We start from the raw sequence: 57,671 nt of genomic DNA on the forward strand, positions 1-57,671 counted from the left end.
TCCCCGATTGAATATCGAGAAAAGGCCGCAGCTTGAAATACTCTTTTTTTATTGTCTACTTGACAGGGTTATGTGCAGGACAACCCTTTTTTCTATATCTGATCTGCTTTCTCTAAACTAATAGTAAACGTCGTCCCTTGTTCATTACTTTCTTTCAGCACAAGATCTCCCTTTTGCGCTTTTGCTAGCATCTTACTGAATGGCAGTCCCAGACCTAAACCGCGTACCTTCAACTTTTTGTTCTCACCTCGATAGAATGGTTCGAACACATATTGTTGTTCATGTTTTGGGATTCCCCGGCCACTGTCCTGTACATCAATGCAGATTCGTTCTTCACCCGTTTCATAAAGGTGAATCACTATTTCCCCGTTGCCATCAAGTGCATGCCTGGCATTATTCAAAAGGTTAATGACGATTTGCTGCATCCGCAATGAGTCAATTTGACCAAAGACCGGTTCATCAGGAACTTTTATATCAAAAGCGAACGCTTGATCATCCTGGGTCACTTGCCAGCGATAGGCAATTTCCTTGATGAATATATTGATATTCTCTTTCTGCACCCGAATTTTAAAAGCACCTGCCGATATGGCATTATAATTAAGTAAATCCTCTATCATACCTTGTAGACGTTGAGTTTCCTTTAAAGAAATATCGAGGAATTCCTTACTTTGCTCTCCCGTAACGACATCATCCTTAACCGCTTGTATAAGCCCGCTAATGGAAGTGACTGGCGTTTTCAAATCATGGGTTACACCTGCAAGCAATTCCGCCCGCAACTTCTCCATGACCTTCAATCGATTGGTCATTTCCTTAAACGATTCTATCAGTTCATAAATTTCTTCTTCCTTGATTTCCTCTTCCTCTTTGAAATGGATATCATAGTTGCCTTCTCGAACCTGGACAGCGGCGTTAGCTACATCTTGGATTGGCCGCGAAATCTGCCTGGAAAGAAAATAAATGACCCCCGTCCCCAGAATTAGAAGGCCTCCAATCATGATCGCCAACAAGCCATGATCTTGGTTGATTTCCTTCAATGCCCCTTCTTCCTGTGCAATGACGACCCAACCTCTCGTCTCATCGTTAAACGTAATGGGGGATTTGACGACATATACTTTGTTGTCGGAAATCTTGACCTTCTGGACTAACTCCCTATTTTTCATAATGACGTCTGGGAGTTTATTATCATCCGGATCGATATACAATTGAGGCATCGTATAAATGATTCTGGCTTCAGGGTCGACAATATAGATGATTGGCTGTTGGTTCAGATGAAGGATTTTCTCCCTTTCCTCAACAATCTCCGAAAGGACCGGACCAACGACAATCTGACCATTTTCCTTTATCGCCCGATCGGATGTTTCATCAGCTAAGTACTTAAGCAGGCTAAGCCTATATTCCAAAGCTGTTTTTTCCATCCACCACAAGGAAAAAACAGACAATAATATCAAACCTGAAATCAAGGTCAATACGTATCTCTTAGTCCAATAGCGTTGTAAAGTGGTTCTTTTTTTAGTTTTCATAGACACTCAATTGATACCCCAATCCACGCAATGTTTTTATTTCCCCCTCAGTTACAGGCCATGCATCTATCGCCTTCCTGATTCGTTTGATAGCCAGGTCCACCGCACGGTCACTGCCATCATAATCCATGCCCCACACTTGATCGAGCAGCTGTTCTCTCGTGAAAATTTGATTAGGGTGCTTTGCGAAAAAAATGAGCAGCGACAAATCACGCGGCGTCAAGTTAATTTCTTCCCCATCCAAATGCACCATATAAGACTGATCATCGATGGTTAAACTCCCAAACTCATGTACATGATCACCTTCTGCAACAACCGATGAGGATCTTCTTAAAACGGCATGCACCCGGGCCACGACTTCTTCGGCAACAAATGGTTTGGAGATGTAATCATCCGCACCTGACCTAAATCCCGATAATCTGTAATCGACATCGGTAAGTGCAGTCAACATGATAACCGGACATGCATCTTCCTCCCGTATTTCCTTCAATATATCCCAGCCTTCCTTACCAGGCAGCATGACATCAAGCAGGATAAGGTCTGGCTCTGTTTCTTCAAAAACCGGAATGGCCTTTAGTCCATCGTATACTTGGACTACATTAAAACCTTCACGCTCCAAATATGCTTTCAATACCATGGATATGGCAATTTCATCTTCTACTACAAGAATTTTCTTCATATAAGGATTCCTCCTTCCTGAATTATAGTTGAACAATTTTGTATATGCTAATTATTAAAATCATCAGAGCTTTTTCCCTCAATCTTACCCTTTTAATGTGTCAGGATTATGTTCGCAGTACAATTCACCAATGTTTTTATTTAGTATTTTCCATAACTTATTATATACAATCATCTCGATTCATTTTAACAGGATTGGCTTCTAAATGTTCTGTAAAAGTCTTATGGAAAGGGATATAAAGTTGCTTGTACAAACCACTCTTAAGAGGCTGGCTCAAACATGAGCCAGCCCTTTTCAATTACATGTCTCATGTGGATTCGGACAGCCTACTTCCTGTCTTTCCACTTGAATCGTGCTATGTTCAATGCCAAACTGATCGTGAAGAAGTTTTTGCGCTTCTGCTAAAACTGCATCGTGATTACCGCTGGCATCTATGACAACATGGCAGCTCATTGTCAAAAAACCAGAGGTGATCGTCCAGATATGGAGGTCATGGACTTCGGAAACACTGGCCAATTCCAGCAAGGATGCTTTAACTTCATCCATATCGACTTGGTCGGGTGTGCCCTCCATTAAAATATGGAAAGAATCCCTCACTACCCTAATACCACTGATAATAATTAAAACCGCAACTATGACGCTCGCAATCGGATCTGCTATTCCCCAATCGAAAAAATAAATCAAGAGCGCGGCAGCAATTGCACCCACCGATCCAAGCATATCACCAATTACATGTAAAAAAGCACTTCGTACATTCAAATTGTCTTCCTTATCTCCGCTCATTAAAATCCAAGCCGCAATGATATTGACCAGTAAGCCGATGATTGAAATCATTAGCATTCCCAAGCTTTGCACCTCAGGGGGATCCACGAACCTCTTAATTGCCTCTATGAAAATGAATACGGATATGACAATCAAGGTCAATCCATTCAAACAAGCAGCAATTATTTCAAAACGTTTATATCCATACGATTTCGACGATGTCGCTTTCCTTTCCCCCAACCTTATCGCTGTATAACTAAGTCCTAAAGCTGCCGCATCGCTAAGCATGTGACCTGCATCCGACAGTAAAGCCAGACTATTTGTCATGAATCCCCCAATAACCTCGACTACCATAAATGTGGAGATTAATAAGAAGGATGCCAACAATGCTTTTTTATTATTAGAATGATGGTGGTGCCCGTGCCCATGTTCATCGGAGTGACCATGATGATGTCCCATGCCATTCCTCCTCTCGGATTTGAAACTCATATATAGTATGGGATAAATCCAGAATGGTTTCAAATGATTCAGTTCGCGGTTCACTGCTGTGATAAGAGTGCTGAAAATAGGTTGGCCGTGACCGTTTTGTGTAAATCAAGAATCTGCCTTTAACCATTTTAAAGTAAAAATAAACGCTACAGAGAATTCTGCAGCGTTTTTCCAGTTTATCCTTCCTCTTGCATCGTATCATCGACAATGGCGTATAAATCTTTATTAAACAATTCATTATTACAGACAAGATTGTGCCGTTCCCTAACTTCTTGCTCTTGACTTACCTGTTCTTTTTCCTTCATACCCTACCTCCAGCTTCATATGTTTTGCTATTATCGTATCCCCAGGCATGTACCTTTATGCTCGACTCTTCCCCATATTTCATCAATTATTAACGTATTAGGCCTGTTGTCCGCCATGGAAGGCCCGGATAATGAATTCATGCTCGGGAACTTGTAAGCTTTTATACGATAACAGGAACGATGAATTATCATAGTTTACTTTTTCAAGCTTAACCTGTATACCTTTACTTTCAATCGTAACAATGGCATAAGGAGCAACTGGTTCACCATTACAGCCAAGAGACCCTGGGTTAAGGAATATCGTTCGGTCATTTCTAAAAAGGTGGGTAGGGTGATGATGTCCAAATCCAATTAAATCGTGATGATGATCTTTAAATAGCATTTCTAAGTTATTTAAATTCGGTTCAACGATTTTACTAAAAGGATTATGGCTTATGTGCTCATCCAATTTCTTCGATTCCATGTGATAATGTGTGAAGTAAACGGAGTGATCATTAATGATATGCTGTATGGTACGAGGCAATTTCTCCAGTTTGGTTATGAAATTCCGATGCATTCTTTCAGCTATCCATTCATGATGCTCCTTTACATGAATATGACCGTCCGGATGCGGCTCCCCGTTAATGATGGCCAGGACCGCTTCATCATGATTTCCAGTTATCATCGACAAATCATTTCGTGCAAATAATAGTTCAAGGACTTCATTTGTATCCGGGCCAATCCCAACCATATCTCCTAAACAATAGATATGATCTATATCGTCCCTTTGATCAATAACTCTTAAAACGGCTTTTAACGCTGAAGCATTACCATGCACATCCGTTATAATGGCCACTTTCATGACTAAGTTCAGCTCCCTTCCCCCATAATCTGTATGGTATATTATAACATTTTAAACGAAATCAAAAAAATATTCGGGCTTATTCCCCTGATTTGCTAACGCCCATTTTTTATGAATAAGCAAACACTTCGGCCTATAATACATAGTATGAAGTATTCCCGGTAAGATGTTTTGCTAGGTATGCAATTCCATAATATGTATGAGGAGGAAATTGAATGGGTGGACATAGAAATGAATGTTGTGACGACGGTTGCGGCGGTTGCGGCGGTTTCGATAACGGGTTTGCACTGCTGATCGTATTATTTATCTTGTTGATTATCATTGGATGCAGCTGTGGATTCGGCGGCGGCTACGGTGGCGGATATGGTGGCGGCTACGGTGGCGGCTACGGTGGATTCTGCTAATAATAACATAATGAAAAAGGCGCCTGATCATGGCGCCTTCTTTGTTATTGATTGACTTAGTTTTTGTCTTTGCTTTTGATTTTGGGTCTTCATAATGAACCAAATGACTATAACTGCGATGGGGATAAGCAAGAAATTAGCATATTGTGAAAAGATGGCTCCTGCCTGCTCCCATTTCGGCCCTAACTTATACCCTAGATAAACATAAATGCTTGTTACAGGAAGCATCGCCATATAGGTATATAAAATGAATTTCCAAATACTCATTTTCAATATTCCGCATGGCAGCGAGACAGCGGTACGAATTCCTGGTACAAACCGTCCAAAGAAGGCAATTCCCCCACCATACCTTTTTAAAGAAGCGGTCAGCCTTGTTCAACTGCTCATCCTTGACCAGAAAGTATTTCCCAAACTTTAAAACAAGCGGTCTCCCGCCATACTTACCTAAAGCATAAAGCGTCAAAGGGCCCGTTACCCCGCCAAGCGAACCGGCAAGTATAGTCAAATATAGATTCATATCACCTTGATAAACCCAGTATCCGGCCAGTGGCAAGACTATTTCAGCAGGAATGAATTCAAAAGTCAAAGCTAGCAGCACACCGAAATAGGATAAAGATTTAAACGCTTCAATCATATCCATTATTAAAGTTTCCATGGAGGTTTCCCCTTTTCTACCTTTTATTACATATGAAAAGGGGTACTCCCAAATTGAAGGGCACCCCATGATTTCAAAAAGTTCATTTTCCATTGTATCACAAATTCACTCACAATCTTCCATAATGTAAGTTTTCGGTAGTTTACCATGGGAATCAATAATGATCAGATTGGTTCCTTCCGCTAGTTCTCAAATCATAAAGGGGGTGGAAAGGCTGCTCAATCCATCCTCCATTTGTTTTTTTGCATCTTTCATCATACCATCAAGTAATTCCTTAACCGTGGGTATATTGTCAATCAATCCGGCAACCTGGCCGCTGTTCATAAAACCATTGTTAACATCCCCGTTCATTGCACCATTAATATGATGGACTTCTGAGGTCATTTCACGATAATTCATAGGGGATAGTCCTTGTTTTTCCAAATCCAGAACTTTTTCCGTGTATGGGTCCTTCAATACTCTTCTGACCTGTCCAACGGATCTGCCCAATATAAACGTATCATCCCCCATCGCATCGATTAATTTCTGTTTATATGATGGATGGAACGGTGCCTCTTGTGTAGCGATCAGCCTGGTTCCCAACTGGACCCCTGAAGCTCCAAGCATCAATGCAGCTGCCACCCCCTGTCCATTGCCGATTCCGCCAGCTGCCAAAACTGGCAGCGTCACATGCTTGCTAATTTGCGGAATGAGTGTAAAGGTCGTCAATTCCAGGTTCGAATTGATGCCGGCAGCTTCAAACCCTTCTGCAACCAACACATCGGCCCCTGCAGCTTGCGCTTTTTGCGCGTGCTTGACCGATGCAACTATGGCTATCACTTTTATATTCTTTTTTTGCAATAATGGAATGAAAGGGGCAGGATTTCCTGCAGATAAGGATACTACAGGTATATCATGCTTAAAGACAAGATTGATTAACTCATCTGTATATGGACTAACATTGATTGGAATGTTCAATGAGAAATTGTTATTGGTTTTACCTTTGGTTTCGAGAATGATGGCTTCTACCTGTTCGGGATTCATGGTACCGCACCCTATTGTCCCTAGGCCCCCTGCATTGGATACTGCTGCCGCAAGGCTTGCATTGCTTATATTCCCCATGCCGCCTTGAATAATTGGGTATTTTATTGAAAAAAGTCCACAAATATATTTCACTTTAATCCCTCCCTGTCCAATTAATGTTATACTATATTCATTAGAAAAACAATTCTGACTTTTCCAAAAGGAGCGAGACTATGATTATTCCGTACAATAATAAGAAACCCTCTATTCACGAAACCGTTTTCATTGCACCCGGCGCTCATTTAATCGGTGATATTTCGATTGGGAAAGAATCAACCATTTGGTTTAACTCCGTTCTGCGCGGTGATGAAGATTCAATCACAATAGGAGAAAAATGCAGTATTCAAGATAATTCCACCATTCATTTATTTCAAGGATGCCCAGTTGTCATTGAAGACGAAGTGACTGTCGGTCATAACGTTATCCTACATGGTTGTAAAATTGGCAAACGATCCATTATCGGTATGGGTTCAACGATATTGGATAATGTAGAAATCGGCGAGGAATGCATTGTCGGGGCGAATACATTGATTTCCTCCGGGAAAAGCATACCTCCACGTTCGCTGGTTGTTGGCTCGCCAGGGAAAGTGGTTCGCAGATTGAATGATAAAGATCTTGAATTGATCCAACTTTCGAGTGATACATATGTTCAAAAAGGAAAGGACTTCAAAGGGATACTTGAATAATTATCACAAAGGGAATTTCCCCGTTGTCTTTAGTTGACTATAATAATGTAGAAAAGAGCTTCGGCAAGTCGTCATTAGCAACTGGCTGAAGCTCTTTTTCACTTGATGATAAGAGGATGATCTTTAGCATCATAGGTTTCATCTTTCCGGCATATATCATTGTTTTCCTGAAATACGCTTTCAAAGAAACGGCTAGCTGGTTCAGCCAAGACTTGATAATACTGGCTAAATAAAAGAGCAGCATGATTCCCGTTCCACTTTGAAGGCAACAGTTCCTTTGGCAGGCCCGGATCGATAAATAAAAACTTACGGTATTCATGCACCAAGTTCGTTCGTTCCACAAAGCAATCAGCATCGGACATTTCCCCCCTGCTAATGATGCTTTGATGTACGATGAATTGTTTGCTGTATTTCTCGATGAATTCTTCATATTTATTTTCAATCTCTTCTAAATGCCAGCTTTTCTCGACAAGCGATTGGTTTTCTTTTGGGCCCTTGTACTCCGAAATGAAAAAGTCTACATACTCAATAATGTCATATTTCTCGATCAAACGATGGGTTTGTTTCTCCAAATCATTAGGGGAAATCCAACAACCACTGGAAAAACTGCCAAACCCGCTCCATATTAACTCTTTACGGAAATCATCCCGTAATTGCCGCTTATCTTCAGGAATCGTGTACATTAAGACACGCCATTTTCCGTCCCAATCATTTGGTTTCATCTTATATATGCGATTGGCTGCTTCATCCATTCGCTGTACACCGCGATCGGTCAAAAAGTAATAGCTTTTATTTCCCTGCTTCTCAGACTGAATCCACCCTTGCTTGACCATTCGTGAAACGGCTACACGTACGCCCTGCTCATTATGACCGAATTCCTTTAATAACCGAATTAAACTGCCTATCCAGATTTTACTTCCATAGTTACGGATATAATCGCCGTAAATCGTAAAAATCATGGATTGCGTATTAGTTCCTATTTTTCTCACCTCATTCTCACATTGTTACTCATTTCACACGGAAGACATAATTATTATTATATCTTTTTAAAATGAAACCGCAATATTATTTACCCGTAAAATGCGTTTTCCTTCGTTCACTAAATGCTTGGAGTGCTTCAAATCTGTCTTGAGTCGGGATGGTCAATTCATAGGCTTTTCCTTCTATGGCCATTCCAGTTTGCAAGTCTGTATTCATTCCTTGGGTAATCGCATATTTGGCTTGTTTGACTGCAATCGGCCCATTTTTCATGATATCGGCTGCCAATTCCTCACAGACTGACATAAGTTGATTCCTTGGCACGACCTTCAAAAGGATCCCTAATCGACATGCCTCTTCCGCAGTCAATTTTTTAGCAGTGAATATTAATTCCTTCGCTTTCATTTCCCCAATCAACCTCGGCAGCCGCTGTGTACCGCCTGCTCCAGGAATAATGGCCCAGCTAGTTTCAGTGAGCCCCAAAGAAACACCTTCTGCAGCAATTGCAAAGTCACATGAAAGCAGCCATTCAAATCCTCCCCCCAATGCATATCCATTGACGGCAGCTATCGTTGGCTGCGGTAGCCCTGCAATACTATTAAAAACATCCCGAATCGATTTAACGTTCCTTCTTACCTCCGCATCAGTCAAAGTCTTCCTTTCCTTCAAATCCGCTCCTGCGCTAAATGCTTTTTCCCCTGCACCCGTGAAAATGACGACACGGATATCGTCGTCGGCATAAACTGCATCGATGACTTCCTGCAGTTCAGAAAGTGTCCCATAGTCGAAGCAATTCAATACGTCGGGTCGATTCACTGTTATATAGCCGATTTGATTTTCCACTTTATAAATGACATTTGCCATGTGTCTTCCCCCTTTTTTAAATATGCCCCTTATGCAAGCACAACTATTAAGGGCCATCATCCATCATTTTCAATATTTTCTATAATGGCGGATATCCCCTGGCCGACACCGACACACATCGTTGCAAGACCATATCGTACATTCCGCTTTTTCATTTCATGAACAAGTGTTGTTAAAATACGCGCCCCGCTTGCACCGAGCGGATGGCCAAACGCTATTGCCCCGCCGTTGACATTCACTTTCTCCTGATCCAATTTCAATTGGCGGATGCACTCCAAGGATTGGGAAGCGAATGCTTCATTCAATTCCACTAGCCCGATGTCTTCAATCGTCAAGCTTGCCCTGCCCAATGCTTTTTTAGTGGCATGAATCGGGCCAAGGCCCATAATGGACGGTTCTAATCCTGCTACCGCCCCTACAACATATTTGGCCAGAGGTTTCAATCCAAGCTCCCGTGCTTTTTCTGCACTCATCAAAAGTAATGCCGAGGCTCCATCATTTAAGCCTGAAGCATTACCGGCCGTTATAGTGCCGTCTTTAAAGATCGGTTTGAGTTTTTCCAACTTTTCGATGGTCGTGTCAGGACGAGGGTGTTCATCCTTCTCGACAATGACTTCATTCCCTTTACGATCCGTATATCGAACAGGTACGATTTCATTAATGAAACGCTCATTTTCCACTGCTTTTTTCGCTTTTTGCTGGCTTTGATACGCGAATTGATCTTGGTCCTCCCTTGAAACCGAAAAACGCCGGGCGACATTTTCAGCCGTTTGAGGCATCGAATCCGTGCCATACATTTCTTTAAGTTTCTCATTCGTGAAGCGCCATCCGATCGTTGTATCCTGAAGCTCCATTGACCCCCGCGGAAATTCACTCTCAGGTTTGGCCATGACGTACGGCGCCCTTGTCATGCTTTCGGTACCGCCTGCGATATAAATATCGCCTTCACCTACAGCAATGGAGCGTGCAGCATACATGACGGCATCCAGTCCTGATCCACACAAACGATTTATTGTCGTTCCAGCCACATTCACCGGAAGACCAGCTAAAAGGGCGGACATCCGGGCCACATCGCGATTATCCTCTCCTGCTTGATTTGCATTCCCGAAGATGACATCTTCAATTTGATCTGGCGGCAGCTCTGGATTGCGATCGGTCAGCGCCTTGATTACAATTGCACCGAGGTCATCCGGGCGAACGCTTTTCAAAGCTCCTTTATATCTTCCGATTGGTGTTCTCACAGCATCAATAATCACAACATCCTTCATTTTTTCACCAGCTCGCCATCTTTTGTATAATCGTACACACCTTTACCTGTCTTACGGCCGAGCCTGCCAGCTTTAACATACTGTTCAAGAAGGGGGGCCGGGCGGTATTTTTCACCAAGTTTACTATGTAAATATTTTAAATTATTCAAACGGGCATCCAATCCCACCAAATCACCTAGCTCAAATGGTCCCATTGGGTAATTCAGCCCTAACTTTATTGCCTTATCGATTTCTTCTGGTGTACCTAAACCTTCTTGAAGCATAAAGAACGCTTCATTACCTACCAAACAGCTGATCCTGCTGGTTACAAACCCAGGGAATTCATTAATGACCACGGTTTCTTTTCCCATTTTCCCGGCAACCTCTTTTATTATGGCTGCCGTTTCATCGCTGGTTTCAAGACCACGTACAATTTCAACGAGTGGCATCTTTTGTACAGGATTGAAAAAATGCATGGCAATCGTTTTTTCGGGACGCTTTCCATAAGAACCAATTTCCGTAGGGCTCATCGTCGAAGTGTTGGTTGCAAAGTAGCAGTCCTCTTTTGCGTGCTCTTCAATCGTTTCGAAGACGGCCCTCTTAATTTCTGCCTTTTCCGGAACTGCTTCTATGATTAAGTCGGCATATGCTGCTGATTCTTTCAAATTGGAAGAATACGAAAATCTGCTTTTTGCTGCTGCCGCCTCTTCCTGGGTGATCTTTTGGTAGCGCACACCCTTCTCAAAAATGGTATCGATCTCTATTCTTGCACTTTCCAGTGCATCTTGATTCACATCCACCAACACTACATTGAAGCCTCCTGTTGCTCCTACATAGGCTATTCCCCTGCCCATGACACCAGATCCGACAATCACTAGATTTCTAATCATTCGTTCATTCCTCCTTCAAAAATAAATAGGGGCTGGCTACCGTGAATCAGATCAGCATTCATCCATTTCTGAATTACTTCTCCGACATACCGTTCAGCCAGCCGCCTATTTTATGTTTTATTAAATTCCAAAGGGATTTAAGGGACGGCTACCATGATAGGAAATGATGCTTTTCGTTTCTGTATAAAGATCAAGTGTTTCAATACAAAGTTCCCGGCCGAATCCTGACTGTTTATAGCCTCCGAATGGTGTTCCAGGAAATGCGGAGAATGGGCAATTCACCATGACGATTCCCGCTTCGATTTGATTTGCCACTCGAGTCGCACGTCCGCCATCCTTTGTCCAAAGCGCTGACCCCAAACCGAATTCGGTATCATTCGCGAGTCTTACGGCCTCTTTTTCATCTTTGAATTTCATAATGACAACGACCGGTCCGAATATTTCCTCTTTCACTACATTCATTTCATGATTGACATTCGCTATGACCGTCGGCTCATACCAATAACCGCTTTCGAAGCCTTCAATAACCGCTGGTTTTCCTCCTGTCAGGATTTCCGCTCCATCAGCAATGGCAGATTGTACATAATTGTCGATGACATCCAATTGCCCTTGATCTATGACTGCACCAACATGTGTTTCTTTGTCGAGTGGATTGCCCAATTTCAATTTCTTTGTTTTTTCTACGAATCTGGCAACGAACTCATCGTATATCTCTTCGTGTACATATAAACGGGATCTAGCTTCGCAAGATTGCCCAGTATTGTAGAAAATTCCATATAGTGATCCATCGATAGCTGCTTCAAGGTCCGCGTCTTCAAAGACAATATTAGGGGACTTTCCGCCAAGCTCCAATGTCACCCTCTTTAATGTTTGTGAAGCTTTGCCCATAAGATCCCTGCCGATTGGCGTAGAACCTGTAAAGGCCACCTTATTCACTTTCGGATGCTCGACAAGGTAATTCCCTACATCCGATCCAGGACCTGGAATGACATTGACCACACCGGAAGGAACACCAGCTTCTAAACAGATTTCCCCTAATACAATGGCAGTCAGCGGCGTTAACGAAGCTGGCTTGACAATGACTGAACAGCCAACTGCAATTGCAGGTGCAATTTTCCAAGCTGCCATCATCATAGGGTAATTCCAAGGAATGATTTGAGCACAAACACCTACTGGCTCTTTTTCCGTATAGTTATGGAATTGACCAGGTACATTATTGACAGATCCGCGGTGTGCAACTAAAGCGCCTGCATAAAACTCGAAATCTTCAATTGCCTGCATAACTTGGCCTTGTGCTGCAGAAATGGATTTGCCGCTGTTCAGAACCTCCAATTCTACCAATTCATTAAAGCGTGAACGCATGATTGCTGCAATTTTGTTCAAAACACGAGACCGTTTATTAATCGGAGTTTTCTTCCATTTCCCGTTATCAAATGCTTCACGTGCAGCTTGAACAGCTTTTTCTGCATCTTCCTTTGTAGCCTTGGCAACCTTGGCAATGATTTCACCAGTTGCAGGATTGTACGCATCAATCGTGCTACCATCAGAGCTTTCCACTCTTTCTCCATTAATGATCAGATGATAATAATCACGCTTCATTTCCGCTTTTTCAAATGCCGCCTCTTGAACTCTAACCATGTAATCCCACTCCCTTTTCTATATTACTTGCCTATGAATTGAGCTTTCCTTTTTTCAGTGAATGCTGCCACACCTTCTGCATAGTCCTTCGTTAAGCCAGCAATTCGCTGACCCTCCGCTTCTTCTTTTAAGTATTCGTCCAATGAAAGGTGATAGGACGCCTCTAAGTATCTTTTTATTAAACCGATTGCTTTCGTTGGTTTGTTTGCGATATTCTCAGCAAAGGCTTTCAATTGCTCATTCCATTCTTCCACACCGATCACTTTTGTAGCGAGCCCGATATTTTTCGCCTCGCTAGACGTGACCTTTTCCCCCAATAAAGATAATTCCAAGGCTTTCGCATGACCAACGATCCGCGAAAGGTAATACAGATTCCCCGAATCAGGTATCAATCCGATATTGACAAAAGCATTTAAAAAACTGGCTTTTTCGGAAACAAGCCGGAAATCGCATGCCAGTGCCAGGCTGAAGCCAGCCCCTGCAGCCACTCCATTGACTGCTGCAATGATCGGTTTTTCACAGTTTGCTATTTGCTGCATCATCGGACCGTAGTTTTCGCGCAGCATCTGGCCTAAATTCATGCCCTCATCAACATCCGATAAATCTTGCCCCGAACAAAAGGCCCTGCCCTCTCCTGTAATGATAATGGCCCGCACTTCATCTGACCCCGCAGATATTTTGATCGCTTTCTGTATTTCCTTATTCATTTGGGACGTAAAGGCATTTAGTTTATCAGGACGGTTCAAAGTAAGCCAAGCCACTCCATTTTCAACCCTATATTTAATGGTTTCGTACATAGAGCACCCCTTATCCGCCTGTAAAATCCGGCTCTCTTTTTTCTACAAATGCTTTCATTCCTTCTTTTTGGTCCTCTGATGCAAAAAGAATATAGAAGTTCTTCCGTTCAAATTGCATGCCCTCATATAAGGGGTAATCAACGGCTTTATTGACGGATTCTTTAATCAGCCTTACAGCTAACGGGGGTTGCTTCGCTATCTTCCTGGCAAAATCAACCGCTTGTTCCATTAACAATTCAGGAGCAACGATCTTATTAATGAAACCATATTGCAGGGCTGTCTTTGCCTTTATCCTTTCAGCCGTCAATATCCATTCAAGTGCCTTCGTCTTCCCTACCAATTTCGTCAACCTTTGGGTCCCCCCTGCACCAGGCATGACCCCTAGTGTCACTTCCGGAAAGGAAAACTGGGTATCGCTGGCGGCAATCAAGAAATCGCAGGATAAAGCAAGTTCAAAACCACCACCGAATACAAAACTTTTCACCGCACCAATCACAGGCTTCTTGACTAGGCTTATTCGATCCCAATCGGCAAATTGGTTCGTTAACTCCATACTGATTGGATTGTCGTTCACCATCTCGTCAATATCAGCTCCAGCGGAAAATGCTTTTCCATTTCCCGATAGCAAGATCACCTTCACTTGCGGGTCCCGGTCGAATTCTTCCATGGTTAAAACTATTTCCCTCACCATTTTCCTGTTAAGGGCATTCAGTTGCTGCGGCCGATTTAAAGAGATATAACCAATGCCATCCGCGATTGACGTTTCAATGAATTGAAGCGCATTCATTTTATTTCTTCGCCGATCATCATCGTTACAAGTTTCCCGGCAAAGCCCATTAAGTCTTTCCCTGATGCTTTGCCTTCAGGAGAACGCATTCCTTTTTGCAGTGCATCATGGTCTTCATAATACATTTCACATAGAATGTGATACTCAGAGTCTTTGCCCATCGGTGTCCCGACTATTTTAGTGACCTCCATTTTTTGAAGACCAGGAATTTTTTCCGTTATCGGACCATGTACATTGAAGTAGTGCTCATCGAATTCTTCCTTGTTTTCAGGTTGTTTATAAAGGGCGATTAGTTTTACCATTTTAGAAAACCTCCATTTTATTAGATTATTTTTATCATCGGTTTCATCGCTTCGAACGGATTTTTGCATGCCTTACAATATAAAATGCTGCGGCAGGCCGTTGGACCGAAGATATTTTCCATCGTGACATATGTCGATTCACAATATGGGCAATCCACATGCCATGATCCATCACTTTTCATTTGTCGAGGAGGAGGGGATATTCCGAAAACCTTCAATCCAGCTTTCCCCTTTTCCGTAATTCGATCGGATGTCCAGGAAGGGGAACGTAAAAATTCCACACTTACATTTTTTACGGCAGGCAGCTGTCGAAGGGCTGTTTCCACATTTTTTTGAATGATTGACAATGCCGGGCACCCAAGAAAGGTTGGCAGCATTTTTACCGAAACGTCCTGGCCTGAAACCGTCACGTCTTCAACCATCCCTAAATCCAGAATACTTACTGTATCGATTTCGGGATCTTTAACGTCTTCCAGGAGTTTATATATTTCTTCTGTGTTTAACTGTACGGTCGACATGATACCCCTCCCCTTTTCTATTGATTCACCATGAAGCTGCTCTATCTGTAGCGTACACTTCGCTTAACGTTTCTAACGCCTTTTCCAAATCCTCCGTATGCTGGCCATTACGACCATCACCTCTTGCCATGCCTATTTCAATGGTTGCTGCCAAGCCAACACTTTCAAAAATTGGGGTGATAGCCTCGATCCACTTCTTCTGTAAGTCAGCTTCGCCTTCTATCAAGCCAAGCTCCACCATTTCCTCACCATATTGTCCAAGTGAAAATACGCCAGCGAAATCCGGCATCGTTTTCCCGATCGCAGCCTTCATTCTCAAAACCGCTTCTTCGTGACCAGATCCCAGCAATTGGACGAACCAGGTTTTCCAGTGCATCAAATGATAGTAAAGTTCCATCTGTACCTTTTGTGCCACTTCAGCAAGCGGTTCATATGAACATGAATGAAGGGACTGAACCTTAATTGCTTTGGCTTGGGTATAAAAATAATTCCGCACTACCGCAAACGCCCAATCATAATCCGGGTCTTTCATATAGTAACCAGGACCATTGACCAATTCGAGAATGATCGCATTGCGCCGTTCCTTGGCAGGACGGTCATGAGCCAGCTTATCCGCATCCCCTTCACCGAGTTCATCAAGTAACTTATAATATATGGCTGCATGCCCCATCGTGTCTTGGGATATCGAGGCGGATGCAACATCTTCTTCGATATGCGGTGCGAGCCCAAGCCATTCTGCACCTCTGTATGAATGGATGAAGTCATCGTCCGCCAGTTGAAGTAGCAATTCCTTGATTGCGATGTTCTTCAATGATTCATTCTTCATTTTTCACGCCTCCAGCCCAAGACATTATCTCTTTTTCATCGAGCATTCCCTGCTCATACTTCCGCCATTTTTTCTTTAAATATCCATACCCTTTTGTGGTCCTGTAATCTTTATTATCAATACGTTGAAGCGTTTTCTTTTCCTCAATCGTCATTTTCCGTATATTCTGTCTTTTCACGACCCAGATATCATCAACTGCTTCACGTCTCATGAAATTTTCTTGTGCCATCATGATGGCGATATCCTCATTAGGGGCCAGCAGGCTGAAGTGGTATTGAACGGGTGAAGTTTGCGTTTTACGGCTAAATACTTCAAATTCTTCAAAGTAATTTTCTTGTCTAGTTTCCATTTCGTCCTTCCCCCTCCCTTAGATGATCTTTGGCGCTAACGCCTCGCGTACCCATTTATTTTTTTCATAAGAATTTCTTCGAAGACTTAAGCGATCCTGCGAACGGGGACCTTCATTCCTTGCGAACACCTTCAATTTCCCCCAATCCGGTTGTTGGTAAATCCAGGTTTTCGATTCTTTATCAAACCTTAGTGTTTCATCGGGAATGGTAAAGCCAAGTGAAAGGATCCGCTTCACATATTTAGAAAAAAAGGCTTGGCGAAGCTCTTCATTCGTACTGGTTCTGATTTTGTACTTGATCGTAATATCCTGTTTGGATGTGCCCACTTCTTTCTTACTGGGAGGTCCAAAGAAGAGTAATAAAGATTCCCACCAATAATTGATGGAGTCTTGGACCAATTCCCTTTGTTCTTCCGTTCCTTCAGCCAAAGCCATGATTATCGCTTCACCATGCTGAGCGTGAAAAACTTCTTCCGCGCAAATTCGCTGTAATGCTCGGGCATAAGGTCCGTATGAAGCGCCAAGCATGTTCGTCTGGGAAATGATGGCTGCCCCATCAACCAGCCAGCCAATCAATCCCGCATCGCCCCAGGATTTGGCTTCCATATGGAAAACATTATGAAACTTTAAATCTCCTTTAAACAAATCTTGCATAAGGTCATCCCGTTTTTTACTGTAAGGCTTTAGCAAATCCTCGGCGACTCGAAGCAATAATTGTCCATGCCCCATTTCATCTTGCACCTTTGCCATGATTCCAAGTTTCCTATTTAAAGTCGGGGCTTTAGGTACCCATTCCTTTTCCGGAAGCGCTCCCATGATTTCACTGATGCCATGCATCGATATTAACTTGATGAGTGTGCCCCGGTAATCTTCCGGCATCCAATCATCCGCTTCTATCTTTTCTCCTGCTTCGATTCTGGCAATAAATTGGTTTAGTTTTTCTTGTTCTGCCATATCATTTAAAAGAACGTTCATCCAATTCACCTCTCATATTTCAATGTAACGTTTATATAACGTTATTATATTTTACTGTTATATTTAATGCAAGACTATTCCGTCTCTTTTTTCAAAATAAAAGGAAATTATAAGGGGATTTTACGATTCTTTTAATCAACTAAAACTTTAAACGGTGAAGATTCCACTTTAATTGACTCTGTTGGGCAGCCTTCCAGTGCATCATCCAGATCATCAAATAAATCTTCTGCGACCACTGCAGTTCCTTCATGTTCATCCAAGATGACAAATGCCACTCCATCATCATTGTAATCAAAGATTTCCGGTGCAGCGGCACCGCAAGCAATGCAAGTTTCTTGATCCACAACTGTATATTTAGCCAAGATGCCTTCCTCATTCTCTATTTCATGATTAGATCCTTCTTCTTTTCCATTAAGCTTGTGCCATGAAGGGGCTGAACCTTTGAAAATGGATCGATAAGTTCCTTTGCATTGCCGATTACAGTAGATGCTTCTCCAAACCCACTGGCTCAACTTTACTTTCCCTTCATAAATGCAGATATCCCCAGCGGCATAAATCCCCGGAATGTTCATTTCCATTCTAGAATTAACGACAATCGCATTTTTTTCAATATCAAGATTTCAGACTTTAATCGGACTCAAAGCCCGTAGTCAGCGGCATCCGCTTTATGTATCTCTTCTTCCCCTTCAATCACGTTTTCGAGCACCATATCGATTTCTTCTGCTCCACGTAATTCAATCGGGACAGATGGAGTCATAAACTGAACGTCAGAATTCGCATGGTTTTCAACGCTATGTTCATGGGCACGGAATTTCCCCCTCCGGTGTGCAATCTTTACAAGATTTGCGAAAGGCTCGAGCATTAAAACCCAACTAATGGCACCCTCCTTTCCAGCCAGTTATAAACTAATCACTTCATCTTTCCGCTTATCAACGACCCGAATGGCTTTTCCTTCTGAGCGCGGAATGCTTTTTGGAATGTTGACAACAATATCCATCGTTACAAGACATGCAGATTTCATATGATGCTGAATCATTTTCCTTAATATCTCTACATCTCCATGCGTTAAGTCTTCTTCAATCTTCTTGTAGAAACCGCTTTCAATTTCAATGTGCAGTTCAACACCATCCATCTTCCCCTTCTTAACGAGATGAATCTGATAATGAGGCACAATTCCCTCCATTTGGAATAACACACGCTCTATTTCAGAAGGGAATACATTCACTCCCCTGACTATGATCATATCATCCGTTCTGCCTTTCACACGGGACATTCTTGTTGTGGTACGCCCGCATTTACAAGGTTCATGGGTAATGGAGGCGATATCACCCGTCCGATAACGAATGATTGGCAACGCTTCCTTTGTAAGGCTGGTAAAGACAAGTTCCCCATCTTCGCCGTCCTCAACTAGTTCAAGCGTGTCCGGGTTAATGACCTCGACAAGAAAATGGTCTTCTGCGATATGCAGTCCATCCTGTGCTTCATGGCATTCAATCGCAACTCCTGGCCCCATGATTTCACTTAGTCCGTAAATATCGATCGCCTTCAAATTCAGTTTCCTTTCAAGTGTTGCCCTCATTGCCTCTGACCACGGCTCAGCTCCGAAAATACCATACTCAAGCCCATTATCAGCAGGGTCAATCCCCATCTCCTCCATCTTTTCAGCGAGATTCAAAATATAAGTAGGGGTTCCACAAATGCCGCGCGGTTTAAAATCATTGATGATCGTAATCTGGCGATCGGTATTCCCCCCTGAAATTGGTACGGTGGCCACCCCCAGCTTTTCCGCACCGCAATGGAGGCCAAGTCCGCCCGTAAACAGACCATATCCATATGCGTTATGGAAAATATCTGATTTTTGACCTCCAGCGGCTACAATTCCACGTGCGACGATCGTTGCCCAGTTTTCCAAATCGTTTTTTGTATACCCGACAATTGTAGGCTTTCCGCTTGTTCCTGATGAACCATGAATACGCGTTACTTCCTCCATTGGAACTGCGAATAAACCGAATGGATAATGATCACGAAGAGTCTGTTTTTTTGTAAATGGAAGCTTTGTCACATCGTTTAGAGTTTGAATATCTTCTGGATCAAGGCCCAGCTCTTCAAATTTTTCTCTGTAATAAGAAACATTTTCATATACATGGCTTAACGTTTTCTTAAGACGTGCCAATTGTAAACTTTCCATTTCAGCACGCGTTGCCGTTTCAACTTCCGGATTGTACATTGTTTCAGTCCCCCTTAATTTTGCTCGTGTCCCATCCGACCCCTCTTTCATAACGTTTATAAAACGGGTATCAAATTATCGTTATGATTCATTTTCAAGATTAATACGTCGTTTCTACGTTGTCAATAATGTTTTTTTCAATTCTGCTAAAAATGACAGAATAAAAAAAAAACATTTTCTAATTTACTAAATTTTCTGACTATGTTAACTTTAACAGTGATGTATCACTTTACCTACGGACGTTTTAAATTTGTACTATAACAAAAAGGGGGATTATTATGGAATCGCCGGTTAAAACGAGGCATTCACCCGCAGGTCATGACAGTGGAAACAAGTATCGTCAATTAATTGAAACGGAAGAATTCAAGGAACTGATTCAAAAGAAAAATGCTTTCATCGTACCTGTCACTCTCTTCTTTCTTGCCTTTTATTTTGTTCTGCCAATTTTAGCTGCTTATAGTGACGTACTGAAAGGCGAAGCCTTCTTCCATATTACTTGGGCTTGGGTATATGCACTTCTCCAATTTGCCGTAGTATGGATAGGAGGATTCGTCTATATTAAAAAGTCAGCGAAGTACGACAAGATGGCTAAAAACATCTTAAATAAATATGAAAAGGAGCTTAGCGAATGAGCATTTTATCCCTAACACTTTTTTTAGGCATCATTTTGTTAACGCTCACAATAACCTATTACTCTTCTAAGAAAACGAAAAATGCCAGTGATTTTTATACTGCCGGCGGCGGATTGACAGCATGGCAAAATGGTTTGGCCGTCGCAGGTGACTTTATGTCAGCCGCTTCTTTCCTGGGAATTACAGGTGCCATCGCACTGATTGGTTTTGATGGCTTTTATATGAGCATCGGGAACCTTGTTGCCTTTCTTGTCTTACTTTATCTTGTCTCGGAACCACTTCGCAATCTAGGTAAGTTTACGCTGGCAGACATGATTTCAGCACGCTTTAAATCAAAAAAAGTACGTGGGATAGCTGCGGCTAACACACTTGTCATTTCAATCTTTTACATGATTGCACAACTTGTTGGTGCAGGGGGATTAATTAAACTATTGCTCGGCATCGATTATTGGCTTTCCGTCCTTCTTGTCGGTATATTGATGACGATTTATGTAATTTTCGGCGGGATGAGGGCTACAAGCTGGGTGCAGATCACCAAAGCTGTTCTCTTACTAGGCGGTTCCGCTGTGCTGACGTTCATCGTATTTTCCCGTTTTAATTTCAACATTTCAGAGATGTTCCATCATGTTCAAACTGCAACACCGCTCGGAAAGGATTTTTTGAATCCTGGGAATAAATACACCGATGGGCTTGACATGATTTCCTTTAATATGTCGCTTGTCCTTGGAGCAGCAGGCCTTCCGCATTTGCTCGTCCGCTTCTTTACAGTTAAAGACGCAGCTACTGCAAGGAAATCCGTCGTATATTCAACATGGTTTATAGGGATATTTTTCATCATGACGATTTTCCTTGGTTTCGGTGCTGCATCTTTCGTCGGTTTTGACCGGATCGTCGAAGCGAACTCGGCAGGAAACATGGCCGCGCCCCTTCTTGCACTAACAATGGGCGGTGAATTTTTATTCGCTTTCGTTTCTGCTGTGGCATTTGCCACGATTTTAGCGGTTGTATCCGGTCTTGTTTTAACTTCGGCATCCGCTTTTGCACATGACATATTCGGTGAAATCATCAAGGAAGGAAATATTACGGAAAAACAGCAAATACTCGTTGCCCGAATGGCTTCGGTCGGCGTAGCGGTCATTTCGATTTTACTTGCTTTATTTGCACAATCAATGAATGTCGCTTTTCTTTCAGTCCTTGCGCTTGGAATTGCTGCAAGTGCCAATTTACCGATCATCCTTTGCACAATATATTGGAAACGCTTCAACGCAACCGGAGCGATCACAGGAATGTTATTCGGGTTACTCAGTTCCATCATACTGGTCATGCTCAGTCCCAATGTATGGAATCCGGAACCTGGGATGGGTATTTTCACAGGCAATCCCCTCTTCACAATGAGCAACCCTACCATTTTCACCGTGCCGCTTGGCTTTATTGGAGCCTATTTAGGTACAATCCTGTCAACGGCAAAAGGTGAGGAAAACAATTTTCCTGAAGTACTGTTCAAATCCAACACCGGGTATGGAATAAGTTCAGCAAAAGACCATTAAAGGAAGGGAGATTTCCATGACCACTCATTTAGATAAGGATATTCACGAATTGCATTACGACCAAATCAAACAGGTACTTGTCGACGAACCATATGCTTCTTTTCTCGGGATGAAGTTGACGAAACTCGGTCCCGGCACAGCTGAAGCAGAATTGATTCCAAGTGACCATATGCTCAATTCACACGGAACGGTTCACGGGGCGATTATCTTTTCACTCGCTGATTACGTGTTCGCAGCAGCCAGCAATTCATATGGAAAAATAGCAGTTGGCGTTTCAAACAACATCAATTTCTTATCAGCTGGCAAACGGGGTGAGACTTTAACTGCCAGAGCGGAAGAGATCAAGAAAAACCATAAACTGGCATGGTATAAAATAGACGTGTCAAATGAAAGGGAATTGATTGCAACCATGGAAGCGATGGTATTCAGGAAAAATAAATATTTCGTCGACCAAGTTGAATAAGTAACGTTTGAAACCGGACAAGCAATCCATTTGTCCGGTTTCCTTTCCCTTGATTTTCCAAGGATACGTAAGCATAGAAAAAAAGGGGGATTCCCGATTGGAATCACCCCTCCCCTATTTTATAACCCTTCTTCTAGTTATTGACCGCAATACTGGAATCTATCACTATTAACGACTCCACGCACTCCCGTTCACTTATCCCATCCGTCTGATAAGCGATTTTCCCTCCATGCCTTCCGATGATCATGGCCAGGATTGCTGAAATGCACATGGACATACATTAATCAAAGAGACCCTTGTAATGCTTCCATTTTCTCCTTCTTTCCTACATATACATCAAGCGCAGCCTGCAAAGCCTCTCCCCGATTAACTTGGAACCCTTGGCGCAAAAGGACAGCTTCCAAGGAGGCCAATACAAACAGGATGTTTTCTTTCCTGCAACTGAATCCCATAGTCCCGATTCTCCAGATTTTCCCGTGAAGCGGACCAAATGAGGAAGCGATTTCGATGCCAAATTCATTCAACAGCATGTCTCTTACAGCTTCACCATCGATTCCTTTTGGAATTTCAATGCAAGTTACACACGGAAGTTTGTTTTTCCCATCCCCGAATAACATTAGTCCCATTGCCTTGATCCCTTCAACGAGAGCAGCTTCGTGGAGTTCATGACGGGCAAAGCGCGTTTCCAGACCTTCTTCGAGCACAAGGCGCAATCCTTCACGTAACGCATAAATCATGGAAGTTGCTTCTGTATGATGATTCAAACGACGCGGTCCCCAATAATCCTGCAGCATGCTTAAATCGAAATAATTACTGGCGATCGGACGGCTGAGCGAAACCTGTTGGTTGTCTTCATCCGTCGCAATGCCACGCTCCACCTTTTTGCGGGACTGAATGATTTCTTCTATTCGCTCGTTATACGTAATCGGTGCCATACCCGAAGGAACGGACAAGCACTTTTGTGACCCGCCTATCAATCCATCAATACACCATTCATCCACCTTTACATCGGTGCCCCCAATGGAGGCAACCGCATCCACAACAAGCAGGACACCCCATTCACGGCAGGCCCGCCCGATTTCCTTCAAAGGCTGCATACAACCAGTGGAGGTTTCCCCATGCACGATTGCTGTTATTTTTGGGGAGACTTTCTTGATTTCCGCAATGACTGCTTGCGGTTCGAACACTTCACCCCAAGGACATTCCATCGTATGGACTTCAGCTCCGTATCGCTCACAGATTTCCACCAATAAATGACCGAACCTTCCGAATATAGGAACCAGGACCTTATCCCCCGGCTCAATGATGCTGCATAGAATCGCTTCATTGCCGGATCTTGAGGTGCCATCTATCGGGAACGCCCATTTATTTTTCGTTTGAAAAACCAAACGCAGCATTTCCATCACTTCATTCATGATAGTGGTGAATGCAGGATCGAATTGCCCTAATATCGGTGTGCTCATCGCCCTTAAAACACGCGGGTCAACTTCGACCGGTCCTGGTGTCATGATCGTTCTCATCGGTGCATTCAATTCTGAATATGCCATTTTTACCAACTCCTTCAATAGGCTATTTTATAAAGTATTTCATTAAAAAAATCCGATTCCCTTATCCATATCCATCGCAACAGGTTTGACATCCATCCATTGTGAAACCCCAGCTTCATTTCCTCTTTCTTTGCCAGGGAATCGAGAGTCGAAAATGTCCTTACAAAACCTTTCAAAAACCTCTTCCTCTCCGATGCCATTCGGAACATTGAATTCCGAAGCCAGACGACGCATCCTTCCTTTATGAATGGGAGTGGTGCCCGCATGATCGCTCTTACCAATGATTTTCACCGTATAAAGGCGCTGACGCCCACATATGCGCCGTCATATTCCACCCCATCCTTGTCCGTTTCCATATGGGAACTGGTCGGAATGATTCCACCGGATGGACCCCTAAATCATACACTATCAAAATATATAATAAGTTTTTTCCCATCCTCAGCTTTCATTGCTTTCATTGCCTGCTGAGCGCTCATCCTTTCCTTGGAATATAATATCCGTGTCACCCCATTACTCTCTGTTGCCCCGAAAAAATGCTAACCATTCTATCATCGAACGCAACATCATCCTTTTCATCTATTAATTTTTCGTTTTGATTGCCCATCTTATCGCTTCCCTTCGCAATAGCCTTTGATGTCATGAACATTCACAAAATTTATGTCATCTATTATTTTACTTGCTTTCGCCTTTAACTTCATTGACAATTCTGTTAGTATTTCGGTGTTTTTTTGTGCAAAATAACCAACTGAAAGACAACCAATAATGTGTATATATATACAGATTTCTATGATCAAAAGAACTTTTGTTATAGTCAGCGCCTTATCATATTTCACTGGTGTTTTTTGATAAATTTCTAATTCACATATCTTTTATTTGCTTTTTCTTTTTATAAAGAATTAGACCAAAATGGGGAACAAGTAATCGTGATCACTTGTTCCCCATTTTGGTCTAATATTCACTTATTTTAATCCGAAGCCCCGTATGAATTACTGGTAGAAGTTAAGATATGACACTATGCTGAGCCTCATGAATTTAATAACATTGAATCCTGGTTGGATCTGAATGCCCCAGAAATCACTTAATGTTTACACTTATTTTCCTTCGCTTCAATGCGTCGTCGATGCAGGATAGGCTCAGTATACCCACTTGGTTGGTTATAGCCTTGAAACACTAGGTCGCATGCCGCTTGAAACGCCACTGAGCTGTCGTAATTATCCGCGATACATTGATAGGCTGAATCTCCACGGTTTTGTTCATCCACTACTTTAGCCATTCGTTGTAAAGTCTCCAAAACCTGTCCTTTTGTACAAATTCCGTGGTGAAGCCAGTTAGCGATATGCTGACTCGAAATTCTTAGTGTGGCACGGTCTTCCATCAACCCTATATTGTTGATATCTGGTACTTTGGAACAACCAATTCCTTGTTCTACCCAACGTACAACATAACCGAGGATACCTTGAGCATTGTTATCCAGCTCTTGCTGAATTTCTTCCGGACTCCATTCGGGGTTTTGAGCCACCGGGATTTCCAAAATATCATCACGTAAATTTACTGGATTCTTTTTCAACTCATCTTGCACCTTTTTTACATCCACTTGATGATAATGAAGAGCATGCAATGTCGCTGCAGTCGGTGAAGGCACCCATGCTGTATTCGCCCCCGCTTTCAGATGGCCAATCTTTTGCGTTAGCATTTCCGCCATCATATCAGGTATTGCCCACATTCCCTTACCAATTTGAGCTCGACCTTGAAAACCGGTTGCTAGACCTACATTGACATTCGATTTTTCATAACCTTGTAGCCACTTTGATCCTTTCATGTTATTTTTGAGGATCATAGGTCCAGCTTCCATAGAAGTATGAATTTCGTCTCCCGTTCGATCTAAGAAGCCTGTATTAATAAATGCCACCCTTTCTTTAACTTGGCGGATACAAGCTTTCAAGTTCAATGAAGTTCGACGTTCTTCGTCCATAACACCAATTTTCAGTGTATTTCGCTGTAGACCAAGCATGTCTTCCACACGATCAAAGAGCTCATTGGCAAAAGCCACCTCTTCGGATCCATGCATTTTTGGCTTAACGATATAAACTGATCCTTTAGATGAATTTTGATATTTACCATTCCCCAACAGGGAATGTTTGGCAAGTAAACTGGTCATGACTGTATCCATAATCCCTTCAGGAATCTCTTCACCATTTGCATCCAGGACTGCGTTTGTGGTCATTAAGTGTCCCACGTTACGGACAAACATAAGTGAACGACCAGGTAAAGAGAATTCTTCTCCATTTGGTGCTCTGTATAAACGATCCGGGTTCATTGTACGTGTCATCATTTTATTATCCTTTTTGAAAGTTACAGCCAGATCCCCCCTCATAAGACCTAACCAATTTCGATAGACCAGGACTTTATCTTCAGCATCCACTGCCGCAACAGAATCCTCACAATCCATAATGGTCGTAAGAGTAGATTCCATTAGAATGTCCTTAACGCCTGCTTTATCTATTTTACCGATCGGATGACTTCTATCAATCTGAATTTCAAAATGCAACCCATTATTTTTTAATAATATCGCCGATGGATTTCCGCATTCACCTTGATTGCCAACTAACTTAGATTCCTCTCCTAAACTTGTAATTTCTCCATTTCTGAGTGTAACAGCTAATTTCCCATCCACTACTGTATATTTCACAGCGTCTTTATGTGAATGATCCTTTAAAGGAGTTACTTGATCAAGAAAATCCTTTGCAAATGAAATGACTTCTCCACCGCGTACTTCATTGTAGCTCCCTTCTCGGTAGGCTCCTTCTTTTTCGCTAATAACATCTGTACCATATAGGGCATTATAAAGGCTTCCCCACCTTGCATTTGAAGCGTTAATAGCATAACGAGCATTATCAACCGGGACAACTAGCTGCGGACCGGCTTGGAAGGCAATTTCATCATCTACCCCTTCTGTCGTAATATGAAAGTCTTCTCCTTCAGGTTCGAGATAGCCAATTTCTTGTAAAAATGTTTTATATTCAGCAAAATCCATCTCTTTATTTTCTCTATGCCATGTATTGATATTGGTTTGAATTTCATCACGACGAGCTAACAATTTTTTGTTTTTTGGAGACATGTCATGTACCAATTTTTCAAAATCAACCCAAAATTGTTCCTGATTCAGTCTGCTTCCAGGCAACCCATCTTTATTGATAAATTCAAAAAGTACCGAAGCCACTTGAAGATTACCTACTTTCACATATTCTCCCATGATGTATTCCTCCTCTAAAAATTAGTTCGACTCCCGGCATACGCCGAGATAATTTTCTTAAACCAGGTGATCTCTCCTCCCTTTGAACGGGTTCAATACTTAATTTATTTTCGATTTCGAGTTCTCAAATTTATTGTTTTGTTTTCTTATAATCAATTTCAAGTTTATCGTTAGAGATGTCCAATATAGTCAGTATGGTATGAACACCTTTTTTTCTTCACTCGTAAAATGAAAGCCCATTTTTTTTAGTATATTCACTTGGTGTTTCCATTTTCAGGCAGATAGATCGGTTACTGCCCGACCTCCAACTTATTCATTAATTTATTCCAATTAATGAATTTCTCCAAAAAGATCGATATAATGACACCCATAATGAGACCATTGGTAATGAAAGGCTGCAAGAGGACAGGTATACTGCCGAATAATGCTGGCGGGATATTCATAATGCTAACTCCAACTAGGACCGGCCCTGCTAAACGGAGTATCGTTTCAGAGTTGAATAACGTTCCTTTCAAACTGTTTAATGCGGTGCCGAACAATTGAAGGTATGCGACAAATAATACAGCGTTACCTATTGTTAATGGTATTGTTCCTAAGAATCTCCCTAATGGCGGAATAACTCCAATGAGAGTAAACAAAAATCCGCTTATAATGAATGGCTTTCGTTTGAATAACTTGGTACTTTGTAAAAAACCTATCGTAGATGTAAATGGTGTAAAAGGGACCAAGCCAAAAATCGAAGTGATGAACGCAAAAATACCTGTTACAAAAATAGATCTCCTGTATTGACTATGTTCCACCTTTTCCTTGTAAACATCTGCAACAGCTTGAATAGAAGCGAAAGAATTCGTTAAATTCAGAAGGACAGCAAAAAAGGAAACAAAAATAATACCAATATTCAAGTTTGGAGTTCCAAGGGGAAAGAAAGTGAATGCCATACCTGAAGAGCTAGCCGTCGGAAGATCTGAAGGGAAAATAATTCGATATAATGACCATCCTACGATAATTCCGATCAGGATTGAGAAATTGCCTAGTATTTTCCCTCCTTTAATCCTTAAAAAACCGACGAAGATGACAATCAAGATTGAAAACAAACTGACAGGGAGATCAATTGTTCCACTTTCGGTTATTTTAAACATACCTTTGAAGAAAATAAAGATGAGCTGAAAGGTCAGTAAAAATATATAAACACTTATCACCATTGGCTTAATTACTTTTTGTATGATATAAATCAGGTTAAATGCCGCAAGCAGTACGGTTACAGCTCCAGCCAGCAAAATACCTGTTGCAATCCCTCCCCCTACGGTTGCAAAATCCAATCCGAGTGCAGATGCAGAGATGCCCATATTTATCATCAGACCCCACATTAGCCCTGAATGGCTGTCCAATAATGGATAACGGTGCCCAACCCATGCCTGCAGAATACAGGATATTCCGGTAAAGATAAAGGAGCACCTTATCGTCATTTCAATTGTTTCTGTAGGAAGCTGGAATGCTGCTCCTACAGAAATTGGTACGACAACCGTATTGGCAAAAATAAAAAAAAGCCACTGTAAAGAGGAGAATAATGTTACAGTAACTCCTTGCTGTTTCATCTTAATCATCACCATTTCCGATTTCTGGATTTTCATAAAATCTGTTTGCTAGTTTTTAAGGAAGCCAATCGTAGAAATTACAAAATCATCACTTTTTATAAATAAAAATATAAGCGAAGCGCTGTCTTCATTACAATCGCTTCGCCTTAATCACTTTTTTTGTTTTTAAAAGAAGAAACTTAAATTATTTTGTAATGTTTAATAAACTTAGCCTTTTTCTAATATCTTGTTATATCCATAGGCAATGCCCCTGCAGCAAAGCCTACAAACATGAATCGGCTGTTTCCTGTATTGCGCATTCCATGGATTTGATTAGGCTTGGCCAATACTACCATTCCTTTTCTGATCGTGATCTCATTCTCTAGATCAGGAAAGTATGTTCCTTCCCCCTCAATGCAGACCCAAATATCATCAACATTCGAATGGGAATGTAAAAATACTTCCTGCTCAGGTTCAAGACACCAAACTGCCCCAACAGTTTTATCCGTTTCATAGAAATAATTTTTTTGTGGTGCATTAGAATCGAATTTTGCTATTTTATCGATTTCAAAAACTCTTTCCTCTATTATCGACTTTTTGTTCAAAATTACATTCTGGTCCATACCTCGGCACCTCTTTTATATTTAATGGTTTTGAATTACACTTACCGGATCTCCCTAAAATACAATTCTGCCGCATTAAATCTCTTGAAGTTGTCATCTACTCATTTCTTCTAAATGTTGTGACCTTTTACAAGGATGCATCACGATTACAATCTTTAGAGTAAACATATGTTAAACTTTCTCTGCCTACCGCATAGGCAGCTTGATGTACATATGGACCCATAAAAATGTAATCTCCTTTCTTTACAGGAACCCACTGATTATCCAGGTTATACATCCCTTCTCCCGAGAGTAAGTAGGCTCCATGTTCTTGCACATGTGTTTCGATGAACGGATGAGATGCAGCGGGATCAAAGGAAAGAATATGAAAATTCATATCAAAATCTATATCAGCAGGCAAAAGATCCTTAAGATGGACATTATGCATATCATCATAAATCCTGAATTCAATGTTGTTCGCATGGTTTGAATAAACCCATGGCCTCCGTCCTTCAAGTGGACGATACTTTTGCTTATATAGGAATAGTTTAGAATCTCCATCCGATTGGTTTTCTAAATACATCTTTGTTCCTGGCGGACAATATAAATAACCGCTTTCATCAAGGACAAACTCCTGTTCACCTGCAGCAGCTTTTATTTTCCCTTCAATAACATAGACAAATGTCTCAACATCTTCTTGTCCACCAAACCCTTCGCTGTTCTTTCCATCCTTTTGCATTGTCACAATGTAATCGACAAAGCTTGCTCCAAGCTTTGGAGAACCCAAAATGGAAATGATACAATTCTCAAATCCCGGTACAACATTATTGACCAATCCTTCAGGTGCAATTAAAGCATATTTACCGTGCTCAATTATTGATCTGCTTGCTAATAAATCTTTAGGATAACCCATCTTTTAAACTCTCCCTTTAATCGTATTTTATTTGAAATATGTGACTCATGGTGTGCCCTGTTCCCGCTGTAAATCAACTTATAATTGAAGCTTCTTTCCATATATTATTGGCTTGTGATAGAAACGATTAAGTCCCTTATATAAATATTAACCGCTTTCATTTAATTAGTCTTTATGCCTAATCGATAAAAACGTTTTATATTTTTGTTCATTATAGATAAAAAGGTTTTCTCCAGTCCTTTATGCTTAACAATCCTAGATTTTAATTTTTTCCACAGTGGTAATGCTTCCATTTTCAAAAACAATATCCCCATTGACGATCGTTGTTGTTACTTGCCCTTTGAATGTCCTGCCAACATAAGGCGACTGCTGATGGCGGTAGAACAAATCTTCCTTTTTAAGCTCGAAGCTTTTGTTCAGATTAACTATCGCCAGATCAGCGTCGCTATCAACGGCTATTATCCCTTTATGGGGATAAAGGCCAAATAACTTAGCTGGATTTGTTGATGTTAATTCAACAATTTTCCCCAGAGGAAGATTACGGTTGAAATGCCCCTCTGTCAACATAATATTGAGCGTAGATTGAGCACCGGAAATCCCACCCCAGGCACTGAAAAAGTCATCATTTATTACTTCTTTCATAGAGGCAGGTGCTGGGGAATGGTCGGATGCTATTACGTCAATTTCACCGTTTGCTACAGCTTCCCATAATTGTTCTACTTCTTCATCATCACGCAGTGGAGGGCAGCATTTTGCCAATCCGCCTTTTTCCTCTAAGTCTTTTAATGTCAAAGATAAATAATGAGGGCATGTTTCTACCGTAATATCCAGGCCTCTTTGTTTTGCCTGATTGATGACTTCCACTACTTTGCGGCTGCTCGCATGAACAATGTGCAGTTTACAACCTGTAGCTTCTGCATATGAAATTATTCTTCTTACCGCTTCAATTTCGGAAATTATCGGTCTTGATTCGACGAAGTCTTTTGCAGTCGTCTTTTTTTGTCTTTGTTTTTCTTGTGCAAGCTGATCACAAATCACTGTACTTTCAGCATGAACTGCTAAAAGTGAACCTACAGAGGCAATTTCTGTCATCCCTTTAAAAATCGTAATATCATCGACATGATTGAAATCGACAATTCCGCTCGGTGACATAAAAGCTTTAAATCCAATTACTCCATTTTCATCAAGTTCCTTAATATTCTCAATATTTTCTGGTATAAGTCCACCCCAAAAGCGGCAATTGACTACCGACTTTTCTTCGGAGCAAGCTCTCTTTAATTCCAAATATTCTTTATTGATCGTTGGTGGTGTACTGTTCAATGGCATATCAAAATAAGTTGTCACCCCACCTGCCGCTAAACTTCTGCTACCAGTTTGAACACCTTCCCACTCAGTTCTGCCTGGCTCGTTGAAATGAACATGAGTATCAATTAATCCTGGGAGGATGTGCTGCCCCTCAGCATTAATTTCTCTTGTTGCTAAAGCATCAATATTTTTGCCAATAGTCACTTCTTTAATTTTCCCTTCCTTAATTGCAATATCTCCCTGAACAATCGAATTAAACATTACAAGATTTCCATTTCTAATGAGTAAATCATATGTAGCCATAGGTTCATTCCTTTCTATGGGAAATCAAATTTTATAAAAACTTTTAAGGAGAATCCTCTTTTACAAGTTGCATAATGAAGAAACGAACATCTTGCTTCGGGCAGCTGAAATCGTATATATTCGAAATTAAATACAACTATTGCATTCTGAACATCGTTTTGAGATTTAATAGATTCCACTAAAACTTCTATCAAGCAATTTTGGAATGAAACGTACAATCCATTTCCCCAACTTAATCGCATCCACCTTTTTGCAGACAGGAAGCGAGATGCACAGCTTTGGCTGTTATCTTGTTTTGTACGGCATTTCCTCCGCGGTCTTCATTGTTTACTCCTGCTTCAATAATTTTTAAATATTCTGACTTTTCCTCTAACTATTTCACGTTTCCATCAATTAAGCCCCTTTAACCACATCCTCTCGTTCCTGTTGCGCTTTTTAAACAAGGCTCTTTTCGTAAAGATTGTTGTTTTTAAAACGAAACTATTTTAGGTTGATTGGAGCGGAAGTGCGAGACTCCTGCGGGAGCAGCGGGACAGGTGAGACCCCACAGGCGTCTACGCCGAGGAGGCTCACCGCCCGCACCAAGGAAAGCGAGCACCTGGAGGGGAAATCAACCACACTGCACTACTTCGTAAATAGCAATGCGAAAGCAGCCTTAAACAAAAACAATATAGATGAACGAATGCGAGCATCGTACCTGAGAAAAATGATAGAGAACTGGCGGATTGTATACGCTTCAAAATATAAATATAGTTTCTAAATATAATAAGAACTTGGGATTTATGAATGTAAAAAAAAATCTTGAAAACAGTTTCATTAACCTTCAATCCTCTATACAATTGATTATAAGCGGATTCATTCACAAAATCATTATGCGATGTAAACAATTTCCATTTAAATTTTTGTCCAAATTTAACAAGATTCGTTTGCTTCCCTTTCTAGTAATAAAAACTGACAAAATGTAGAATTAGAAGGTGTATGATGAAAAAGGTAGAAGATTTATTTATCGTTGATGTGTTTCAAGAAGCCAAAATTATTGCTGGACATGCCGGACTTAAAAGGAAAGTAGAATCAATTGAGATTTCAGAAACACCAGATGCCATCAATTATTTAGCTAAGAACTCACTATTATTGACAACAGGATACGCTTTTAAAAACGACCCTCATGCATTATGCAATCTCATTTCCCAAATTAATGAACTTCCATGTGCAGGGATTGCCATTAAACTAAAAAGATTCATTGATAAGATCCCGCAGGATGTAATCGAATTGGCTGACTCATTAGAATTTCCTATTATTCAAATCCCAGAAACATTAACATTAGGTGCGGTTGCTCATCAATTATTAAGCTTTATATGGGATAACCAAATTGAAGAGTTATTCTATGCGATGCATATTCACAAGGAATTTACCAATATGATGATAAAAGGCTACAGTCTGAATTCTTTAATTGAAAATCTTGGCTCCCTATTAAAATGTCCTGTTCTCCTACTTGATCCTATTGGTGATGTGACATCCTTTTCTCATCATTTTCGTACAGGAAATATGAAAATCGTTATGAAAAATGTTCAAGAACACATTAAACGTGATATAGAAACATACCTAGAGAAAAACCAGCTCACAATCGACATCCAGAATACGGACATTTCTATAAAAATGTTTCGGGTGAAAACAATGCGTCCCTATCCCTATTTTCTATTAATTCTTCACCCTGAGAAGCTTTCATACCCATCATCACAATTAGCTATAGAACAAGCATCAACAGTCATTTCATTCACGCTGCTTAAAAACGAGGCTATTAGAGAAAACAGTCGTTTGTTAGAAAATAACTTTTTTGCTTCCCTTGTTGATGGAAAGATTTCTAACAAACAAGAAATTATTCATAGGGGAAAACAGCATGGCTTAATCGACAATATGAAATACGTATGCATTGTATGTAAGATTGATGATGATAAACAAAACGCTTTACAAAAAAGTGCAGACATAATGAATAGATTATACGACTATTTATATAAATTTTTACATAAATCATTTTTAAAAATAGATACTAACAACATCGTTTTTATGAAAGATGGATATTTTGTTATTTTGATGCAAGCTCCTCTGAATATTAATGATTCGATTAAAAGCATAATAGAAGAAAGGCTGAAGGAGTTCCAGAATGAGGCTTATTCAAATCTAAAAGTTTCGTTGTCGTTTGGAGTTGGTAACTTTTCTAATGACCTTACCTATATCCACCTTACATACGAAGAGGCAGTGGAAGCATGGACAAATGGGGCTGAACTGTTTCAAAATAAATTTATCAACTTTTACGAAACCAAGCAATTAATCGAACTGATTCGGCTAATTCCCGAAAAAGATTTAAAAAAATTTTATGAAAATACTTTACGTTCTTTATCCTACCCGAAAAATAAAGATGAAAAAGACTTAGTTAATACCTTATTGGTATATTTGGATAATAATTGTGAACTTGCTATTACATCCAGGAAACTGTTTGTTCACCGTAATACCGTTAAATACCGAATTGCCAAATGTGAGGACATGTTGAATTATTCCGTTCATGATGCAAAAAACTCACTTCATTTACGTATAGCTTTACTCATGAGTTCAATTTTCAGGGGTAATAGTGATTAATAAGTTATTGTAATCACTACTAAAGCAGATATTGACTGAAGGTAAACTGCCCACGCAGACAGAGATCAATATAAAGAGAAAATCTCGACTTTATTTTCTGGAGGTTCTTGGATAATGGAGGAATCCAGGAATTTCAGTGGCTTTTTTATGAACATACAGAACTCCTTTTATTACATTGGATCATTGTCGATACGCATGACTGTTTCATCGAATGAAGGATCTTTGTCCTATAATTGTATACATTTTGAAAAAACTCGTGTTCCGATACAGTCGGATCACGAGTTTTTTTGTAAGTTCTCTTTTAGTTTAAAGCTAAAACTTATAAGTTCCTCAATATTGTTTTGTGGCTATCTTAATCACTGTAGAGTAAAGGACTCTAGCTCCTGCACCCATATCTTCTACAGTCACGAATTCATCTGGGTGATGACTAAGACCATCTTTACAACGAACGAAAATCATTGCAACATTCGTTACATCCGCCATAGCCATTGCATCGTGACCAGCACCGCTTACAAGAGTGATAGCACTGCCATCCAATTCGCTAATGGACTCCTCGATTACTTTAATCAATTGTTCATCACAGTATACAGGATCGGCTTCCATGACCTGTTCAAAATGAATTTGGAGTCCTCTAGCTTTTGCTACTCTTTCACTTTCAGTTAATATGGCATCGATGGCTTTTTTCTTACGATCCACATTTAAATCACGGATATCCAGCGTTCCTGTTACAAGGCCAGGTATTACATTACTGGCACCCGGACTTACAGTAAGTTTTCCGATGGTCGCCACTAATGGTTCATTTTGGATAGCGATGTTCTCAATGTAGGTAATGAGATCACTAGCTCCTAAAAGCGCATCTTGTCTAAGGGCAACAGGAACTGTCCCTGCATGTCCAGGTTTCCCGATAATTTCAAAATAAAATCTTGTAGCACCAGCAATCCCACGAACTATGCCGACAGGTTCATTCTCCTTCTCAAGCACAGGCCCCTGTTCGATATGAAGTTCCAAATAAGCGAGAAGTTCTTCTGGAGTACGACTAGCGTCTTTATAAGCATATGGGTCAGCAATACCAATTCCTTTTAACGCTTCAGCAATTGTTATTCCTTGTTCATCTGCTCTTTCTAAATCATCAGCAGTAAAAGTTCCTGCAATCGCTTTACTACCAAGGAAAGTTGAGTGAAACCTTACTCCTTCCTCATCACAAAAACCTACCACTTCAATTGGATTGTATAATATAATGCCATTATCCTTAAGAGTTTGAACAACTTCTATTCCAGTTATAACTCCTAGAATCCCATCATATTTACCTGCTTCAATCACGCTATCTAAATGTGAACCAATCATTAAAACTGGAGCTGTAGGATCTTTCCCTTCATAACGTCCGATTATATTATTAAGAGCATCTTTTCTTACCGTCATCCCAGCTGCTTTCATCCACTCTTCAACTAGACTTTCTGCTTTTAAACTTTCCACTGTGAAAGGTAGTCTAGTGACACCAACAGTTGTGGATGAACAAGCAGCAAGTTCTTCGGTTCTAGTGTTGATTCTTATAGCATCAACATCCTTCTGAAGTTTAACCAATCGATCACTTCCCTGCCAATTTAATCTCTAAGTAAAATTTTTGTTATTTAAATCCAGTTACTTAATATGCAAAGTCATATTAACACTTTATTTAGTCGTTGCTCAATAGGAATTCTGCATGATTAGCTAATTGAAAGTTAGATTAAACGGCGACAAGCAAAAGCACTTGTCACCGTTTAATACATATCGTACATATATATAGGCTAACTAACTAAACGCCCTTTTTTTGAATGTAATAATGACCATGCATCAACGAGAGTACGTTTTGACTGTGCAATTACAATATCAGATGATTCTGTACCGACAGGTTTTACTTCAAAAGCGACTATATTCTTTATACCTTCACCGATGTAACCAATTTCTAATAGAGATCGTAAATACTCCGCTAATTCAGGAACATCAACTTCACTTCCTGGATATCCGAAACGCGGATGCTGATCGCCGTAAGCAGGATCAGAAGTATCTTTAATATAGCAATTTCCGATATGGGCATGGTTAATATAATCACGAGCTACCGTTAATGCATCATGAGACGTTTCACGCTGCATTGGTAAATGACTTAAATCAAGCATTAAACCGAAAGTGGGATCTACTTTACGAACTTCTTTTGCAACTTCAACAGCAAGTTTATTAGAACCGATTAAACATTTCTTATCAGTCTCATCATCAAATGTTTCAAGTGAGAGTACTAAATCACCTTTAGATTTTGCATAATCGCATAATTCTTTGATAGAATTCGTTAGTAATTGTAAGGCAACATCTTGTTGAGTATCTGGTTTAGCCCCACTTAAGAAACCAAGTTTAGCAGCATTTACTTCGTAAGCCTGGTCAATTCCGCCTTTTACTAAATCGATAGCCCTTCTACGCTCAGCTTCATCAAAAGAATTAAGGTTTCCTTTGTTTCTTAATAGAATCGGTTGTGCACCAAATCCTACATTCATTCCACCGGATTGTAAAATTTGAGCAGCCTCTTTACGTTCTTCAGGATTGTTAATGGATGTAATTTCAATTCCAGAGAAAAAATCATCTTGTACAATTTTCTTAATTGTTTCAACAGCTGGGCCATCTCCACCCATTGTTTCCGGATAAGCCATGAAGTGAACAATTCCGACTTTCATAGAATTATGAAGATTTGCTGACATTGTTTCGCCGATTTTTCGGCTTCCCTCCTTTAATGAATTATTTAAGTACAGTCAAGACTGCTTTTCATTACTAATATGTTTTTTTGAAGCAATAGGTTATATCCCATTGCTTCAAAAAAATCACTTCGATCAAGAGTGATAATTATTTAGAATAATCAATTTTTTCAGAGTATTTGAAGCCGTTAAGTGCACCGTTATTAGAGAATTCGCATGCGTTCTTAGGATCTGGATCAACTATAACTTCGATTAAATATGGTTTACCTGAGTCAACTGCACGTTGCAGAGCTGGTTTGATATCATCATAATGTGTAACAAGCTCACCACGAACACCCATACCTTCAGCCGTTTTAACAAAGTCGATTCCTCGCTCTTCATTATCACATAATTCATTTTTGTAAATTAAGTCCGTAGAAATTTGACGTTCATTATAGAACCAGTTTTGTTGTTGACGAATCAATCCCATTAATGAGTTATTCATACAGAAAATAATGACCGGAATATCATGCTTTGCAGCTGTAGCAATATCTTGCAATGACATCCCCAAGCTTCCATCGCCAAGGATGTTTACACTTTGTCTTTCAGGAAATGCAAGTTTCGCTGCCATTGCTGCACCAAGGCCCCAACCCATTGTCCCCGCACCACCAGTTAATAAATATGTTCTTGGTACATACGTTTCAAATAATTGAGAGGACCAGATTTGGCTGATACCGCAGTCATGTGATACGAAGGCATCGCGATCTAAGAATTCACGAAGTTCTCGCAATGCACGCTCTTGTCTGATTGGAAGTGTTGTGTAATCCGTTTTACGTGCCCATTTCTTACGCTCTTCAGTTAAGTTAACTCTAGTACCTACTTCGGCAGTTGCAGCTACATGAGCACCAAGTGCTTTATGGGCTTCTGCAAGTTTAACCATGAATGTTTTAACATCAGAAACGATACCTAAAATCGTTGGTACAACTTTACCAATTTCCTTATTATCAAGATTTACGTGGATGATTTTCTTACCGTTTTGTGTGAATACCGAAACATTACCAGTTGAACGATCAGCGAAACGTCCGGCAAGGTTGATTACTAAGTCAGCTTCAACAATTGTTTTGTTACCGAATGGAGTATCAAGCATCGTTCCCATACGTCCAGCGAATAAAGGGTGATCGTTAGGGAAAGTATCCATCCCCATGCCAGAAGTTACTACAGGGATTTGCAGTTCTTCAGCTAACGCTTTCAATTCAATGGTAGCGTTTGCAATGTTGACCCCTCCACCAGACAGTAAGACCGGTCTTTTAGCATCTTTTAATAATTCCAATGTTTTCTCTATATCAGCGTCAGAAGCTTGTGGTAAGTTATCGACTGGAGTAGAACCGATAAGCACATCTAAGTCGACTTCTATTTCAACTTTTTGTTGATCAACTGGTAAATCAAGAAGAACTGGACCTTTTCTGCCAGTTGTAGCTGTTACCCATGCTTCATGGATAAATTCAGCAGCTTTCGAACCGTCAGTTAAACGGTATGCAGCTTTCGTTACAGGCTTTGCCATTTCAACGATAGGCGCTTCTTGGAATTGCATGGTTCCAATTAAACTATTTTTTTGTTGACCGGTAATGGCTATCATTGGAATGGAATCCATCCATGCACCGTAAAGGCCAGTTAAGAAGTTAGTTCCGCCAGGACCTGATGTGGCAGCACATACGCCTACTTCACCAGTTGCTCTTGAATAACCATCAGCCATGAAAGCACCCGTTTGTTCGTGACGAACAATATATGATTCAATTTTAGTTAATTCTTTTACTGCATCATAGAATGGTAAAATCGCAGCTCCCGGTACACCATAAACATGTTTCACCCCTCTTTTTTCTAAATACAAGGCAATTAACTCAGCAGCTGTCATTTTTTGTTTAGCCATTTATATCTCTCCCTTTTGATCCTTTTTTATATTTTCAAAGATTTGAGCAATTGAATCTTTATCCCCAACGTTGCCTGGAAATACGATATAAGGTGTATCTTTGAACTTAGCTTCACTTCCGGTTAACCATACTGGAACACCGGCGATCGCTTGCCCTAAAACTTTTGCATATTTAATATCTAAGCCGTCAGTTGCCACATCACTCGAAGTTATACCACCTTTTGCCATGATGAATTTCGGCTTTACTTTTAGTGAGCGAATAACTTTTACTAAAGAACTTGAAACAGTTTGACTAATCTTTAAGTTTTCTTCCTTATCTTTCGCACTAATTAAATCTCTACTCGTATATACAAGCGTATCGCGATTAGAAGAAATATTTTGATCTACTAATTGACATACTCGTGTTAGCTCTTCCATTCTTGTTTCTTTATTTAGAACTTTCACAACATTGATTTCGATTTGTTCAATCGGGTATTTACTCATTAGTTCCTTAATTTGTTCCGTAGTTTTATTCGTGTGAGAACCTACTATAATAAAGCCACCATTGTTTTGGCTTTCATCATTTGAAACAATCTCATTAGCTGATAAATATGGACGATCCTGAATTCCTGCAATCGATTTTACAATAGATGCTGCAGTTCTAAACAAGAATTGCTTGCCAGAATCAATTGCTTTAAGGACAGCTAATGATACGATGTCCAAATCATAATAAGATTTAGCATTTACTATAATAGGAGTATTATTGTTAGCAGATAGTAAAATCTCATAAACTCTATCAATGCCGCCATCATGAATATCTTCCAGTGAAATGATCAATGCTGAATCTGAAGCTACGCTTCCATTTGTCTTTTCTTCAATCCATTTTGGCAAATTAGCGGTTTTGAAACCGAAAACGGAATCATTCGCAAATTCTGTTTCATTTACTGGGACAAGCTGGCCTTCCATACCTAAATAATGAATATTATCTATGGTGTAACGATGTGCTTCAAAAAAAGCCGGAATGATTAAATGACCTGAAATTTCTACATCAGCAGTTTTTAATAATTCATCTTGGAGCACATTAATTTCAAGTGGATAATGCCCTCTTAATGTAGAGTCACTTCTACTGATAATTGAATAATTGATGCCCATTTCCTTAGTAACGTCAACAATGTTTTGGACAATCTCCCTATTGATGTTTTCCGTCTTTTCTGCATTATGACTTCTTGTGTTTGTTAAAATATAAAGTACACTTCTCTCATCAGATAATCCTTTTTTAATCCAGTCTTTTCCCCAGTCCGTGATGACAAAAATATCATGTACCGTTTGGACACCGGTTGGATCATCATCTAAAACGATAAACTTATGTTTTGTTTGATTTAAATGAGCTTTGATTTTAGCACGAAGGCTGTCATCCGATTTAGAGAAGAGTTCTAAAGTATCCTTTAAACTTAGATATTGGGTTGCGTTTGACAAAAACCCTCCCCCTTTCATTATCTAAAAATGTGATTAGCTAGTTACTCTATTCCCTAATAATTCATTTGCAGTAGAAATAATACGGTGTGCTCTTAATTCAAATAAATCGAGTAATTCATCCATTTTTCCAGAAACCCCAAAACGGTCATTTGTACCGATTCTTCTTAATTTGGCTGGTTGGTTTTCCGATAATACTTCAGCAACAGCACTACCTAATCCACCTATAATTGAATGCTCTTCAACTGTGATGACATGTTTTGTTTTCGCAGCAGATGCAATAATGGCTTCTTTATCAATAGGTTTAATTGTATGGATGTGTAAAAGTTCGGCGCTTACACCTTGCTTTTCCAATTCAACTGCTGCTTTTAGTGATTCATCAAGCATTATCCCAGTACTGATGATTGTAATATCAGATCCTTCACGGTATTTAATTGCTTTACCTATTTTGAATGGTTCTTCTTTTTTGGTAACGATCGGTACTGGTAATTTGCCAACACGGAGGTAAATTGGTCCTTCATGGTAATAAGCAGCTTCTACTGCTTTTTCCATTTCAACCGCATCAGCTGGAACAATTACCGTCATACGTGGAAGTGAGCGCATTAAAGAAATATCTTCAAGCGGTAAATGTGTTGCACCTTCTTGAGCAGCTGATGTACCAGCGTTATGACCGACAATTTTCACATTGTTATTTGAATAACATACTGAAATTCTCATTTGATCAAATGCGCGCCCAGTAAGGAAGTTTGCATAAGCATTGGCAAATGGCACTTTACCCGCCACTGCCATACCGGCTGCGGTACCTACTAAATCACATTCAGAAATACCGATGTTGAAAAAGCGTTCTGGAAATCTATTTTTATATAGATTTGTCATATTCGATTTTGCGCAGTCCGCGTCCAGTACCACTAAATTGTCATGTTTTTCTCCAAGTCTAATTAGTGCATCAGCAAAACCTTTACGTGGTGCTTCTTGATTTGCCATCTTAAGCCAACTCCTTTAAAGCGATTTCTAATTGCTCATCATTCGGAGCCATTCCATGCCAATCATGGGTATCTTCCATAAATGAAACTCCCTTGCCTTTAACCGTATGAGCTAGAATTGCAGTAGGTCTGCCTTTAGTGCGTTTAGCTTCTTTATACGCTTCATTAACTGCATGAATATCATGACCATCAATTTCAACAACGTGCCAACCGAAAGCTCTAAATTTATCACCAAGATTTTTTAAACCTTTTACATTTTCAACAAAATCATCAAGTTGAATCTTGTTCCAGTCGATAATTGCACAAACGTTATCAAGATTGTAATGTGCAGTTGTCATTGCCGCTTCCCAAACTTGACCTTCTTGTAATTCTCCATCACCTATCATGCAATATGATCTTCTATTGCTGCCATCCAGTTTTGCAATTAATCCAACACCATTAGCTACCGATAATCCTTGACCAAGTGATCCTGAAGATATGTCTACACCTGGAATATGCTCTCCACATGGATGTCCATGTAACCTACCGTCAACATCCCTGAATGTCATTAACTCTTCAACCGGGAAGAAACCTTTTTCAGCTAATACTGAATAAAATACAGGTGTACAATGCCCTTTAGATAAGAAGAAACAATCTCGGTCTTGCCAATCTGGGTTGTCAGGATCAACATTCATGTGTTCAAAAAATAGGACGGACATTAATTCAGTTGCCGATAAAGAACCACCAGGATGACCACTTCCAGCATGGTTCGTCATTTTAACTATGTGCCGGCGAATCGTTTTCGTTAGATTATTATAAAATTCGCCTTTCTCTTTAGAAAAATCCACTATTTACTCCTCCTTTTAGTCGCGCAATAAGCAACAGCGTTTCATTAAATGGTTAAAAAAATAAAAATAAGTAGCTTGTTGCTTATTAACTAACCTTGTTTCTTATTTTGATATTATCACCGTTTTTTGAATATTTCAAGTATTTTACCATTAAATTTTTTATAAAAATTTTCGTAGGGCAAAACACCAAAGTTCCTATTCAAAGATAAACTTGATTCAATAAATTTCCACAAAAAAAGAATTGGTCTTAAACCAATTCTTTCAGACTGTAGACAAACTCGATGAAAATTGAGTTTGTCTATTTTTTTGGCTTGTACAATTTGACGTTTATTGGAACGTAAGGCACTCGCTTTCCGCGGGCGGTCGGGGAGCCTCCTCGGCTTTCGCCTTTGGTGTCTCCCCTAGACGCGCTTTTCCCGCAGGAGTCTCGAACACCCGCTCCAATCAACTTTGTCATACCTTTTAGATAGAACACTTTTGCCTAGAGTCATATTTGTTTTAAAATAGAAGTATTAATACTTGAGGTGATGAGGATGCTTTCCAAACATGATTCTATTCAGCGAGATCAACTTGAAATGATTATTTAGATCAACTGGTGCCACCGAACCATTAATCGTAAAATGGAGGCTGCCATTGATTTCACTTTTATTTATGACTTGGTGAAAGGTTTGTATTAAGAGGTAGGATGCCTTCAAATGAATTAAATCAAGGATTGGACAAACCATGGAAAGAAGCCTTTTCCACCTGATAAATTTGATAAGGAAGGAAAAATCCCGAACCCCTTTTGTTCACAAAAAAAGAATTGGCATTATACCAATTCTTTTTCACATTATTTAATTATCCGTGTAACCAAGCCTTTTGGAAATCTTTTTACCAATATCCATTATAATTGGTTTAATTTCAGTTAATCTTTCTTCAGTCATTCGGATGCTTGGTCCTGATATACTAACAGCAGCGGTAATTTTCTTCCGATTATCAAAAATTGGCGCTGCAATACAGGTGATTCCTTGTTCATTTTCTTCAATTTCCCTACCAATACCTTCGTTCCTTATTTTTCCCAATTCTTTAAAAAAGGATTCTTTATCGGTAATCGTTTGTTCAGTATGTTTTGGTAAACCATGCTTGTCAATTATATCCACTATCTCATTTAATGGCAGATGGGCCAAGATTACCTTCCCAACTGCCGTACAATGCATTGGGGCACGTCTCCCTACTTGTGAATGTGTTCTAAGGGTTTCACTTCCCTCAAGTTTTTCAATATAGACTACCTCTCCTTGATCATATACGGTCAAGTGGATCACTTCATTAATATGTGATTCTAACTCTTCCAGAAATGGTTTAGCTTGAGTTCTCAAGTCAATAGATTCAAGCAGCATCGAACTTAATTCTAAATATTTATATCCTAATCTATATTTTTTAGTTTCAGGATTTTGTTCGATGAATCCATGATCTACAAGAGTACTTAATAATCTGAATATAGAGCTTTTATTTAAATCTAGGTTGGAGGCCAGCTCAGTAACCCCAATCCCTTCTTTACGCTTGCTCACTAATGAAATAATTGTTAACGCCCTATCTACTGACTTAACCATTTATATTAACCTCCGATTAAATCCTATATTACTGATCCTGTTTCTTTATCTTACCACAAGAGCAATCCACAGACATAATACCAGTCAAAAATAAACAAAAAAAGAAGGTATGACGCCATTAAGGACAACTTAAGTGCCCTTTTGGGTCAACCTTCTTTACATAACTTTATGCTTGTACGAAACTGCTTTTTGCCGAAATGAACTTCCCAATTGGATGACTTACAATCCCTTTTTCAAAATCAAATACTAGTCGTCCTCTTACGAACGTTTTCGTCACTCGACAGTTAATCTTTCTTCCAACATATGGGCTTTGTTGATGACGGTAATACAAATCTTCTGGCTGAATGGTGTATGATTTATTTGGATCAAGAAGAATGATATCAGCGTCATAGGAAACTTTAATGCTTCCTTTATTTCTTAAGTTAAATATTTCTGCAGGTTTTGTCGCAATCATCTTTGAAAAATCACTTACAGAAACCCCACGTTTCTTAACAGCCTCGTCAAACATTAAATCAACATTATTTTGGCAGCCACTAATCCCTCCCCACACTTCAAACATATTATTGGTGTTGCTCTGCTTCATTTCTGGAGGACATGGGGAATGGTCTGAGGCCAGGATATCAATTTTCCCTTCCTTAAGAGCTTCCCATAATTTATCTTGTTCTGTTTTAGTACGAAGCGGTGGGGCGCATTTCGCAACAGGTCCTATCCTTTCAAAGGTTTCCATATCCAACGTGAAATAGTGAGGACACGATTCTATCGTAACCTCTTGGCCTAGTTTACGTGCTTTAAGGATTTCTTCCACAGCCTCTTCACTGCTAATATGAACAAAATGCAATTTGCATCCAGTCTCTTTACCCAATAACAAAGCACGTTTTACAGCATCAACCTCAGTAAAAATGGGGCGGGACTCTACATAATCTCTTGCTGTTGTCTTCCCTTGTTTTTTCTTTTCAATTGCCAGTTTATCGGTAAGCTCTGCATTCTCAGCATGTATAGATAAAATATGTCCCAATTCCGATAGTTTTTTCATACCTTGATATAGAGTAAAATCATCAACATTTTTAAAATCTCCAATTTCCTCACTGCCACATGTTGCCATAAAACATTTGAATGCCACAACACCTTCGTTAGAAAGGTCCTCTAAATCTTGGAGATTATCAGGAACTAATCCACCATACAAAGCATAATCAACATACGCCTTATTTTCAGCAGATCTTATTTTTAAATGCAGTGAACTCTTTGTAGTCGTTGCCGGCAAAGCGTTTAATGGCATATCTACAAATGATGTTGTCCCTCCTGCAGCTAGTGCTTGAGTTCCTGTTACAAACCCTTCCCACTCCGTTCTGCCTGGCTCGCAAATATGGACATGGGCATCTATCATCCCAGGCATGACATATTGATGGGCAGCATCAATGATTTCAGCAGATTCTCCGGTTATTTCTTTTGAAATTTCTGCAATCTTACCATGAAGTATACCAATATCTAGTTGTTCCACTGTATTTTCAATTACTACATTTCCGTTCTTTATTACTAAATCAAACTTCATTCTCCAACCCCTTTTTGCAATTTTCAGTATTTTTATATTGTTCAATTGCCTTGTTTATTTTATCCTCAGATTGCATCAATCCATTATAAATAGACAGAGAGAATAACCCCCGGAAACATAGGAATACAGGTTTACTTTTCAAAAATAGTACCCTTTTTGAATTTTGAATCTTTAAATGCAAATTTCATCAAAAGCAAATATGCACTGCCTCCCACAACAACGCCGATAATCCATGCCAGCTCCACTTTCAAACAGGCTGCACCGGCGCCGATTAGCAAGGCAAGCACCGCTGCTGGATTATACCCGGCAAATGGACCGTCTTCCTTATACAAATCTGCAACATTCACCTTCTGCTTTCTTAATATATAATATTCGACTAATAATATAGAAACAATCGGTCCTAAAAATGCGGAATATATAAGAATGAAGATTCCAAGACCCTTTGCCGAAGAATCCTGCACAAGAACCCAAGGGAATGAACAAAATGCAAGCAGTCCGGTTATGGTAACTGCAGGTTTATATTTCATTTTTGTAAGCAATGTAATAACATAGGTTGGCGGAATGATATTGGCAACCATGTTTACTGCCACCGCACCCAAAACAATAAATGCGGATACAAAGAGGGTAATATACGAGTTATCCACCACGACTGCAAATGCTTTTACAGGATTGTTGATGCCGGTTGCGGAAGCAAGCATTCCACCGATTGTAAGTGTCAAGCCGTACGCTGTTAAAATAGGAAGAAAGTACAAAAACCCGCGTTTTTTGTCGCTAATACCGGTTTTTAGCTCTCTTGAATAGTCCGCTGCACTTAAAAAGATAGCCGCATAATTCCCCATAAACATCATGATCAATGCAAAGAAAGGTAAGCCCCATGATCCTTCTGCCTGAACCCATTTTTCTGCAATAACATCGCTATAGGAGGTTAGTAGAACGCCAAATACATAGAGAAGCGCAAGTACAATAACAATAGACGCAAGCGTTTCCACCCATTTAATGGCATGGAATCCATACAGCGAAAGTCCAATTTGCACTAACTGCAGCACGACAAAGCAAATGGCAACATTATCAAAGGCGCCACCCGTCACAATCTTCGCAATTTCATTTAAGGCAGTACCGCCAATCCAACTTTGAAAACCGTACCAAACGATGGCGGGAATACCGCGCATCAGTGATGATATTACGGAACCTTTCAGGCCAAAGGACATTCTAAGCTGTACAACATATGGGATACCCGTTCTGTATCCGAGCCTATCATTTAAAGCAAAAACAGTTGAAATGATACCAATTGCCATGATAGCTGCGGCAAATGTCTGAAAGATGTTTAACGTAGCGATTCCCGCTACAATCATACTGGCTCCAAGCGTCATATTACCTAGATTAACACCGTCACCAACCCACATGAAAATATAGTCTACCGGACTTACCGTCCTACCTTCCTCGGTTTTCGGATTAAGTGATTCATCCACACCCGTATCATGTTGGATCTGCGTTTCTTGTGGAACGTAACTTTCTAAATTTGTAGACATGATACATCCAACCCCTTTTTTATTGTTTGCCGCATTTTAATGCATTGGTTAACAAGTTAGGTCTTAGATGTTTGCCAAGGCTATGATATGTTACAAACTTCCTTCTAAGTGGTCTTTTCCGTTCATCATTCACAGGAATTAAAATGCGAATTTGTTTTGTTAAAAGTACTATTTTCCATCACTCGATGTATTGTCGCGTATTAAGCAACGCCGTTTCTTTGAAGTTGCAAAAAAAAAACATGACAACACTTTAAATTTGAAAATGCTTTCGAAGGACTGATCACCTCCTTAAAAACCCTAATTGTAAGCGCTTTCAGTAACTGTATATCAAATTACAATTAAATAAATATATCTGACAAGGAAGAAGAGATCTGTAATTCCTCATTAAAATGAAGATTCGACTCAATTTCATTAAGATGAATGAGAGATAAGCGTTCTGCAAGATCACCGTCCCTTTGCTTAATGGCATTAAAAATTTGCAAATGATCGTGAGAACCACATGTTTCCATTTTACCTCTTCCATAGATTGCTATAATCACATAAGTTAGGGAAATCAAGTCTTCCAGATATTGATAAAAATACGAATTCCCTGCGATTTCAGCTATTTTCAAATGAAAATCCCCAGAGACTTTTAAAGATTCATAAAAATCCAGACTACCATAAATATGTCGTTCTTCTTCTACCAGAGTCTCTAGTTCTTTTAATTGTTCATCATTATAGAGTCTGCATGCTCTTCGCACTGCTTCCCCTTCTAAGATTCTCCTCATTTCAAATACTTCTTTTGCTTCTTCAATTGTTGAACAGGAGACAAATGTGCCTTTATGCTCTTTAATTTTCACTAATTTTTCATATTCCAATCTGCGCAGAACATTTCGAACAGGGGTACGGCTTACGCCAAACGATTCAGCAAGATCCTTTTCTATGAGTTGCATATTTGGCCGAAGCTTTTGCTGGATAATGGCTTGCTTGATTTTTTTATAGATATCTATTTCTAAACTATTCAACACTTCATACCTCCCCTCAATGAAGAATTCAAAATTGAATGCAGTATTGTATACAATACTGGGTAAAAAAATTTAAACTGGATTATTGTACTAAATTTTATATGATTGATCATTTAAATTAAGTTGTTTAAAATGCTTCAATCTGTCTGTTTTCAAAGAGCATTGCCAAATCTCAAAAGATCTAGCCACCCTTCATGTCCCTCAATAAACAACAACGTTTCAATAAGTGAGTAAAACATAACACTTTATTCTATATTTCACATTTTTATACTATCACCACTAATTTAGTTTTTCAACAAAAAATCGTAATATTCAGAATACTCCTATCTCCTTATTAACATAAAATAAATACAATTATAGAAGGATGCAATTTTTAACTTAAGTTTATTCCTTTAAGGTAATAACAACTTTTGCACCTCACCACCCCATTATTAATAACCATATAGGAGAAGAGGCTGACCTTTTGAAAGACAGCCATTCTACTGAGAAAAAAAGATTTTAATGCAGTAACATTTTACTTCTTAGGATTAATGAAAAACAATATATGTTCTTTAAACATGGTGTATATTGCTTACTTATATCACTTTTTAACTTTTATAAATGATTTTATTGCTTTTATAGCTGCTTCATAGTTCGGATGTTCCGTAATTTCCGGAACGTATTCAACATACTGTACGATATCATTTTCATCTACAACGAATACTGCACGGCATTCTAAACGATGTTCCTTTATATATGTGCCATAAGCTGCTCCAAATGACATCTTAAAATGATCTGAAAGGGTTTGGGCTTGTTCTATTCCTGCTGCTCCACACCATCTTTTTTGTGCAAATGGAAGATCTACACTAATTGTTAACACTTCTATATCATTTCCTAGATTGCTAGCTGATTGGTTAAATTGCCGTGTTTGTGCATCACATACCCCTGTATCAAGAGAGGGAACACATGAGATAAGGCGGACTTTCCCTTTTGAATCTTCAAGTGTAACTTTTGAGAGATCGTTTGCTAACACTTCAAAGTTTGGCGCTTTATCCCCAACACGAATTTCACTCCCAATCAACGTAACTGGATTGCCAGCAAATGTCACTATACTTGATCTTTCTATAGACATATTATTTTTCCTCCTATTACCTTAGCAATTCTTCTAAAAAAAGTTATCATCAACGATAAGTAGTATAGCCATAAATTATGTGGTTAAAGGGTTTATCCATGTGTCTAAAATATGGGGTACTGTTCAAAGGTTCGTATCATATTACTCCTTAATCATAGTAAGAAGCACTATCACTGCTTATTAAAAAGTTTTCAATTTTTTCTTTTACAACGTTCTGAACTGCGTTTTGGACTAAAGTCAATGTTTCAGTCGGTAGTTCCGACCACTCTTTTTCTGTAACATGAATTTCTCGATTAAGAGTTTTTATCATCATATATTCTAAATCTGTTGCAATATTCACTTTACTGATTCCACCATTAGGAATTTGAATTGCATTCTTTATCATCTCTGAAGGAGTGCCTGAACCGCCATGTAACACTAAAGGTACAGATGTTAATGCACGAATTTCCATTAACCGTTCAATATCAATTTTTGGATCTTTAACGAGATAAACCCCATGTGAAGTTCCGACAGATACCGCTAATGCATCAATACAGGTCTCTTCAACAAACTGTTTTGCTTCTTCAGGCTCTGTAAATAGCTCTTCATCAACGTCGGTTTCAATAAAGTCGGTTGTCCCTATCTTGCCTAATTCAGCTTCTACAGTTACGCCTTTTGAATGTGCATACTCAACAACCTTTTTTGTTATCTCAATATTTTTCTTGAATGGTTGCTCTGATGCGTCAATCATAACGGATGTAAAACCAACTTCGATGGCTTCTGCAATTACATTGAAATCCTTCGTATGATCTAAATGTAACACAGCAGGGATCGTAATATTCTCCTCTTGGATCACACGATAAAACTCTCGGCTAAATTCCGCTAAATTAATTCCATATCGTTCCTGCTCCCTCTCAGAAGTCTGAACAATAACCGCAGATTTCTTTTCTTGGGCCGCTCTAAGTATAGGAGCTACCATCTTTGTAGCTCTAGGGGTAAACGAACCGACAGCAAATTGATTTTGCGTAGCTACTGCAAGTACCTTTGTTAATGAACTAACATTGTTTGGTTTTAAATTTACTTTCATTCATTCAAACTCCCTTAAAGATGATTTAACTTATTTCGTTCATTCACGCCCTTTAAGTTACCCAATAAGCAACACCGTTCCTTTCTATAACCAAAAAATTTTGTATAAAAAGAATGATTAGTTATTTTGAACGGTATAACAATCATTGTACTGATTTTTTGTTTTAAGGTACTAGGCAAGAAGGCGTCGCCATAGACTTTTTTTCCTAAAAAGATTCTTTAGTCCCTTCATTATCAATTTTGTTGCTTATTAGGAAACATAGTTTCAACAAAAAATTAAAATCATCTTATTTAAAATATTCTTACCTGAAATGAATTCTAACATGTGCACGAAACACTTTCAAGAAAATTCTGAATTTTACACCCTTCCCCCTTAAAGTTTATAACACATCCTTTCTCTTTTACTAGTAATGTAATAGTATATTATATTTTATTGCTTTGATTTTATAAGATCAGATGAACTAATAAAACATCAGCAATTACAATCATACTGGCTTTACCCTATACACGTCCTCGAACAATAGAAGGTTCTTTCGCAAACATGACCATGAATACGATGAACATCTTGATAGTTACCTTTGTCATCGGGCGAGCTATTAAAGTTCTCAATAACAAATAAAGAGGGCCATCGTGAGTATAAATTGCCAACAACATCTGTGCAACATGCCGAGTTATCCTATTAAAAATAAGCTCTTAAAACATATGACAAAACCCCACCTGTTCCCAATAGCAACTGGTGGGGTTTCTAACTGGCTTCTACATCTACATCAACCGGGAGGTCCATCTTTGCAATCACGTCCTTTCGTTTAAACGGCTAATTTACTGTATTCATCCAATTGATCTTTAGTTAAATTTTTGATGAAATGGTCAATGTTTATCGATTCGATTTCATACCTTTCACAAATTTTTAAATAACTTTCATAAGCTTTATCATAAATGTTCATCATCTAGATTCCCCCTTCTGTTATATAACAAAAAGTTTAACTTATTAATAATATATAACAACCTTAATTTCCCGTCAATGTATTTTTCTGAAAATTCGGTAAGAATTTCATTTTCTTAGTATTTCCCATATTATTCTTAGCTAACCGTCTTATAAGAAACAGCCGCCTTAGCGACAGCTCCGATCAAAAGCTAATTCACACGTTATTTCTTTAAAGCAAGAAATAGAATGCCCGTTCACATTAACGGCCATTTGAACAGCGTAAAAAAACCAACTCTCCATAAAGGAAAATTGGTTTTTTTCTTTTGAACTATAGATTATCCAAGCAATGCAGTCGGTTTAGTAACTGCTGCAAGCACACCAGGTACACCTTTGTTTTCAGTTGTACCACTAATAACTCCACCTAAAATTTAGCGCGTCCAAGGGAGAACCCACAGGGGCAAAGGACGCCTTGGGGACTGCGGTAAGCGAGTGCCCGGAGTGTAAAATAACAAATTCGGCAAACTCAGTTTTGTCTACAGTCTGAGCAGGTAATCATACCTGCCGTTTTTAATGATTAACTAAACAGTGCTTTGCTTGTTCCCTTTTTTGAAGGGGATGGGGTTGGAAGTATTTCTTTTTGTAATATAGGTCCGTATGTATCGACACGTCGATCTCTAAAGAATTGCAGCATTTTTCTAGTCTTTTCTATCTCTTTTAAATCAATTTCTTGGACAATAATTCCTTCTTCCTCATCAAGTGAAGCTAAAATATTCCCGAATGTATCGCTAATGAATGAACCGCCGTAAAAATTCATGTCCTTTTCCTGGCCCACTCGATTTGTCGCAGCAACGAATACACCATTAGAAATGCCATGAGCGGAAATTGCCTTTTCCCAGGATGATCTTGTTGATATCTCAGGATGATCAGGCTCTGAACCAATAGCAGAAGGATAGAATAATATTTCTGCACCTTGTAAGCTCAAAATTCGGGCAACTTCTGGATACCACTCATCCCAGCAAATCCCGACTCCTATTTTTCCATAAGCCGTTTCATAAACAGGATATCCAGTATTGCCTGGAACGAAATAATATTTTTCATGATACTGGGGACCATCCGGAATATGATTTTTTCTTGTAATCCCTAAACATTCCCCATCAGCATCAAATACAGCTGCACTATTAAAATAAATACCAGCACCTGCTCTTTCGTAAAAAGGGACAATCAAGACAATGGCCAATTCCTTAGCCAATTCACCCATTGCGGCCAATGTACCGCTATCTACATCTTCTGCTAAATCATAATTTTTCACGCTAACCGTTTGCGGAAAATATTGCGAAGAAAATAATTCCTGCAAGCAAACGATTTGTGCACCTTTATTTACTGTTTCTTTTATTTTCCCTATCGTTTTTTGAATATTTTCAGCAATGAATTCCCCGCAATGAATTTGAATAAGCCCAACTTTCACTTTTGACATTTTCTCACTACCTACCTTTTATCATTTTTTATCTTATACGGTTGTGACGACCTGGTTTTCATATACGATCTTTCCATCCATGATCGTCATCTTCACTTCTGTTTCAAGAATTTCCTCTGTTGATATGCTAAATAAATTTTTATTTAATACTGCGATATCCGCTATCTTCCCTGCTTCCAATGTGCCTAATTCCTTTTCTCTGAAAGACCCGAATGCCGGTGTAGCCGTGTAATACTTTAACGCTTCTGCTAATGTTACTCCTTCCGACTCTTGCCACGCCTTCCCGGTTAAATCTTTTCTCGTGATTGCTTGATAAATGCCCATCATGGGATTTAAGGGCACTACAGGAAAATCTGTACCAAAGGCAATTTTTGCACCAGTATCCATGAGTGTTTTAATAGGATAATAGAGTGGTTGTTGTTTTTCACTGATTCTGGCCGTATATGCCTCACTTTCCATTAATTCAATATGTTTAGGTTGAAATGAGGCGATTACATTTAATTCCTTAAAGCGATGAACATCGTCTGGATGCAATACCTCCACATGTTCAATGACATGTCTGGCGTCCCTTTCCCCATTTACGTTTCTCGCTTCTTCAAATGCATCCAATGCTAAGCGGACAGCACCGTTGCCAATAGCATGGAAACGAATTTGAAATTTTTCCTTATCTGCCTTTTTTACTAATTGTTTAATTGTTTCAGCTGGAAAAGTGGTCCCGCCTTTTGTTTCAGGACGGTCTTTGTAATGATCCAATAAAAAAGCAGTATGACTAGTCACGACACCATCTATAAATTGTTTTAATCCAGAAAAGGTAAGCTTGTCTGACTGATAATTTTTTTGTAATTCCTTGGCGGCAGCTACATCCATTTTTAACTCCGGCGAAAAGTGAATTCTCGTTGTTAGTAACCCTTCTCTCTCAAATTCCTTAAAAATTTCAAGGTCGTCTAATGGATTCGGAGCAATTTTAGCTCCGTATAAATCATTTACGGATGTGATTCCCAACCTTTTTGTTTCATTAAGAAAATCTTGGAATAGGCTTACACGTTTTTCTTTCGGTAATTTGTATGCATGTTCTGATGCATACCCAATTGCCTGTTCAAATAGAAGGCCTGTCAGTTCCCCATTTTCATCTTTTCCAATTTCTCCATATTCCGGATCTGGGGTATCCCTCGTTAATTGAATCATTTCCATTGCTTTACTATTGATCCATGCGTAATGCACTTCTGCATTGAATAATAAAACAGGGCGATCACAAATATATTTATCCAGTGTCGTTCTATGCGGCAGCACTTTATTCTTCCAATTGGTATGATCCCAGCCAACACCGAATATCCACTCATCATTTGGTCTCGTTTCTGCAAATTCGGCTACTATTTTGGCTGCATCTTCTTCTGAAGCTGCATCAAATAATTTGGCACTATCCTTCTGTAAAATGCTTCCCATCATAATGTGCATATGAAAATCATGAAATCCCGGAATGATCAGCCCCTCTTTGAAGTCATACACCTTTGTTTGATCTCCAAGGAATGACATTATATCTTCTTTAGAACCGATTTTAATCATTTTATTATCTTTAATAGCGATAGCTGCCTGTATAGGCTCATCTTGTAATCCAGTAAAAACATGTTGACCAGAAAGAATGATGTCTGCATTTACCATTATTATCCTCCTTGATGCATAAAGCTTTTATGCTTGAATTTCTTTTTCAATCGCACTATCAATAGAAAGCTCTGGCGGCCGCTTACTAAACATTTTCGTATTTGAAAGCAGAATGATGACACCAATTCCGAACCATCCTAGTCCGAGTAAAAGTGCCTTTGAATCAAGACTGGTCCATAACCAAATTGTGAAGCTCGTACCAATCATTGGAAGTATTAGATATTTAAGTGCATTAATTCCTTTTCGCTGTTTTTCTCTAATAAAATAATGGGAGATAACCGAAAGATTGACAAAAGTAAATGCAACAAGCGCCCCAAAGTTAATAAAGGATGAGGCTGTCACTAAATCAACAAATAAAGCAGATAAAGCAAAAATACCCACTAAGATGATGTTGTATGTTGGGGTTTGAAATTTCGGATGAATATGACCAAATATTTTCTTTGGAAGAACTCCATCTCTCCCCATCGCATACAAAAGCCGCGAAACACTTGCATGAGCTGATAAACCGGAAGCCAGCCCCCCGGTAATGTATCCTGCTAGAAAAATAGATTGAAATAAATGACCCCCGATGTACATGGCAATTTCCAAGGAAGCGGAATCTGGATCTTTAAAGGCTTGGAAATTCGGGTAAACAAGGTGACTGATGTATGAGATGGCGACAAACAGACCTCCTCCTATTAATGCGACAAGGAAAATGGCCCTTGGTATCATTTTTTTCGGATTGATGGTCTCCTCCGAAAATGTGGTTACAGCGTCAAATCCTAAAAAAGATAAACATAAAATGGAGGATCCTGCCAATACTAAAGATAGCGGTATATCGCCATTCACGAATGGAGAACTCATGAATAATGTTCCTGAACCCATTCCGTTCAGTAACCCTTTAATCGAGAGGAATGTAAATATAACGATTATTAAGAATTGAAAGGCAACTAATAATAGATTTATTTTTGTTGCTATTTTCACTCCAATTATATTTACAGCGGTGATTAAAAGGACAAAGGCAATTAACCAGACGGAAAAGGAAACGGATGGAAAATACGCGTTTAAGTAAATGGCGATCAATAATCCATTGATCATTGGCAAAAATAAATAGTCCAATAGGATGACCCATCCCACTAAGAATCCAAGGTGAGGATTAAGGGCCTTTTGAGTGAATGTATATGCAGAACCGGCGACAGGGTAGGCCTTGACCATTTGACCATAACTATAGGCTGTAAATAACATACCAACTAAAGCTATGATATAAGCAGCAGGCACCATCCCTTTCGTTATTTCCGCAACAACCCCATAAGTAGAAAACACTGTTGTAGGTGCCATATAAGCCAATCCAAATAGCACTAAAGGAAACACTGTTAACGAACGTCTTAATTTTGCATTCTCCATGTATCACTCCACCCTCATTCGTGATTAATTAACTTATATGCAAATACCGTACCAAGCGGAAATTGATTATTTAACAATTCAATTACCGATATATTCTAAATAATTACAATATACAGATTATTTAATTGATTAATAGTTTTATGCAATATTGCACCAATTATTTAAGATTGCATAAATAGTCGTTAGCTACGAAGATGTCTCACCGTGTATTCTGGTTCATACGAATAAGGTTCGAAATAAGCTACGTGCCGTAATGGCGTCATCGATAAATTGTATCTGGTATGACACGCAAATCCCGCGATTGTTTAATATGCGATTAATGCTTATTACTGCTGTGTCATATAGAAAAAGCCCTCAAAACTTATTTATTTATGAGTATAAGAAAAGGGACCATGAACATCCCTCCCCTTGAAACTACATTATTTGACATCCTTAATTATCGGTATTCGCATCCTTGGATATCAACCCAACTTTTTTATACTTGCCAAGTAACTTGTTAAACCTTTTAATGTGCTTGACAATCCTTTTGTCTGCTTCCAGTTTTTCAAAACGGACCCCGGTATCCAAATGTGCCTGTAGTGAACGGGCAACACATGGTTGACAATTGCCCTATCTTCTTCGAATTGTTCAACAAGTGTTTTTATATAGGATGCATTAATAATTAGGATGATGGAATACTTCCTTCCCCTCGAAAAAAGTCATCAAGACCTTCGCTTCACCAATTGACGTTACAGGAATCTGAAAGAGATTTTTGTCTAAAACGATCAAGTCCGCTTTCTTGCCCGCCTCTATAGAACCTCTTTCATCCTCTTGGAAAATCAAATGAGCTCCGTTGATTGTATAGCTAGTAATCATATCTTCGAGAGAAGCTTTTTCCTTAGGCCACACTGCTTTATTTAGATCGTCTTCTGTGGTTTTGTCTGGATCCAATCTCGTTATCCCTACTTCTAATCCTGTAAGGGGATACATATCTCTTTTAAAAGTATCTGTTGAAGGAAAATCACTCGATGAAGCAACCGGAATTCCGGCTTCAAAATAGCTACCCATATGATTAAGTTCCTTCAACCCCTCACCTCTTACATTGGTATACCAGTCCTTACCAAACCAGGAAGGTTGAGGAGTAGGAATTACTCCTAAGTCCTTAAACCGGGCAACATCATTTTCCTTTACCCAGTCTAAATGGGTTATTACATGACGCGAATCCCTTTTTCCATTTAATTTAGCCGCATATTCAAAAGCGTCTAAAGCATTATGAGAAGGGTAAAACCCCTGATTGCCAATCGCATGGATATAGACGCGAAAACCTTCTTTATCCAAAGCTGCCACGGTCTTCTCTAATATATTTTGATCCCAAACTAGTTTATTTTCTCCGACACCATCAGCAAATATTTTAATTGTATCTATCCTGTACGACTTTCCTTGATATTTGTTACGGAGTTCTTTTAACCTCCCGATTTGCTTTGTCCCTTTGTTTTCATCAGCCCATAACCCTAAATCGTATCTCACGGTCAATTTACCCGCATTATCAAGCTCTTCAAATGCTTTAAGCAAACTTTCCGTTGGGTAGTGAACAGGCACGAATACTGAGGTAACTCCATCCTCTGCAGCTGTTTTCTGCCAAGTTAAAAGCGTCTTTTTATACTGCTTTACCGTAAAGTCCGGTTGAGGAAGAACGTTAATTACAAGGTTTTCGGCGGAAAATTCGTTTAAAACTCCTGTCGGCTCTCCTGTTTTAGGATCACGTTCAATAGTCCCGCCTTGCGGATCAGGGGTGTTTTTGTCTATCCCTGCAATCTCAAGAGCCTTTGAGTTGACTAATATACTGTGATGGCCGTTTGAGATAAAGACAGCAGGTATATCAGGGACAACTTGGTCAAGCAATTCTTTAGGAGCCAGCCCTCTGGATTTACTATCTCGTTTGATG

50 protein-coding genes and 3 pseudogenes (1 of these 53 running past the window's edge) are annotated in these 57,671 nt (G+C 39.6%); 6 read left to right on the forward strand and 47 right to left on the reverse strand.

Going from position 1 to position 57,671, the window contains the following annotated elements; all coding sequences use genetic code 11:
• Nucleotides 1-92: 92 nt before the first annotated feature.
• From SB775_RS17245 to SB775_RS17265, 5 genes are all read right to left on the reverse strand, one after another.
• Nucleotides 93-1,415 (reverse strand): sensor histidine kinase, encoded by a 1,323-nt coding sequence (locus tag SB775_RS17245; protein ID WP_410862427.1) that lies wholly within the window; start codon nucleotides 1,413-1,415, stop codon nucleotides 93-95.
• A gap of 94 nt (nucleotides 1,416-1,509) precedes the next feature.
• Nucleotides 1,510-2,199 carry a response regulator transcription factor gene (locus SB775_RS17250; protein ID WP_410862428.1) on the reverse strand — a complete coding sequence of 230 codons (690 nt, stop codon included), beginning with the start codon at nucleotides 2,197-2,199 and terminating at the stop codon, nucleotides 1,510-1,512.
• 294 nt (nucleotides 2,200-2,493) lie between these two features.
• Nucleotides 2,494-3,420, reverse strand: a complete 927-nt coding sequence (locus tag SB775_RS17255; RefSeq protein ID WP_284471585.1) for a cation diffusion facilitator family transporter — start codon at nucleotides 3,418-3,420, stop codon at nucleotides 2,494-2,496.
• A 206-nt stretch (nucleotides 3,421-3,626) separates the two neighbouring features.
• Complete coding sequence (locus SB775_RS17260) at nucleotides 3,627-3,755, reverse strand: hypothetical protein (protein ID WP_317777201.1); 129 nt, start codon at nucleotides 3,753-3,755, stop codon at nucleotides 3,627-3,629.
• Nucleotides 3,756-3,852: 97 nt separating this feature from the next.
• Nucleotides 3,853-4,596, reverse strand: coding sequence for a metallophosphoesterase family protein (locus SB775_RS17265; RefSeq protein ID WP_318686409.1), 744 nt, complete (start codon nucleotides 4,594-4,596; stop codon nucleotides 3,853-3,855).
• A gap of 215 nt (nucleotides 4,597-4,811) precedes the next feature.
• On the opposite strand from SB775_RS17265, the gene SB775_RS17270 reads away from it, so the two are divergent.
• Entirely contained in the window at nucleotides 4,812-5,000 is a 189-nt protein-coding gene (locus tag SB775_RS17270) for a YjcZ family sporulation protein (RefSeq protein WP_284471588.1), read from the forward strand.
• Nucleotides 5,001-5,027: 27 nt separating this feature from the next.
• On the opposite strand, the pseudogene SB775_RS17275 reads toward SB775_RS17270, so the two are convergent.
• Nucleotides 5,028-5,655, reverse strand: a pseudogene (locus tag SB775_RS17275) (DedA family protein).
• Between the two features lie 189 nt (nucleotides 5,656-5,844).
• Nucleotides 5,845-6,810, reverse strand: a complete 966-nt coding sequence (locus tag SB775_RS17280) for an NAD(P)H-dependent flavin oxidoreductase (protein WP_289320893.1) — start codon at nucleotides 6,808-6,810, stop codon at nucleotides 5,845-5,847.
• 80 nt (nucleotides 6,811-6,890) lie between these two features.
• Between SB775_RS17280 and SB775_RS17285 the strand changes: the two genes are divergently transcribed.
• Entirely contained in the window at nucleotides 6,891-7,403 is a 513-nt protein-coding gene (locus SB775_RS17285; RefSeq protein WP_410862430.1) for a gamma carbonic anhydrase family protein, read from the forward strand.
• A 98-nt stretch (nucleotides 7,404-7,501) separates the two neighbouring features.
• On the opposite strand, the gene paaX is transcribed toward SB775_RS17285, so the two are convergent.
• The 15 genes and pseudogenes from paaX to SB775_RS17360 form a co-directional block, all read right to left on the reverse strand.
• A complete protein-coding gene (paaX, locus tag SB775_RS17290; protein WP_410862489.1) occupies nucleotides 7,502-8,383 on the reverse strand; it encodes a phenylacetic acid degradation operon negative regulatory protein PaaX in 882 nt (293 codons plus the stop codon).
• A gap of 85 nt (nucleotides 8,384-8,468) precedes the next feature.
• Nucleotides 8,469-9,245: an enoyl-CoA hydratase-related protein gene (locus SB775_RS17295; protein ID WP_410862431.1), complete on the reverse strand. Its 777-nt coding sequence runs from the start codon at nucleotides 9,243-9,245 to the stop codon at nucleotides 8,469-8,471.
• Nucleotides 9,246-9,301: 56 nt separating this feature from the next.
• Nucleotides 9,302-10,513 (reverse strand): acetyl-CoA C-acyltransferase, encoded by a 1,212-nt coding sequence (locus tag SB775_RS17300; protein WP_410862433.1) that lies wholly within the window; start codon nucleotides 10,511-10,513, stop codon nucleotides 9,302-9,304.
• Nucleotides 10,510-11,382 carry a 3-hydroxyacyl-CoA dehydrogenase gene (locus tag SB775_RS17305; RefSeq protein ID WP_061461914.1) on the reverse strand — a complete coding sequence of 291 codons (873 nt, stop codon included), beginning with the start codon at nucleotides 11,380-11,382 and terminating at the stop codon, nucleotides 10,510-10,512. The genes SB775_RS17300 and SB775_RS17305 overlap by 4 nt, the downstream gene beginning before the upstream one ends.
• 120 nt (nucleotides 11,383-11,502) lie before the next feature.
• Nucleotides 11,503-13,020, reverse strand: a complete 1,518-nt coding sequence (locus tag SB775_RS17310) for an aldehyde dehydrogenase family protein (protein WP_410862434.1) — start codon at nucleotides 13,018-13,020, stop codon at nucleotides 11,503-11,505.
• A 23-nt stretch (nucleotides 13,021-13,043) separates the two neighbouring features.
• Entirely contained in the window at nucleotides 13,044-13,817 is a 774-nt protein-coding gene (locus SB775_RS17315; protein ID WP_284471593.1) for an enoyl-CoA hydratase-related protein, read from the reverse strand.
• A gap of 10 nt (nucleotides 13,818-13,827) precedes the next feature.
• Entirely contained in the window at nucleotides 13,828-14,604 is a 777-nt protein-coding gene (locus tag SB775_RS17320) for an enoyl-CoA hydratase/isomerase family protein (RefSeq protein WP_410862436.1), read from the reverse strand.
• The gene (locus SB775_RS17325; protein ID WP_098372584.1) at nucleotides 14,601-14,906 is read right to left on the reverse strand and encodes an EthD family reductase; all 306 of its coding nucleotides are present in this window, start codon (nucleotides 14,904-14,906) and stop codon (nucleotides 14,601-14,603) included. The genes SB775_RS17320 and SB775_RS17325 overlap by 4 nt, the downstream gene beginning before the upstream one ends.
• A gap of 20 nt (nucleotides 14,907-14,926) precedes the next feature.
• Nucleotides 14,927-15,424, reverse strand: a complete 498-nt coding sequence (gene paaD / locus SB775_RS17330; RefSeq protein WP_176432024.1) for a 1,2-phenylacetyl-CoA epoxidase subunit PaaD — start codon at nucleotides 15,422-15,424, stop codon at nucleotides 14,927-14,929.
• A gap of 25 nt (nucleotides 15,425-15,449) precedes the next feature.
• Complete coding sequence (gene paaC, locus SB775_RS17335; protein ID WP_284471596.1) at nucleotides 15,450-16,250, reverse strand: 1,2-phenylacetyl-CoA epoxidase subunit PaaC; 801 nt, start codon at nucleotides 16,248-16,250, stop codon at nucleotides 15,450-15,452.
• A complete protein-coding gene (gene paaB, locus SB775_RS17340) occupies nucleotides 16,240-16,599 on the reverse strand; it encodes a 1,2-phenylacetyl-CoA epoxidase subunit PaaB (RefSeq protein ID WP_061461908.1) in 360 nt (119 codons plus the stop codon). Before paaB ends, paaC begins: the two co-directional genes overlap by 11 nt.
• A gap of 18 nt (nucleotides 16,600-16,617) precedes the next feature.
• Nucleotides 16,618-17,574 carry a 1,2-phenylacetyl-CoA epoxidase subunit PaaA gene (paaA, locus tag SB775_RS17345; RefSeq protein WP_410862438.1) on the reverse strand — a complete coding sequence of 319 codons (957 nt, stop codon included), beginning with the start codon at nucleotides 17,572-17,574 and terminating at the stop codon, nucleotides 16,618-16,620.
• Nucleotides 17,575-17,705: 131 nt separating this feature from the next.
• Entirely contained in the window at nucleotides 17,706-17,936 is a 231-nt protein-coding gene (locus tag SB775_RS17350) for a ferredoxin (RefSeq protein ID WP_318686418.1), read from the reverse strand.
• A gap of 17 nt (nucleotides 17,937-17,953) precedes the next feature.
• Nucleotides 17,954-18,466, reverse strand: a pseudogene (locus SB775_RS17355) (NAD(P)/FAD-dependent oxidoreductase); the annotation flags it as partial.
• A gap of 6 nt (nucleotides 18,467-18,472) precedes the next feature.
• The gene (locus SB775_RS17360; RefSeq protein WP_410862439.1) at nucleotides 18,473-19,801 is read right to left on the reverse strand and encodes a phenylacetate--CoA ligase family protein; all 1,329 of its coding nucleotides are present in this window, start codon (nucleotides 19,799-19,801) and stop codon (nucleotides 18,473-18,475) included.
• 278 nt (nucleotides 19,802-20,079) lie between these two features.
• On the opposite strand from SB775_RS17360, the gene SB775_RS17365 reads away from it, so the two are divergent.
• From SB775_RS17365 to SB775_RS17375, 3 genes are read left to right on the forward strand one after another with little or no spacing between them, the layout of a single operon-like run.
• Nucleotides 20,080-20,433: a DUF485 domain-containing protein gene (locus SB775_RS17365; protein WP_410862441.1), complete on the forward strand. Its 354-nt coding sequence runs from the start codon at nucleotides 20,080-20,082 to the stop codon at nucleotides 20,431-20,433.
• Nucleotides 20,430-21,980, forward strand: coding sequence for a solute symporter family protein (locus SB775_RS17370; protein WP_410862442.1), 1,551 nt, complete (start codon nucleotides 20,430-20,432; stop codon nucleotides 21,978-21,980). The genes SB775_RS17365 and SB775_RS17370 overlap by 4 nt, the downstream gene beginning before the upstream one ends.
• Nucleotides 21,981-21,996: 16 nt before the next feature.
• A complete protein-coding gene (locus SB775_RS17375) occupies nucleotides 21,997-22,443 on the forward strand; it encodes a PaaI family thioesterase (RefSeq protein ID WP_410862443.1) in 447 nt (148 codons plus the stop codon).
• A 284-nt stretch (nucleotides 22,444-22,727) separates the two neighbouring features.
• On the opposite strand, the gene SB775_RS17380 is transcribed toward SB775_RS17375, so the two are convergent.
• The 7 genes from SB775_RS17380 to SB775_RS17410 all read right to left on the reverse strand — a co-directional run bounded on the left by SB775_RS17380 (nucleotide 22,728) and on the right by SB775_RS17410 (nucleotide 31,940).
• Nucleotides 22,728-23,990, reverse strand: a complete 1,263-nt coding sequence (locus tag SB775_RS17380) for a pyridoxal-phosphate-dependent aminotransferase family protein (protein ID WP_410862445.1) — start codon at nucleotides 23,988-23,990, stop codon at nucleotides 22,728-22,730.
• Nucleotides 23,991-24,032: 42 nt separating this feature from the next.
• Nucleotides 24,033-24,281, reverse strand: a complete 249-nt coding sequence (locus tag SB775_RS17385) for a hypothetical protein (RefSeq protein ID WP_410862447.1) — start codon at nucleotides 24,279-24,281, stop codon at nucleotides 24,033-24,035.
• A gap of 787 nt (nucleotides 24,282-25,068) precedes the next feature.
• Nucleotides 25,069-27,243, reverse strand: a complete 2,175-nt coding sequence (locus SB775_RS17390; protein WP_410862449.1) for a malate synthase G — start codon at nucleotides 27,241-27,243, stop codon at nucleotides 25,069-25,071.
• Nucleotides 27,244-27,533: 290 nt separating this feature from the next.
• Nucleotides 27,534-28,838 carry a uracil/xanthine transporter gene (locus tag SB775_RS17395; protein ID WP_410862451.1) on the reverse strand — a complete coding sequence of 435 codons (1,305 nt, stop codon included), beginning with the start codon at nucleotides 28,836-28,838 and terminating at the stop codon, nucleotides 27,534-27,536.
• Nucleotides 28,839-29,056: 218 nt separating this feature from the next.
• Nucleotides 29,057-29,440, reverse strand: coding sequence for a cupin domain-containing protein (locus SB775_RS17400; RefSeq protein ID WP_207117649.1), 384 nt, complete (start codon nucleotides 29,438-29,440; stop codon nucleotides 29,057-29,059).
• A gap of 127 nt (nucleotides 29,441-29,567) precedes the next feature.
• Nucleotides 29,568-30,332 carry a (S)-ureidoglycine aminohydrolase gene (gene allE / locus SB775_RS17405; protein ID WP_053533988.1) on the reverse strand — a complete coding sequence of 255 codons (765 nt, stop codon included), beginning with the start codon at nucleotides 30,330-30,332 and terminating at the stop codon, nucleotides 29,568-29,570.
• A gap of 255 nt (nucleotides 30,333-30,587) precedes the next feature.
• Nucleotides 30,588-31,940, reverse strand: a complete 1,353-nt coding sequence (locus SB775_RS17410; RefSeq protein ID WP_410862453.1) for an allantoinase — start codon at nucleotides 31,938-31,940, stop codon at nucleotides 30,588-30,590.
• A gap of 981 nt (nucleotides 31,941-32,921) precedes the next feature.
• Between SB775_RS17410 and SB775_RS17415 the strand changes: the two genes are divergently transcribed.
• Nucleotides 32,922-34,574 (forward strand): PucR family transcriptional regulator, encoded by a 1,653-nt coding sequence (locus tag SB775_RS17415; protein ID WP_410862454.1) that lies wholly within the window; start codon nucleotides 32,922-32,924, stop codon nucleotides 34,572-34,574.
• Nucleotides 34,575-34,904: 330 nt separating this feature from the next.
• Here SB775_RS17415 and SB775_RS17420 read toward each other — a convergent pair whose 3' ends face one another.
• From SB775_RS17420 to SB775_RS17505, 18 genes and pseudogenes are all read right to left on the reverse strand, one after another.
• Nucleotides 34,905-36,155, reverse strand: coding sequence for an allantoate amidohydrolase (locus tag SB775_RS17420; RefSeq protein WP_410862456.1), 1,251 nt, complete (start codon nucleotides 36,153-36,155; stop codon nucleotides 34,905-34,907).
• Nucleotides 36,156-36,358: 203 nt separating this feature from the next.
• Nucleotides 36,359-37,297 (reverse strand): sugar phosphate isomerase/epimerase family protein, encoded by a 939-nt coding sequence (locus tag SB775_RS17425; RefSeq protein ID WP_063596770.1) that lies wholly within the window; start codon nucleotides 37,295-37,297, stop codon nucleotides 36,359-36,361.
• A 142-nt stretch (nucleotides 37,298-37,439) separates the two neighbouring features.
• On the reverse strand, nucleotides 37,440-39,197 hold the full coding sequence (locus SB775_RS17430; RefSeq protein ID WP_053533983.1) for a thiamine pyrophosphate-binding protein: 1,758 nt from the start codon (nucleotides 39,195-39,197) through the stop codon (nucleotides 37,440-37,442).
• Nucleotides 39,198-40,652 carry a four-carbon acid sugar kinase family protein gene (locus SB775_RS17435; protein ID WP_410862459.1) on the reverse strand — a complete coding sequence of 485 codons (1,455 nt, stop codon included), beginning with the start codon at nucleotides 40,650-40,652 and terminating at the stop codon, nucleotides 39,198-39,200.
• Nucleotides 40,653-40,685: 33 nt separating this feature from the next.
• Nucleotides 40,686-41,633 carry a transketolase family protein gene (locus SB775_RS17440; RefSeq protein WP_410862460.1) on the reverse strand — a complete coding sequence of 316 codons (948 nt, stop codon included), beginning with the start codon at nucleotides 41,631-41,633 and terminating at the stop codon, nucleotides 40,686-40,688.
• Between the two features lies 1 nt (nucleotide 41,634).
• Nucleotides 41,635-42,459, reverse strand: coding sequence for a transketolase (locus SB775_RS17445; protein WP_250161624.1), 825 nt, complete (start codon nucleotides 42,457-42,459; stop codon nucleotides 41,635-41,637).
• Nucleotides 42,460-43,292: 833 nt separating this feature from the next.
• Nucleotides 43,293-44,048 carry an IclR family transcriptional regulator gene (locus SB775_RS17450; protein ID WP_034314964.1) on the reverse strand — a complete coding sequence of 252 codons (756 nt, stop codon included), beginning with the start codon at nucleotides 44,046-44,048 and terminating at the stop codon, nucleotides 43,293-43,295.
• A 166-nt stretch (nucleotides 44,049-44,214) separates the two neighbouring features.
• Nucleotides 44,215-45,597: an allantoinase AllB gene (allB, locus tag SB775_RS17455; protein WP_410862461.1), complete on the reverse strand. Its 1,383-nt coding sequence runs from the start codon at nucleotides 45,595-45,597 to the stop codon at nucleotides 44,215-44,217.
• Between the two features lie 131 nt (nucleotides 45,598-45,728).
• Nucleotides 45,729-47,126, reverse strand: a complete 1,398-nt coding sequence (locus tag SB775_RS17460; protein ID WP_410862463.1) for an NCS1 family transporter — start codon at nucleotides 47,124-47,126, stop codon at nucleotides 45,729-45,731.
• 338 nt (nucleotides 47,127-47,464) lie between these two features.
• On the reverse strand, nucleotides 47,465-48,130 hold the full coding sequence (locus tag SB775_RS17465) for a GntR family transcriptional regulator (protein WP_410862464.1): 666 nt from the start codon (nucleotides 48,128-48,130) through the stop codon (nucleotides 47,465-47,467).
• A gap of 580 nt (nucleotides 48,131-48,710) precedes the next feature.
• On the reverse strand, nucleotides 48,711-49,241 hold the full coding sequence (gene tpx, locus SB775_RS17470) for a thiol peroxidase (RefSeq protein ID WP_410862466.1): 531 nt from the start codon (nucleotides 49,239-49,241) through the stop codon (nucleotides 48,711-48,713).
• 148 nt (nucleotides 49,242-49,389) lie between these two features.
• Complete coding sequence (locus SB775_RS17475; RefSeq protein ID WP_410862468.1) at nucleotides 49,390-50,307, reverse strand: class II fructose-bisphosphate aldolase; 918 nt, start codon at nucleotides 50,305-50,307, stop codon at nucleotides 49,390-49,392.
• 805 nt (nucleotides 50,308-51,112) lie between these two features.
• Nucleotides 51,113-51,253: a hypothetical protein gene (locus SB775_RS17480; protein ID WP_153246179.1), complete on the reverse strand. Its 141-nt coding sequence runs from the start codon at nucleotides 51,251-51,253 to the stop codon at nucleotides 51,113-51,115.
• Nucleotides 51,254-51,805: 552 nt separating this feature from the next.
• Nucleotides 51,806-52,705, reverse strand: coding sequence for a carbon-nitrogen hydrolase (locus tag SB775_RS17485; protein WP_410862470.1), 900 nt, complete (start codon nucleotides 52,703-52,705; stop codon nucleotides 51,806-51,808).
• A gap of 33 nt (nucleotides 52,706-52,738) precedes the next feature.
• Nucleotides 52,739-54,364 carry an amidohydrolase gene (locus SB775_RS17490; RefSeq protein ID WP_410862472.1) on the reverse strand — a complete coding sequence of 542 codons (1,626 nt, stop codon included), beginning with the start codon at nucleotides 54,362-54,364 and terminating at the stop codon, nucleotides 52,739-52,741.
• Nucleotides 54,365-54,391: 27 nt separating this feature from the next.
• The gene (locus SB775_RS17495; RefSeq protein WP_410862473.1) at nucleotides 54,392-55,747 is read right to left on the reverse strand and encodes an APC family permease; all 1,356 of its coding nucleotides are present in this window, start codon (nucleotides 55,745-55,747) and stop codon (nucleotides 54,392-54,394) included.
• A gap of 432 nt (nucleotides 55,748-56,179) precedes the next feature.
• Nucleotides 56,180-56,326, reverse strand: a pseudogene (locus tag SB775_RS17500) (FIMAH domain-containing protein); the annotation flags it as partial.
• Between the two features lie 75 nt (nucleotides 56,327-56,401).
• Nucleotides 56,402-57,671 carry the 3' portion of an amidohydrolase gene (locus SB775_RS17505; RefSeq protein ID WP_410862475.1) on the reverse strand. Its footprint extends 461 nt past the window's final position, so 1,270 of the gene's 1,731 nt are visible here — the last part of the coding sequence; the start codon falls outside the window, past its right edge; it ends in the stop codon at nucleotides 56,402-56,404.

The organism is Peribacillus sp. SIMBA_075, from assembly GCF_046534585.1.

What these genes read in the sequence shown, in the direction of transcription:
- SB775_RS17245 (WP_410862427.1), bottom strand. Translation starts at nt 1,415, where the DNA reads ATGGAAAAAACAGCTTTGGAATATAGGCTTAGCCTGCTTAAGTACTTA.
- SB775_RS17250 (WP_410862428.1), bottom strand. Translation starts at nt 2,199, where the DNA reads ATGAAGAAAATTCTTGTAGTAGAAGATGAAATTGCCATATCCATGGTA.
- SB775_RS17255 (WP_284471585.1), bottom strand. Translation starts at nt 3,420, where the DNA reads ATGGGACATCATCATGGTCACTCCGATGAACATGGGCACGGGCACCAC.
- SB775_RS17260 (WP_317777201.1), bottom strand. Translation starts at nt 3,755, where the DNA reads ATGAAGGAAAAAGAACAGGTAAGTCAAGAGCAAGAAGTTAGGGAACGG.
- SB775_RS17265 (WP_318686409.1), bottom strand. Translation starts at nt 4,596, where the DNA reads ATGAAAGTGGCCATTATAACGGATGTGCATGGTAATGCTTCAGCGTTA.
- SB775_RS17270 (WP_284471588.1), top strand. Translation starts at nt 4,812, where the DNA reads ATGGGTGGACATAGAAATGAATGTTGTGACGACGGTTGCGGCGGTTGC.
- SB775_RS17285 (WP_410862430.1), top strand. Translation starts at nt 6,891, where the DNA reads ATGATTATTCCGTACAATAATAAGAAACCCTCTATTCACGAAACCGTT.
- SB775_RS17295 (WP_410862431.1), bottom strand. Translation starts at nt 9,245, where the DNA reads ATGGCAAATGTCATTTATAAAGTGGAAAATCAAATCGGCTATATAACA.
- SB775_RS17300 (WP_410862433.1), bottom strand. Translation starts at nt 10,513, where the DNA reads ATGAAGGATGTTGTGATTATTGATGCTGTGAGAACACCAATCGGAAGA.
- SB775_RS17305 (WP_061461914.1), bottom strand. Translation starts at nt 11,382, where the DNA reads ATGATTAGAAATCTAGTGATTGTCGGATCTGGTGTCATGGGCAGGGGA.
- SB775_RS17310 (WP_410862434.1), bottom strand. Translation starts at nt 13,020, where the DNA reads ATGGTTAGAGTTCAAGAGGCGGCATTTGAAAAAGCGGAAATGAAGCGT.
- SB775_RS17315 (WP_284471593.1), bottom strand. Translation starts at nt 13,817, where the DNA reads ATGTACGAAACCATTAAATATAGGGTTGAAAATGGAGTGGCTTGGCTT.
- SB775_RS17320 (WP_410862436.1), bottom strand. Translation starts at nt 14,604, where the DNA reads ATGAATGCGCTTCAATTCATTGAAACGTCAATCGCGGATGGCATTGGT.
- SB775_RS17325 (WP_098372584.1), bottom strand. Translation starts at nt 14,906, where the DNA reads ATGGTAAAACTAATCGCCCTTTATAAACAACCTGAAAACAAGGAAGAA.
- paaD (WP_176432024.1), bottom strand. Translation starts at nt 15,424, where the DNA reads ATGTCGACCGTACAGTTAAACACAGAAGAAATATATAAACTCCTGGAA.
- paaC (WP_284471596.1), bottom strand. Translation starts at nt 16,250, where the DNA reads ATGAAGAATGAATCATTGAAGAACATCGCAATCAAGGAATTGCTACTT.
- paaB (WP_061461908.1), bottom strand. Translation starts at nt 16,599, where the DNA reads ATGGAAACTAGACAAGAAAATTACTTTGAAGAATTTGAAGTATTTAGC.
- paaA (WP_410862438.1), bottom strand. Translation starts at nt 17,574, where the DNA reads ATGAACGTTCTTTTAAATGATATGGCAGAACAAGAAAAACTAAACCAA.
- SB775_RS17360 (WP_410862439.1), bottom strand. Translation starts at nt 19,801, where the DNA reads ATGTACAATCCGGAAGTTGAAACGGCAACGCGTGCTGAAATGGAAAGT.
- SB775_RS17365 (WP_410862441.1), top strand. Translation starts at nt 20,080, where the DNA reads ATGGAATCGCCGGTTAAAACGAGGCATTCACCCGCAGGTCATGACAGT.
- SB775_RS17370 (WP_410862442.1), top strand. Translation starts at nt 20,430, where the DNA reads ATGAGCATTTTATCCCTAACACTTTTTTTAGGCATCATTTTGTTAACG.
- SB775_RS17375 (WP_410862443.1), top strand. Translation starts at nt 21,997, where the DNA reads ATGACCACTCATTTAGATAAGGATATTCACGAATTGCATTACGACCAA.
- SB775_RS17380 (WP_410862445.1), bottom strand. Translation starts at nt 23,990, where the DNA reads ATGGCATATTCAGAATTGAATGCACCGATGAGAACGATCATGACACCA.
- SB775_RS17390 (WP_410862449.1), bottom strand. Translation starts at nt 27,243, where the DNA reads ATGGGAGAATATGTGAAAGTAGGTAATCTTCAAGTGGCTTCGGTACTT.
- SB775_RS17395 (WP_410862451.1), bottom strand. Translation starts at nt 28,838, where the DNA reads ATGAAACAGCAAGGAGTTACTGTAACATTATTCTCCTCTTTACAGTGG.
- SB775_RS17400 (WP_207117649.1), bottom strand. Translation starts at nt 29,440, where the DNA reads ATGGACCAGAATGTAATTTTGAACAAAAAGTCGATAATAGAGGAAAGA.
- allE (WP_053533988.1), bottom strand. Translation starts at nt 30,332, where the DNA reads ATGGGTTATCCTAAAGATTTATTAGCAAGCAGATCAATAATTGAGCAC.
- SB775_RS17410 (WP_410862453.1), bottom strand. Translation starts at nt 31,940, where the DNA reads ATGGCTACATATGATTTACTCATTAGAAATGGAAATCTTGTAATGTTT.
- SB775_RS17415 (WP_410862454.1), top strand. Translation starts at nt 32,922, where the DNA reads ATGAAAAAGGTAGAAGATTTATTTATCGTTGATGTGTTTCAAGAAGCC.
- SB775_RS17425 (WP_063596770.1), bottom strand. Translation starts at nt 37,297, where the DNA reads ATGTCAGCAAATCTTCATAATTCTATGAAAGTCGGAATTGTTCACTTC.
- SB775_RS17430 (WP_053533983.1), bottom strand. Translation starts at nt 39,197, where the DNA reads ATGGCTAAACAAAAAATGACAGCTGCTGAGTTAATTGCCTTGTATTTA.
- SB775_RS17440 (WP_410862460.1), bottom strand. Translation starts at nt 41,633, where the DNA reads ATGGCAAATCAAGAAGCACCACGTAAAGGTTTTGCTGATGCACTAATT.
- SB775_RS17450 (WP_034314964.1), bottom strand. Translation starts at nt 44,048, where the DNA reads ATGGTTAAGTCAGTAGATAGGGCGTTAACAATTATTTCATTAGTGAGC.
- allB (WP_410862461.1), bottom strand. Translation starts at nt 45,597, where the DNA reads ATGAAGTTTGATTTAGTAATAAAGAACGGAAATGTAGTAATTGAAAAT.
- SB775_RS17460 (WP_410862463.1), bottom strand. Translation starts at nt 47,126, where the DNA reads ATGTCTACAAATTTAGAAAGTTACGTTCCACAAGAAACGCAGATCCAA.
- tpx (WP_410862466.1), bottom strand. Translation starts at nt 49,241, where the DNA reads ATGTCTATAGAAAGATCAAGTATAGTGACATTTGCTGGCAATCCAGTT.
- SB775_RS17475 (WP_410862468.1), bottom strand. Translation starts at nt 50,307, where the DNA reads ATGAAAGTAAATTTAAAACCAAACAATGTTAGTTCATTAACAAAGGTA.
- SB775_RS17480 (WP_153246179.1), bottom strand. Translation starts at nt 51,253, where the DNA reads ATGATGAACATTTATGATAAAGCTTATGAAAGTTATTTAAAAATTTGT.
- SB775_RS17485 (WP_410862470.1), bottom strand. Translation starts at nt 52,705, where the DNA reads ATGTCAAAAGTGAAAGTTGGGCTTATTCAAATTCATTGCGGGGAATTC.
- SB775_RS17490 (WP_410862472.1), bottom strand. Translation starts at nt 54,364, where the DNA reads ATGGTAAATGCAGACATCATTCTTTCTGGTCAACATGTTTTTACTGGA.
- SB775_RS17495 (WP_410862473.1), bottom strand. Translation starts at nt 55,747, where the DNA reads ATGGAGAATGCAAAATTAAGACGTTCGTTAACAGTGTTTCCTTTAGTG.